The organism is Streptomyces sp. NPDC031379 (assembly GCF_055569615.1).
In genome coordinates, this window is the sequence record NZ_JBVIIT010000017.1 from 1 (window position 1) to 54,107 (window position 54,107).

A 54,107-nucleotide genomic window follows, 5' to 3' on the forward strand; every position below is an offset into this window, starting at 1 on the left:
CCCCCCCCCCCCCCCCCCCCCCCCCCCCCCCCCCCCCCCCCCCCCCCCCCCCCCCCCCCCCCCCCCCCCCCCCCCCCCCCCCCCCCCCCCCCACGACTGTTCACGGCGTCGTGGTGCGGCACAGCAACAGGCAGATGTCGTCGTCGTGTTCGGAGTCGTGCAGCATCGGCTTCAGCAGGGAGTCGGCCGCCGTGTCCAGGTCCTCCAGGTCCGCCGCGCCGAGCGCCCCCATGGCCTGCGCGAGCCGGTCGATGCCCGCGTCGATCCCGGCCGAACGGCGCTCCACCAGACCGTCGGTGTAGAGCGCGAGGGTGGAGCCCGCCGGCAGCTCGACGGTGTGCTCCTCGTACTCGTGCGGCACCGGCACACCGAGCATGATCCCCGGCTTGGCCTCCAGCACCCGCACCTCGCCCCCGGGGTCCCGGGTGAGCGCCGGCGGATGCCCGGCGGCGGCCCAGACCACCCCGGGCGCACCGGGCGTGAACCGGGCGATCGCGCAGGTCGCGTACAACTCCGGCTGCTGGTGGCGCAGCATGCGGTGCAGCAGGGTCAGGATCCGGGCGGGCCCGTTGCCCTCGACGGCGTACGCGCGCAGGGCGGTGCGCAACTGCCCCATGATCACCGCGGCCCGCAGCCCGTGCCCGGTGACGTCTCCTATCACCGCCAGCACACTGCCGTCCGGCTGCGGGAAGGCGTCGTACCAGTCGCCGCCGATGTTCAGACCGTGCGTGGCCGGCAGATAGCGGGCGGCCAGCGCGAGGCCGGAGGTGGCGGGCAGCTCCGTGAGCTGGGCGCGTTGCAGGGCCTCGGCGACGTCCCGGTGCTGCTCGTACCGGCGGGCGTTGTCGAGCGCGATGCCCGCCCGCCGGGCCACCTCCAGCAGCATCACGGTGGTGTCCGGGGCGAAGCGGTCACCGGGGGCGGCCAGCGTCAGCACTCCCTGCACGGTGCGGGCGCCGAGCGGCAGGCACAGCAACGGCCGGTCCGGGGACAGCGCCGAGGCGGGCAGGTCGTCCACCCCCGGGAGTTCACCGGGATGGGGGCCGGCGTGCTGCGGGCGTCCGGTGCGTGCCGCCGTCACCGTGGCCGCCGCCCGGTCGCCCGGCGGTGTCCGGTCGTCGTCCAGGAGCCAGATGTCCACGTGCCGGGCGTAGTCCGGGACCAGCAGCTCGGGCAGCCGGCGCAGGATGTCCTCGTGGTCGAGCGAGGCGTTCAGGACGGCGCTGGCGTTGGCCAGGAAGGTCAGCAGCCGGCGGGCGCTCTCGGCCTCCGCGCGCGCGGCCCGCTCGGCGTCGAGCAGTTCGCGCTGCGCCAGCGCGGCGGCCTCCAGCTCGGCGTGCAGCGCCAGCACACCCTGGTTCGTCTGGTGCAGCTCCTCCCGGTGGAAGCGGACCAGCTCCTCCGTCTCGTCCAGGCTCGCCAGGACGGCGGCCGCGTCCTCGTCGGCGGCCAGCAGCGCCTCGGCCAGCCGGGCGTCGTCCAGGTCGGCCGGGCCGGGCAGCGGGCCGGCCACGGGGGAGGGGCAGCTGAGCGTGTGCCGCCACGGCTCGGGCCCGGCCAGGAGGATGTGCAGTTCCCCGTCCGCGCGGGCGGTCAGGGTGAGTTCCGTGCCGCCCGCGGCCAGGCCGCGGCGCAACCGGGCGCCGAGCGCGGCCAGGAAGCGGGCACGGTCGAGCGCGGGCACGCCGGCGTCCGCCGCGAGCCGCGCCAGCAGGGCACGGGCGCGGACCGCGTCGGCGGCGGAGGCGATGGTCCAGGAGTCAGAGGCGGCTGTCATGGGCGCTGGTCCGGCGGTCGGGGGCCAGTACGGCCACACTGGTGTCGTCGCGGGCGGGGCGGGCGGGGCTGCCGGCGTCCCGCAGGATCGTCGCGGCCACCACCGACGGATCGTGGCCGAGCAGATGCGGGTCCTGCGGCGGGGTCCAGCGGCTGGGCAGTCCGTCACTGTGCACCACGAGCAGACTGTCCCGGCGCCACGGCATCCTGCGCAGGGGGACGTGCGCCGGGAAGTACGCCCCGACGATCCCCGGATGGGAGACGAGAGACGTCCAGCTGTCCCCGGTGCGCAACCGGGCGCCGACGTTGCCGACCCCGGCGAAGCTGAGTTCCGCCCGCTCCGTGTCCACCTGGGCCACCGTCACCGCCGCGCCCCGTGTGGGCCGTAGCGCCGTGTGCAGCCGGCGCAGGATCTCCACGGGCGGCAGATGCGCGGCGCGCCGCAGCTCCGCGACCGCGGCGCCGGCGGCGTGCGCGGCCTTGGGGCCGTGCCCGAGGCCGTCGGCGAGCAGCAGCGTCAGCAGCCCGCCGGAGCGCACCCAGCTCCAGGCGTCCCCGCACTGCTCGGCCTGCGCGAGGGCGAGGGTGATGCCGCCCGCGGGCACGTCGGCCGCCGGTGCCCCGCGCCCGTCGGCCTCGGGGTCGATCCGGGCCACCGCGACGGTCCCGCGGCCCGGCGCGCTGTACAGATGGAAGGCGTTCGCGCTGCGCAGACAACTGCCCAGGCCCGCGCCGAGGGAGACGCCCGCGGTGGTGTAGCCGTCCCGCAGCGCGGCGGTCACATCGGCGATGCCCGGCCCGTGGTCGAGCGAGCAGAGCTGCACCGAGGTGCCCGGACGGCCGGTCGGCGGCACCACGAGGTTCACCAGCATGCGGCCCCCGCCCGCGTGCTTGAGCAGGTTGGTGGCCAGCTCGGTGGCGACCAGCTCCGCGGCCGCCGTGCGCGGCGGCGCGAGCCCCACGTGGGCACACGCCTCCCGGGCGGCCGCCCGTGCGTCCCGGACCCGCGTGGAATCGTGCACCGGGACCTCCCAGACCCGGCTCATCCCGCCCCCGGACGCGACGCGGGAACCTGCGCCACCCAGGCGACGGCCGTGACGGTCGTCCCACGGCCCGGCTCGGTGTCCACGCTGAACTCGTGCACCAGCCGCTTCGCGCCGCTCAGCCCCAGCCCGAGGCCGCCCCCGCTGGTGTAGCCGTCGGTCATGGCCAGCTCCAGGTCGCGTATGCCCGGACCGCTGTCGATGAAGGACATCCGCAGGCCCCGGGCCCGGCCGCTGTCCAGCGGAGTGATCTCCGCCCGCCCGCCGCCGCCGTGCACCAGGGTGTTGCGGGCCAGTTCGCTCGCCGCCGTGACCAGCTTGGTCTGCTGGACCAGGCCGAAGCCGAGCTGTGCCGCGCACTGCCGCACCTCCTGCCGCACCCAGGCCAGATCCGCGTCCGAGCCGATGGGCAGGCTGGTCACGGAGGCCTGGCCGGACGTCCGCATCATGTCCCCCTCTGGGACAGCAGTTCCAGGGCACGGTCGACGTCCAGGGCGGTGACCAGCCCGGGCAGCGTCAGCCCCAGCTCGACCAGGGTGATCGCCACCGCGGGCCGCATCCCGGCCAGGACCGTACGCGCCGCCAGCAGCCGGGCCGTGGAGGCGATCTCCGCGAGCACCCGGCCGAGGAACGAGTCGACGATGTCCACTCCGGAGATGTCGATCACCACACCGGTCACCCCGCTGGTGGCGATCCGGCTGGTGATGTCGTGCTGAAGCTGCTCGGCCATGCCGTCGTGCAGCTCGCCCTGCAGCGAGACGAGCAGGACGTCGCCCAGGGCGAGCACCGGGATCTGGGCCGACTGACCGGGAGTGGGCTGGTTCACCGGGCGCTCGCACCCGTCTCCGCTCGGGAGACCTCGATGCCCTGCCGGCTCAGCGCGTACGCCAGCGCGTCGGCGAGCGAGGAACGCGTGAGCACCGAGCCCAGGTCGATGCCGAGCTGCACGATGGTCTGCGCGATGGCCGGGCGGATACCGGAGACGATGCACTCGGCGCCCATCAGCCGCGCGGCCGCCACCGTCTTCATCAGGTGCTGCGCGACCAGCGAGTCGACCGTGGGCACACCGGTGATGTCCAGGATGGCGTACCGGGCCCGCTGGTCGACGATGGCCTCCAGCAGCGACTCCATGACGACCTGGCTGCGCGCGCTGTCCAGCGTGCCGATCAGCGGTACGGCGACCGTCCCCTCCCACAACTTGATGACCGGGGTGGCCACTTCGAGCAGCTGCTGCCGCTGCCGTTCGATCAGCTCCGCGTTCGCGTCCAGCGCCGTCTCCATCACCACCAGGCGCAGCGTGCCCATCAGCAGGGTCAGGGCCAGCAGACTCTCCTGGGCCTGCGGGGTGGCGGGGTCGGCGAACTCCTTGCGCAGCAGCTCCACGACCGGGGCGCGCAGTCCGGCCACCTCGTCGGCGATCTGCGTCGCGGTGGATCCGGTCCGCGCCCGGGTCTGGGTCATCCGCCCCAACTGGTCGCGCACCGGCGAGAACCCGGGCGCCGCGATGTCCTCGAGCCGTCCGCTGACGGACACTTCGGAGAGCGCGTCCACCACGGCCTTGCACGCCTCGACCGCCTCGTCGCGGGAGACGGTGAAGATCGAGCGGAACAGCGGGGCGTCGGCCCAGCGTTGGGCGATCTGTTCGCGGCGCTCCTCCAGGAAGGTACTCACCACCTGGGGCGCCGATGCGGCCGCGTCCTGGTCCGGCACTCTCATCTCTCCTCTCGCACAGCCACGCGCCGCCCGCCGGTCGGCCGGCTCCGAAGCCGATCATTGCCGTCCGGCAACAGTAGCCGTCGGCTCGGGCCCGGCCAAACCCCGCGGCACGCTCCCCGCCCGTCGACTCCGGGCATTTGCGCGCACTCCGGCCGGCGGGCCCGCTCCGGGGCCGCCGGCCCGCACGCCGATGACCGTCTCAGCACCCGGGGGAGTGGGACCGCGACGGCCGAGGGCGCGCCACCGGAGGGTCCGGGACCCTTCCGTGCCGACACGACCCCCACGAACCACGGCTCGGAACCGGGTCCACGAGCCTCGCTCGCCCGAGGGCCCGGTGCGCCCGAGGGCTCCCGGCCCCGGGACACGTGGCCTGCCCGGGCATGCGGCTGCCGGTGCGGAGGGCCGGCGAACGGGTCGGCGTCCGCCCACCGGCACACCCCGGTCTCTGTCCCGCGCACGTCGACACGGCTCCTCCGTTGCGTCAAGCGGTCTCGGCCCGGCGGCTTCCGCCGCCGGGCCGGTGTCGGTGGGCCGTCTACCCCGAATCACGCCGGACTCTCCTGGCTGTTGCCGACGTCACCCGGGAGTGCGACCGGTCAGAACACGCCGCCGCCCTCCGGGCCGCCGACCTCCCCGCGCCACGCCCCGGTCTCCCGGCCGCCACGCTCCTCGATGAACTTCTTGAACCGGTGCAGATCACCCGCGACGCGCCGCTTGACCAGGCCCAGCTTGTCGCCGACCGTCTCGGTCACGCCCTCGGGCTCGAAGTCCAGCTGCAGCATCACCTTGGTGCTGGAGTCGTCGATGCGATGGAAGGTGACCACACCGGCCTGCCGCGCCGATCCGTCCACCGTGGTCCACGCGACCCGCTCGTCGGGCCGCTGCTCGGTGATCGCGGCGTCGAACTCCCGGCGCACCCCGCCGATCTCGGTCACCCAGTGGGTGAGGGTGTCGGTCCGCTGCTCGATGCGTTCGACGCCCTCCATGAACGCCGGGAAGGTCTCGAACTGGGTCCACTGGTTGTAGGCGGTGCGCACCGGCACGTCGACCCGCACGGACTCCTCGACCTGAGACATGAGTGATCCCTCTCGTTGCGTCGACTGCGTGAGAGGACCGGGTTCCAGGCTGAGCGCGGCCCATGCCCGAACCGGGCTACGGAACCGTACCGGTGAGTGCCGGTGAGGGCGTCGACTCAGTCCCGCGCCGCCGGAGCCCCACGGCGGGCCCGCGGCGGATCCGGCCGCGGGGAGGAACCCCGGCGCCGTCGCAGCAGCAGCCGTCTCGCGGGGCACTCCACCGCCTCGTACAACACCCAGGCCAGCGCGAGCGACACGGCGAACACGGCCGTGGTGACGGCCAGTCCCGCCAGGACCCCGAAGTGCGGCTTCGTGCCCAGCACGGGCGTGGCGGCCCGCAGCACCAGCAGGTGGATCATGTAGAAGGCGAACGACAGTTCTCCGAGCCGCACGAGCCGTCGGTGCCGCCACAGCGAGGGCAGGCCGTGCAGGTCCGCGACGGCCGCGGCCGGAATGAGCAGCGCGAACCCGACGATCGTGCACACGGTGGCGGAGTAGCCGGGCGTGATCTGCGGGACGTAGAAGTAGCCGATGAGCGCCAGGGCGAGCGAGGCCTCGAGACCGGGACCGCGCCAGCGGCCGAGCAGCACCAGTCGCGCGGTGACGGCGCCGAGCACGAACTCGGGCAGCCGGGCGGCGGGGAACGAGTACAGCGCGTAGGTCCACCAGTGGTGGGCGTCCGACCAGGCCAGCAACAGGACCGCCGCCATCGACAGCCCGCCCAGCGCGGCCGACCCGCGCGCACCGAGCCGGCGCAGCAGCAGGATCAGCAGCGGGAAGGCCGCGTAGAAGAACGCCTCGCAGACCAGGGACCAGCTGACCGGGTTCAGCGTCTGCCACCACGGGCGCCACCAGGAATGCAGCAGCAGCCCATTGGCCGCCGCCTGCTTCAGCGTCGGCCGCGGCTGGTGCGCCTGCGTGTACGCCATGAGCAGGGCCACGGACAGGGTGACCAGATGCACCGGGTAGACGCGCGCGACGCGCCGCCGCCAGAAGGCGAGCGCGCGGTCGCCGGGCCGCGCCGACCAGGTCAGCACGAATCCGGACAGCACGAAGAAGAACGACACCCCGGTGGCACCGGCGCCGAACCCCCAGGACACCAGGCGGCCGCCGGTGCCTCCGAAGTAGCCGAAGTTGTTCACGTGCAGTCCGAAGACCAGCAGCGCCGCCATCCACCGCAGCCCGGTCAGGGACGGCAGGGACGTCATGGCGGCGGGTGAGGAGGACCCGGCGGTCCTCTCGCCGGGTCCGCCGGGCGGCGTCCGGAGCGCCCGGGGCGTCGCCGTGGTCATCGAATCACCTGCCGCAAGGGGTTCGCGTGGGGCATGAGGGGGAACGTTGCCCGTTCACACCGGTCCCTCACCTCACCGGGCAAACATCACACTGCTGCCGAACGGCCGGGCCCCGTATGCCACGGACGGCCGGACCGGGTGCACCCGTACGAGCGACGACGGCCACGGCGTCCATCTCTCCCACGGATGCCGACCGGCCCGACGACCGTGCCCCGGGACGCCGCGCCGACGGCCGAACACGCGGTCCGGTTCGCCGTCCGGAGCAACCGGAACCGGCTGCAGGGAAGCGGAGCTGGATCCCGAGCCGACGAGCGGGAAGGCCAGAATTGCATCCTTCGTTTTATTGAACCCTTCGTGTTTATGAGGGTAGGTTCGGCTCCATGACCGCCTCCCCGACCCCGACCACCGCCCAGGAGCTGCGCGGTGCCGGCCTGCGCGTGACGGCAGCCCGCGTCGCGCTGCTGGAGACCGTCCGGGACGGCGACCACCTCGGCGTCGAGGCGATCGCCTCCGGGGTCCGCCACCGCGTAGGCCATATCTCCCTGCAAGCCGTCTACGAGGCCCTCCACGCCCTCACCGCGGCGGGGCTCGTGCGCCGTATCGAGCCGGCCGGCCACCCGGCCCGATTCGAGGGACGCGTGGGCGACAACCACCACCACATCGTGTGCCGGTCGTGCGGTGCCGTCGCCGACGTCGACTGCGCGGTCGGCGACGCGCCCTGCCTGACCGCCTCCGACGACCGCGGTTTCGCCATCGACGAGGCCGAGGTCGTCTACTGGGGCACCTGCCCCGACTGTTCCACCGGCCGCAGTTCCTGAGCACCGAGTTCCGCACAGTTCGGAAGGATTGCCATGACTGAGAACCACGACGCGATCGTCACAGACGCGAAGGCGGAGGAAGGCGGCGGCTGCCCCGTCGTCCACGACCGGGCCCTGCACCCCACCCAGGGCGGCGGCAACCGTCAGTGGTGGCCGGAGCGGCTCAACGTGAAGATCCTTGCCAAGAACCCGGCCGTGGCGAACCCGCTCGACGAGAGCTTCGACTACGCCGAGGCGTTCAAGGCGCTCGACCTGGCGGCCGTGAAGCAGGACATCGCCGAGGTGCTGACCACGTCGCAGGACTGGTGGCCCGCCGACTTCGGCAACTACGGCCCGCTGATGATCCGTATGGCATGGCACAGCGCGGGCACCTACCGCATCAGCGACGGCCGCGGCGGCGCCGGTGCCGGGCAGCAGCGCTTCGCCCCGCTCAACAGCTGGCCGGACAACGGCAACCTCGACAAGGCCCGCCGTCTGCTGTGGCCGGTCAAGAAGAAATACGGCCAGAGCATCTCCTGGGCCGACCTGATGATCCTCACGGGCAACGTCGCCCTGGAGCAGATGGGCTTTGCGACCTTCGGCTTCGGCGGCGGCCGCGAGGACGTGTGGGAGCCGGAGGAGGACGTCTACTGGGGTCCCGAGACCACCTGGCTCGACGACAAGCGCTACACCGGCGACCGCGAGCTGGAGAACCCGCTCGGCGCCGTCCAGATGGGCCTCATCTACGTCAACCCGGAGGGCCCCAACGGCAACCCGGACCCGATCGCCGCGGCCCGCGACATCCGTGAGACGTTCCGCCGCATGGCGATGAACGACGAGGAGACCGTCGCCCTGATCGCCGGCGGCCACACCTTCGGCAAGACCCACGGCGCCGGTCCCGCCGACCACGTCGGCGCCGACCCCGAGGCCGCCGGCTTCGAGGAGCAGGGCCTGGGCTGGAAGAGCACCTACGGCACCGGTGTGGGCAAGGACGCCATCACCAGCGGCCTGGAGGTCATCTGGACCACGACCCCGACCCAGTGGAGCAACGGGTTCTTCAAGAACCTCTTCGAGTACGAGTACGAGCTGGACCAGAGCCCGGCCGGCGCCCACCAGTGGGTGGCGAAGGACGCCGCGGAGATCATCCCGGACGCGTTCGACTCGTCGAAGAAGCACCGCCCGCGGATGCTCACCACCGACCTGTCGCTGCGCTTCGACCCGATCTACGAGCCGATCTCCCGCCGCTTCTACGAGAACCCGCAGGAGTTCGCGGACGCCTTCGCCCGCGCCTGGTACAAGCTGACCCACCGCGACCTGGGCCCGAAGTCGCTCTACCTCGGCCCGGAGGTACCGGAGGAGACCCTGCTGTGGCAGGACCCGCTGCCGCAGCGCGAGGGCGAGCTGATCGACGACGCCGACATCGCCGCGCTCAAGACCAAGCTGCTCGACTCGGGCCTCACCGTGTCCCAGCTGGTCACCACGGCCTGGGCGTCCGCCTCCACCTTCCGCGGCAGCGACAAGCGCGGCGGCGCCAACGGCGCTCGTATCCGCCTGCAGCCGCAGCGCGGCTGGCAGGTCAACGACCCCGACCAGCTCGCCCAGGTCCTGCGCACCCTCGAGGGCATCCAGCAGGAGTTCAACGCCTCCTCCGGCGCCAAGAAGGTCTCCCTGGCCGACCTCATCGTCCTCGGCGGTGTCGCGGCCGTGGAGAAGGCCGCCAAGGAGGGCGGTTACGCGGTGGAGGTGCCCTTCACCGCGGGCCGGGTCGACGCGACCGAGGAGCACACCGACGCCGAGTCCTTCGAGGCCCTGGAGCCGAGCGCGGACGGCTTCCGCAACTACCTCGGCAAGGGCAACCGGCTGCCGGCCGAGTTCCTGCTGCTCGACAGGGCCAACCTGCTCACCCTGAGCGCCCCCGAGACGACCGTCCTCGTCGGCGGTCTGCGCGTCCTCGGCGCCAACCACCAGGGTTCGCAGCTCGGTGCCCTCACCAAGACGCCCGGCGTCCTCACCAACGACTTCTTCGTCAACCTGCTCGACCTGGGCACGACGTGGAAGGCGACCTCCGAGGACCAGACGACGTTCGAGGGCCGCGACGCCGCCACGGGCGAGCTGCGGTGGTCCGGCAGCCGCGCCGACCTCGTCTTCGGCTCCAACTCCGAGCTGCGCGCGCTCGCCGAGGTCTACGCGAGCGACGACGCGAAGGAGAAGTTCGTCAAGGACTTCGTCGCCGCGTGGGACAAGGTCATGAACCTGGACCGGTTCGACCTCGCCTGATCCACTCGGACAGGACGTCCGGGTCCGCCCCGCGGGGCGGACCCGGACGTCCTGCTGTCCGGCGGTGCCGGACAGCGGCAGGCGGCCGTCAGTGGCCGAGCGCCGCCGCTCCCGCCTGCGCGTACTTCTCGTCCAGGTCGCCCGACGGGGCGCCCGCGACACCGATGCCCGCGACCGGGGCGCCCTTCGCGGTCACCGGGGTGCCGCCCCCGAGGAACAGCGTGCCCGGGATGTCCTTCAGGTTCGGCGCCTGCTCCAGCCGCTTGGCCAGCTCCGAGGTGGGCGCGTTCCACGACACCGCCGTGAACGCCTTGCGCTCGGCGGACTCGTACGACTGCGGGCCCGCGTCGTCCCCGCGCAGGGTGACCAGGGTGTTGCCGTTGCGGTCGACGACGGCCACGGAGACGTGCCGGCCGTCCTTCTCGGCGGCGTCCACGGCGGCCCGCGCCGCCTCGGTGGCGGCGTCGAGGGTGAGATGCGTGCTCTGGGTCAAGTCGCCGCCCCGAGCCGCGACGGGGGCGGCGGCGGGAGCGGCACCGGTGGAGTCGGCGGCGTTGGCGGCGACCGTTCCGACGACACCCGCACCGGCGACGGCCAGGGCGGCACCGCCGATGAGGACACGGGTACGGCGGGACGGCTTCCTGCGGCTGGACATGACGAGCGACCTTCCTGTGGCGGTGAGCCCGGCCGCCGGCCGGGCTGGGGCGGAATCGCCTCCCCATCGATCCTCGGGCCGCCACCGGCCGCTTCCCGTCACCGGACCGGGCGTCCCCGGGGTCATCCGATCGGATGACCCCCCGTGCGCCGGGCCAGGGAACAATGGAAGGTGTTTGCCCAGTTCAGCGAGGTGACGACGGAGGTGGGAGCCGTGCCGGAAGCCGCACGCGACGACACCCGCGCCCTCACCGTCGTCATGCACACGGCGTTCTTCGTGCTGCTGACCGCGTCCCTCGCCCGCTACCTGGCCCGGCACGCCGACGGCCCGCACACCCCCTGGATCATCGCCCTGTCCGCGCTGCTGGCCGCGCTCTACGTCCTCGGTCCCGCGCTCGGCACCCGGCCCACGCCGCGCCGCATGACCTGGCTCGGTCTGGTCGTCGCCGCCTGGGCGCTGCTCGTCGTCCTGGCCCCGAGCTTCGCCTGGTGCGCGGTCCCGCTCTTCTACACCGGTCTGCGCACCCTCCCGCCGCGGGCCGCGATTCCGCTGGTCGCGCTGCTGACGGTGCTGGCGGTGGCCGCCCAGCTCAGCCTGGCCGGCTGGCCGGACCCCAACGTGCTGCTGGCACCGCCCGCGGTGGCCGCCGTCGCCACCACCGTCTTCGTCGTCATGCAACGCCAGGCGGCCCGCCGGGACGCCCTCATCGACGACCTGGTCCGCACCCGGCGCGACCTCGCCGCCACCGAGCGCCGTGAGGGCACCCTCGCCGAACGCGAGCGGCTCGCCCGGGAGATCCACGACACCCTCGCCCAGGGCCTCTCCAGTCAGCGGATGCTGCTGCAGGCGGCCGACCGCCTGTGGGACACCGCGCCCGGCACCGCACGGGACCATGTCCGTACGGCGGCGGCGATCGCCGAGCGCAGCCTCGCCGAGGCCCGCCGCTTCGTCCACGACCTTGCCCCCGCCGACCTGGCGGAGGGCGGCGGCCTGCTCCGGGCCCTGCACGCCGTCGCCGAGCGCGAGACGACAGCCGCGCTCACCGTCCGCGTCCACGCCGAGGGCACCCCGCCCGCCGCCCTGCCCGCGCCCGTCGAGTCGGCCCTGCTGCGCATCGCCCAGGGAGCCCTCGCCAACGTCCGCGAGCACGCGTCCGCCACGACCGCCACCCTCACCCTGACCTGCCTGGACGACCAGATCGTGCTGGACGTCACGGACGACGGCCGCGGCTTCGACCCCGGTACCACGACCCCGCCCGAAGCCGCCGCGGAGGACCGGCGCGGCCATGGCCTGCCCGCCATCCGCGCCCGGCTGCGCCAGTTGGGCGGCACCCTCACCATCGAGTCGGCACCGGGCGAGGGCACCGCCCTGTCGGCGGCCATCCCACTGGAACCGCGATGACCCACACCCCCGCCCCGCACGGCGGCTCTGCCCCGCACGGCAGCTCCGGCCCGCACGGCGGCTCTGCCCCGCATGGCGGCTCCGGCCCGCACGGCACTCCCGCCCCGCACGGCACTCCCGCCCCGCAGGGCGGCTCCGCCCCGCACGGCGGCCCCGCCCGCGCGCCGGTCCGCATCCTCGTGTGCGACGATCATGCCGTCGTACGCGCCGGGCTGCTGGCTCTCCTGAGCAGCGCCCCGGACATCGAGGTCGTGGGCGAGGCGGGCAGCGGCGAGGAGGCTCTCGCACTGGCCCGCAGGACCGCGCCGGACGTCGTCCTCATGGATCTCCAGCTGGGCGAGGGCATCGACGGCGTGGAGACCACCCGCCGACTGCGCTCCACCAGCCCCGCGCCGCACGTGCTGGTCCTGACCACGTACGACACCGACGCCGACGTCACCCGGGCGATCGAGGCGGGCGCCACCGGCTACCTGCTGAAGGCCGAGCGCGCCGAGGACCTCTTCACCGCCATCCACGCGGCCGCCCAAGGCCGCCCCGCGCTCTCGCCCCCGGTCGCCGACCGCGTCATGTCCCGGCTCCGCAACCCGCGCCCCGCCCTCACCCCGCGCGAACGGGACATCCTCACGCAGCTCGCCCGCGGCCTGCCCAATCACGCCATCGCCTGCGCCCTCTACATCAGCGAGGCCACGGTCAAGACCCACCTGCGCCGCATCTACGACAAGCTCGGAGTGGACACGCGCGCGGGCGCCGTGGCGGTGGCCAAGGAACAGCGTCTGCTGCCCTGACCGACCGCCCCGGGGAGACGCGCCACGGCTCAGCGGCGCAGCGCCTCGAACGCCTCGCGTCCCGCGAGCCCGATCGCGAGGTCGATGTCCGGCGCCTGACCGGCCCGCCGGTCCGCGCGGGTGAGCGCGGCCATGGCCACCCGGTCGCCGGAGTCCGCCTCGACCACACCGATCTCGTGCCGCAGGTGCAGGAAGGTGCCCGTCTTGCCGCTCCACCGCAGCGAGTCCGCGCGCAGTTCACAGGCCAGCCGGTGCGTGAAGACCTGAAGCCCCATCAACCTGCGCAGCTCCGCCGTCGCCGGCGGGGTGGAGATCTCGTCGCACCACACACGCCGCAGCAGGGCGACGAGCGCCGAGGCCGACCCGGCGTTGGCATACGCCGGGTCCAGGGTCTCGATGGTGTGCCGGCCCGCGCGTTCGTCCCGGACGGCCAGCTCCAGGGCCAGGGAGAAGTCGTTGCCGGCGGCCCCGGCCGCGCACTCGTACATGTGGTTCATCCGGTGCCGCATCCGGATCCCGGTGCAGCCCCAGGCGCGCAGGCGCGCGTCGATCTCCGCCACCGGCACCAGGTCGAGCAGCGCGTCGGCGGCCGCGTTGTCGCTCACCGACAGCATCAGCTGGAGCAGGTCACCGACGGCCACGGCGGCCGGGTGCCGGAACGCCGCGAGCCCGGTGGGTCCGACGCTGCTGGTGGCCGGGTCGACGGTCACCGGGAGCGCCGGGTCGAGTTCCCCCGCCGCGATCAGGTCCAGCACGACCAGCGCGAGCGGGACCTTCACCACCGAGGCGAGGGGCAGCGACTGCCCGATGTCGAAGCCGAGTTGCTCGCCGGTGTCGATGTTCCGGGCCAGGAAGGAGCCGTGGACGCCGAGGGCCGACCAGTCCGCGGCGATCGCCTCGGCGACGTCCAGGAGGGCGCCGTCGTCGCCGACGTACGCCGGCTGGTGCGCGGGTGCCGTGTTCATCCGCGTGCCGCCAGCCGTGCCGCGACGTCGCCCTGGTCCGCGGACCGCGGCGCACCGGGACCGCAGGCCGCCGCTCCGGCGGCCGGGCCGAGCAGCGCGGCCAGCCAGTCCGGCACCTCCGCCGTGCCGTGCGGCCCCGCGGGCGCGCTCACGTCGTATCCCCGGTGGAGGGACCGGTCGCCCAGTGGTGCCCACCGCGCTCCGTGCTGCCGGGCGAACGGCTCCGCGCACAGCAGCAACGCGTGCCCTGCCAGGGTCTCGGCGAGGGCGGTGGCCGCCGGCCCGGCCTGCCGGACCCGCCCCCCGGGCAGTCCGGCGCGAGCCGCGGCCCTGCCCAACCTGTCCTCGAAGTACATGACCTGATCCTCGGCCAGGAGGAGGACGGGCGGTGCTGCGGGTGGTTCGGCCGAGCGGCTCCGTCGCGGCCGTAGCTCCTCCAGGTGGACCGCACGACCCGGTCCGGGCCGGGGGCCCGGCCCGTCCGGTGCCGACGCCAGCCCCAGGGGCACTCGGAACGCGGCCTGCTCCGGGGGGACCCGCAGCAGCGCGTACGCGAGCGATCCGTCGGCCAGCCCGGAAACCCGTTCCCCGGGCGGCAGTTCGCGCATCCCGAGCGTGATCCCGCGTTCGGTACCCGCACGGATGGTGCGGGCCAGGGCCGCCGGGGCGCAGTCCGCGGGCACTCCGACGGCGCGTACCCGCGACCGCCGGGCCGAGCGGGCGGCCTGCCGCAGCCGCTGTGCCCGGTCCAGCACGTCCCGTGCGTACGGGAGCAGCAGCACACCCAGCTCCGTGGTGGTGACCTGCCGCCGTGAACGGTCGAACAGCAAGCCGCCGAAGTGCCCTTCCAGCGTCTTGATGCGGCGGCTGAGCAGCGGCTGGGCGATCCCGAGCCGGTCGGCCGCCCGGGAGAAGCTCGCTTCGTCGGCGGTCGCGACATACGCCTCGAGGTGCGCGAGGAGATCCACCCAGCAGTCATATCAATAAGGCATGAGGTGTTCAAAGTTCACTCTTGGACATGAGCGGTGTCCAGCTGTTTCGCTGTCCCCGTCGAAGATCCAAGAGCCGCCGGGTCCGCAGGGCCGACGGCCGACTCCCTGGGAGGACTGCGCCCATGACCAGCACCGACCGTCCCGACCCGATGCCCCGACGTGGCCTGCTCAAGGCGGGTCTGGCCTTCACCACCACAGCTGCCGTGGCCGCCGGCGCCGTCTCGGCGCCCACCGCCTCCGCCGCTCCCGGCACCGGATCCCGCGCTGCCGAAGCCGAGTTGCGTGACCTGGAGCAGCGGTACGGCGCCCGGCTCGGCGTCTACGCACGGAACGTCCGCACCGGACGGACCGTGTCGCACCGGGCGGGTGAGCGTTTCCCGATGTGTTCGACGTTCAAGGCGTTCGCCGCGGCGGCGGTCCTGCGCGACCAGGGCGGCTGCGCCCCGCTGGACAAGGTGATCCACTATCCGCCGCACGACATCCTGCCCAACTCGCCGCGCACCGAGGAGAACCTGCGGACCGGTATGACCGTCGCGGACCTGTGCGCCGCGGCGATCCAGTACAGCGACAACGCGGCCGGCAATCTGCTGCTGCGGCAGATCGGCGGGCCCGACGGGCTGACCCGCTTCTTCCGCTCACTCGGCGACGACGTGAGCCGGCTCGACCGGTGGGAGCCGGAGCTGAACACCGCGATCCCGGGAGACCCGCGCGACACCACGACCCCGCTGGCCGTAGGCGGGAGCCTGGAGCGGATGACCCTGGGCCGGGCCCTGAAGGTCGCCGACCGGGAGCGGGTCGTCGCCTGGCTGAAGGGCAACACCACCAGCGGAGCCCGGTTCCGCGCCGGGTTGCCGGGTCCGTGGGTCCTGGCGGACAAGACCGGTACCGGCTCCTACGCCACGGCCAACGACATCGGCGTGGCCTGGACGACCCGCGGGACACCGGTCGTGCTGGCCGTGCTGTCGACCAGGAGCGCCGAGGACGCACCGGTGGACGAGGCGCTCGTGGCCGAAGCGGCGCGCATCGTGGCCCGCACGCTCGCGCCCGGCGAGTGAGCTTATTCATCTATCTGAATATGAATCATGTACGCGACCATTGACGTGCTCATGGCGTATCCCTACCGTCGAGGAGCCATCGGGGAAAGCGCTTTCCCCACTTCCTTCCCCCTGACACGTAGGAGACAAGCCGATGCATCTGAGACCAGCCATCGCGTGCGCCGGTCTGATCGCCGGCACGCTCGTCGCGCTGTCCGGCACCGCGGCCCAGGCCGCCGCCACCGATCTCCCCCACTCCGGGCTGCGCTCCGGCGCGGGCACCCTCATCGAGGCCGAGAGTTCCGCCGCCGTCTGCACCGGCACCATCGACTCCGACTGGGCCGGCTACTCCGGCAGCGGCTTCTGCAACGGCACCAACGCGGCCGGCGCGTACGCCCAGTTCACCGTCGACGCCGCCAGTGCGGGCACGGCGACCCTGGGCGTGCGGTTCGCCAACGGGACGGCCGCGGCCCGGCCCGCGACCGTCACGGTCAACGGCTCCACCGTCACCACGGCGTCGTTCGAGAGCACCGGTGCGTGGAGCACCTGGGCGACCAGGACGCTCACCGTGCCGGTGAAGGCGGGCGGCAACACCGTCCGCCTCACCCCGACCGCCGCGGACGGCCTGCCCAACCTGGATCGCCTCGACGCCGAGGTGTCCGCCGCGGCCACCGGCACCGTGCTCTATGTGTCCCCGGGCGGCAGCGACGGCGCGGCCGGCACGGAGTCGGCCCCGACGACGCTCACCTCGGCGATCAGCCGCATCACCCCCGGCGGGACGATCTACCTGCGCGGCGGCACCTACCGCTACACGTCCACGATCACCATTCCGGTCGGCGCCGACGGCACCTCCAGCGCCCGCACCACGCTCTCCGCCTACCCGGGCGAGACCCCCGTCCTCGACTTCTCGGCCCAGAGCGAGAGCGCGTCCAACCGCGGAGTGCAACTCAACGCCTCCTACTGGCGCCTGTACGGGCTCACCGTCCAGCACGCCGGGGACAACGGGATCTACGTCGGCGGCAGCAACAACGTCGTCGAGCGCGTGGTGACGGCGTACAACCGGGACACGGGACTGCAGCTCGGCCGGATCTCCTCCACCACTCCCAGCTCGCAGTGGCCGGCCGACAACCTGATCGTCAGCTCCGAATCGCACGACAACGCCGACTCCGACGGCGAGGACGCCGACGGATTCGCCGCGAAGCTGACCACCGGCACCGGCAACGTCTTCCGCTACGACGTCTCCCACCACAACATCGACGACGGCTGGGACCTGTACACCAAGACCGACACCGGCGCCATCGGACCGGTGACCATCGAGTACTCCCTGTCCTACGGCAACGGGACCCTGAGCGACGGCACCGTCAACTCCAACGGCGACCGCAACGGCTACAAGCTGGGCGGGGACGACATCCCGGTGAACCATGTGGTCCGGCACAGCATCGCCTACCGCAACGGCCACCACGGGTTCACGTACAACAGCAACCCCGGCACGATGGCCGTCTCGAACAACGTCGGCATCGACAACGCCGAGCGCAACTTCTCGTTCGACAAGGGTACTTCGGTGTTCCGCAGCGACACCTCGTGCCGGTTCGCGGTCAGCGGCTCGAACGACAAGACCGTCGGTGACGCCGACGGCTCCAACCAGTTCTGGACCGGTACGAACGGCTCCCGCTGCTCCTCGTACTCCGGCGCCCTGGGCTGGTCCTTCGCCTCGGACGGCCGCCTGGCGGTGACCTTCGGCGGCAAGGTCGTGACGCCGTAGCCGGCTTCAGGAGCGACAGCGGGACGCCACGTGCGGTGGCGTCCCGCTGCGGTGCCCGCGGCCTGCGGCCGGGCGGCGCCTACGCCGGCCAGCCGCCGTAGGGGACGGTGATGAGTTCCATGGCGTGGCCCGACGGGTCCATGAAGTACACGCCGCGGCCGCCGTCGTTGTGGTTGATCGTGCCCGGCTGCCGGCGGTGCGGGTCGGCGTAGTGCTCGATACCGCGTTGTGTGATCCGTGCGTACGCCGCGTCGAACTCCTCCTCGGAGACGAGGAAGGCGTAGTGCTGCGGGGTGATCTTGTCCTCGGGGATGGTGGCGAAGTCCAGCGTGACGCCGTTGCTCAGACCGACCGCGATGAACGGGCCCCACTCGGTGGTGATGTCGAGGCCCAGAAGTTCCGTGAAGAACTGGGCGGACTCCCGGTTGTCCCGGGCATGGATGATCGTGTGGTTCAACTCGACCGACAAGGAATGCCTCCAGGGCATGTCCTGGCACCTCCATGCCTCACCCGGTCGGTGACCGGCACGCGATGCCGTCGCCGATGGTAACCACGGTCGCGCCGGCACGTCCACGGAGATCCAGGGCGAGGGGGCGAGCGGCGGGCCGGCTCAGTCGACCGGGTCGCCCGCCGCCACGGGGTGCGCCTCCAGTCCCGGGGCGGCCAGCAGGTCGGCGATCAGTGCCGGGGAGCCGCCGACGTAGGTGCTGACCAGGTCCACGTCGCCGCCCAGGCACCAGGCGCGGTCCTCGGGCCACCACAGATCGGGCAGTTCGGCGAACTCGTCCATGTCCACGGGCGAGGCCGCGTCGGCCAGGGCACCGGCGAGCAGCACCTCGTCCCGGCCGGGCGTCTCGAAGACCGGGGTCTCGTCGAAGTCCCAGCGCCCGTAGCCGTGCCACAGACCGAACCAGCAGCGTTCCGCGGTACGGGTGTGCCGGGTCAGCACCGGAACGAGGGCCGCGGCGACGGCGGGCGGTGTCGGGCCTTCCCACGGGTGTTCGTCCCAGACTCCGGGCAGGCCGTACTCGGAGGCGTCGCGGTGATCGAGGTCCATGCCGACGACCTGGTGCCACCGTGTGCCCGGCCGGACCCGGGTCCCGTGCGCGGCGGCCACCGTCGACCAGCGTACGGGCCGCTCGTCCAGGGACGCCGGGTGCAGGATCCGCGCGTACGCGGCGAACCCCGGCGCGGCGACGCCCCCCACGGTGCCGAAGTCGCCGTGCCCGGGGTGGCGTTCGGTGAGCCAGTGGGCGGGGGAGAGGTCGGCGGTCCGGACGCGCAGACGTCCGTACCACTTCGGCGCGGGCTCCCGGTGGACCGGGCGGCAGTCGTTCACCCGCCCAGTCTCTCCCGCCCCGCCGCCCCCCTTCGTTCCGGGCCACGGTATCGCCGCGCCGGTCGCCGGCACTGCCCGGCGGCGGGTCAGGGGGCCCGGTGTGTCACGTGCCCTCCGGTCACCGTCAATGTCACCGGGGCGTCGGTGAGTTCGTCGACGGGAGCGTGCACCGGGTCCACGGACAGCGCGGTGAGGTCCGCGCGGAATCCCGGTGCGACGCGCCCCGCGACGGCCGACTCACCGGCGGCCGCGGCCGCGTGGCTGGTGCAGCCCTCCAGCGCCTGCAGCGGTGTCAGGCCCGGCCGGTGCGCCGCGGCGCCCTTGGGCCGGCGCGCCGTCGCCAGCACGGCCCGTACGTCGTAGTGCGCGATGGGCCAGTCCGAGCCCAGCGCGACCGTCGCCCCGGCCTCCCGCAGGTCCCGCAGCCGCCAGGCGCGGGCGGCCCGCTCGTCACCCAGCCGGCGGGACCACTCGTCGCTGCCGTCGTCGCGTGTGTATCCGGTGTGCGGCGGTTGCAGGGAGGCGGCCACACCCAACTCGGCGAAGCAGGGCAGCAGTTCGTCGGGCGCCGTCTCGATGTGCTCGATCCGGTGCGCCCCGCGCCCGCCGGGCCCCAGGGACGCGACGGTGTCCAGGACATGCTGTACGGCGGCGTCCCCGATGGCGTGCGTGGCGGTGCGCACGCCGGCCGTGTGCAGGGTGCGGACGGCCTCGGCGTACGCCCGCGGGTCCGGCCAGAACGCGGCCGTGCCCTGGCCGTGGCAGTCGGGGTGCTCCAGCCAGGCCGTGCCGCCCTCGACGGTGCCGTCCATGAAGAACTTGACCCCGCCGACCAGCCAGTGCCGCCCGCCCTCGCCCTGCAGCTCGATCAGCTCCCGCAGGGCGTCGTCGTCGGCGCCCGGCATGCACCAGGGCGCGAACCGCAGCCGCACCGGCAGGACGGTCTCCTCTGCCACCGCCGCCACCAGCTCCAGGTCGGCGCCGTCCATCACATGGGCCCCGGTGAGCCCCGCCGCGGCCATCGCGGACAGCAACTCCAGCAGCCGTGCCCGCCGTTCGGCGTGGGACAACCGGGGTACGACGTGTGCGACGAGGTCCATCGCGGCGTGCTCGACCAGATGCCCGGTGGGCCGTCCGGAGGCGTCGCACACCACCTCCGCGTGCTGGGCGAACGTGCGCGGCCCGGTCACCCCGGCCGCGGCGAGCGCGGCGGTGTCGGCGAGGGCGGAGTGCCCGTCGTACAGGCGCAGGAACGCGGGCGTGCCGTCGAGTACGTCCGCCACCAGCTCGTGGTGGACGGGGCGGCCCTCGAACGCGTTGTGATCCAGGCCGTGGCCGATCACCCAGCCCTCGACCCGCTCGGCGCGGGCGAGCGCCGCGCGCAGCCCGGCCAGGTCGGTCACGCCGGACAGGTCCGTGCCCGTCGCCATCTCCAGGCCCCACACCGGATGACTGTGGGAGTCGACCAGCCCGGGTACGAGGTGCGCGCCGTGCAGATCGACGACCTCGGTGCCGGGGCCGTGCCAGTCCCGCAGGTCGTCCGCCTCCCCGACCGCGGCGATCAGTCCCTCGCGCACGGCGACGGCGCAGGCGGTGGGGCGGGCGGGATCGAGGGTGCGGACCTGGGCGCCGGTGAGGATGAGGTCGGCAGCGGGCATGGAGGCGACTCCTGTGTCGGGAAGGGGCGTTCGGGTCAATCGGCGGGTGCGTGGGGTGCCGTCGCCGCGGCCGGTTCCCTGGCGAAACCGGCGTAGACCTCAGGGCGGGCCCGGCGCAGCCACCACGCCAGCGGAAGTCCGAGGGCGAACACGACGGGTGCCACGACGACGAGCAGGACGTTCACCGCCGGGGACGCGCCGGTGAACAGGTCGATGTGCCCCACCACCAGCACGATCGCGGCCGTCAGCAGGACGGCGGCGACGACCGGCGCCACCACCGTGCGCAGGCCGCCCTCCGTGTGGGACACCCGGCGGAAGTAGCAGGGAACGGCGATCGCGGCGAGCAGCTGCAACAGCATCAGGCCGATCATTCCCGGCGTGTTCACCCACAGCAGCAGCTGCTGGTAAGGGTCGGCGTGCGCGGCCCAGAACGCGAGGACGACCACCGCGCCGAGAGCGGTCTGGGCGATGCCGGCGACGTAGGGGGAGCGGTGCCGCGCGTGGATCCGGCCGAGTGCGCGGGGCAGCACGCCCTCCTCGGCCAGGGCGAGAGCGTAGCGGTTGATGGCGTTGTGGAAGGCGAGGAGGGAGGCGATGACGCTGGTGACGATGAAGACGTGCATCAGGTCGGCGGCCCAGCCGCCCACATAGGTGGTGATCGCGGTGAAGAACAGTCCGGCCGGGTCCTCGCCCGCGGCCCGCACCACCTGGTCGTCGCCGAAGGCCTGGACGGCGATCCAGACGACGAACGCGTAGAACAGGCCGAGGAAGCCGACGGCCGCATAGGTGGCGCGCGGGACCGTGTGCTGCGGATCGCGGGCCTCGCGGCGGTAGATGACGGTGGACTCGAAGCCGGTGAAGGCCGCGAAGGCGAAGGCGAGGACGGCGGCCGTGCCGGGCACGAACACGTGCGCCGGGGCCAGCGAGGCGAGGGACAGCCCGTGCGCGCCGCCCTTCAGCAGGACCCCGCCGGCGAGCAGGACGAGTATGCCGGTCTCGGCGACCAGCAGGACGCCGAGCACCTTGGCGCCGAAGTCGATCGAGCGGTAGCCGCCGTAGCCGATGAGCAGCAGGCCGGCCAGGGACACGGGCAGCCAGGGCACGTCGGTGCCGAGCAGGAAGTGCAGGGTGTCGCGGGTGGTGGTGGCGAGGAGGCCGTAGACGCCGATCTCCATGCCGTTGTAGCCGATCAGGGCGAGCAGGGCGGCTCCGATGCCGACCGGGCGGCCGAGGCCCCGGGTGATGAAGGCGTAGAAGGCGCCGCCGCTGGTGACGTGGCGGCTCATGGTGGTGAAGCCGACGGCGAAGACCGCGAGGGTCAGGCCGGCCAGGAGGTAGCCGACGGGCGCGCCGATGCCGCCCAGCAGGATGGCGAGCGGAGCCACACCCGCCATGACGGTCAGGGGCGCGGCGGCGGAGACGACGAAGAAGGCGATGTCGGCGGTGCCGAGGGAACCGGAGCGGAGGCCGGCCGCGTCGGACGATGCTCTCTCCTCCGGGAGTTCGGAGGTGGACACGGACATACGGGGAGCCCTTCTGGCGGCGGAGGGGGAGGGGGTCCCGGTGGCGGAGCAGCCGGGTTCGCGGGCGCCGGCGAGCGGGCCGGGGTGGGCCGCCCAGGCCGGCGCGTCCCGGCGCACGAGGGGATGGCGGACGCCTGGAGGCCGTAAACCTAAAGGCTTTCGGTTTGCGCAATGTAGCCTGCCGTCGGGCATCCGGGAAGACCTCAGGGAGAACGCTGACCATGGGACGGCCGCGCACACCGCTCCTCGATCGCGAGCGCATCACGACGACGGCGCTGCGACTGATCGACGAGACCGGCGACTTCAGCGTCCCGCAGATCGCCCGGCGGCTCGGCGTGCAGACCGGGTCCGTGTACCACCACGTGGACGGCCGGGACGGCATCGTGGAACTGGTGCGGGAGCACGTCTGCTCCGCGATCGACGCGGCCACCCTGGACCTGGCCCCGTGGGACGCGGCCGTCGAGGCCTGGGCGCGCTCCTACCGCGCCGCCTTCGCCGCCCACCCCCGGGTCGTTCCGCTGCTGATGACGTCACCCGTACGAGCGCCCCGGGTGCTGGAGCAGTACGAGCGGGCGGTCGGCCTCCTGCTCGCGGCCGGGTTCGACCGCGCCGAGATCATGCCGTTGGTGATCGCGCTGGAGAACCTGGTGCTCGGCTCCGCCCTCGACCTGGCCGCACCGGAGACGATGTGGGAGCTGACCGACAGCACCCCGACCCCCCGCCTGGCGGAGGCGCTCGCCGCGGTGCCCGACGGCCGGGCCGACCGTGCCTTCGAGGTGGGCCTGACCGCCTTCATGAACCACGCTCGCTCGCTGCTGCGGGACGGGCCGCGCTGACCCCGCCGACGGGCCGGCCCCACCGCACGGCGGCGGCGAGGCCGACGGCATCAGTACGAGTTTCCCAGTACCGCCAGTAACATGATGACCTTGTCTCCGGTTGTACCAGTCAGTCAACTCGGCGCCGTCCCAGGACGCGCCCTGCCCGGAGATATCCATGTCATCTGTCGACGACGCGCTCGAGAACGCGCGCCTCACGTACGAGCAGCACATGCGGACATGCCGCCAGTGCCATGCCGATGCCGCTCGATGTGCCGTGGCGAAGCACCTCCTGCGGATCTACAACAACGCCCGCAGGGACCGGATGCGCGGCATGGGCCACGACGCACCGGCGGTCTGACGCACACCGGCGCCGGCCCGCGCCCCGACGCGCCCGCCGCGGAAGGGGCGGGCGGCTCGACCGCCTTTCGGCGGGCGTGATCCGGGAACCCGGCCGTCTGTCCCGCCCGCCGAAAGACGCAGGAGGCCGCCGTGACAGACCAGTACGGTGACCGGCCGAACCCGGTCACCCGGCATCCCCGCCCCGACTTCCCCTCCCAGGACCAGCCGCATCCGGGCTGGACCGGCCCGATGGACCCGCCGCCCGACCACGGCGAGGAGTCCTACCGGGGCGCCGGCCGACTGGACGGCCGCAAGACCGTGATCACGGGAGGGGACTCCGGCATCGGACGGGCGGTGGCGCTGGCCTTCGCCCGTGAGGGTGCCGATGTGCTGTTCACCCATCTCGCCGAGGAGGAGGACGAGGCCCGCGAGACGGCCCGGCTGGTGGAGGAGGCCGGCCGCAAGGCGGTCGCCGTCTCCTGCGACATCCGCGACGAGGACCGGTGCCGTGCGCTGATCGAGCGGGCGGTGTCGGAGTTCGGCCGCATCGACGTCCTGGTGAACAACGCCGCCTACCAGATGTCCCAGCCGGACGGCATCGAAGCGATCAGCACCGAGCAGTTCGACCGGGTGATGCGGACGAACCTGTACGGCATGTTCTGGCTGACCAAGTTCGCCCTGCCGCACATCCCGTCCGGCGGCTGCGTCATCAACTCCACGTCGGTGCAGGCGTACAAGCCCAGCCCGCACCTGCTGGACTACGCGATGACGAAGGGCGCGATCGTCACCTTCACGCAGGGGCTGGCGCAGATGGTCGCCGAGCGCGGCATCCGGGTCAACGCGGTGGCACCCGGACCGGTGTGGACGCCGCTCATTCCCGCCACCATGCCGGACACCGAGGAGTTCGGGAAGCAGTCCCCGCTCGGCCGCCCGGCCCAGCCCGCCGAACTGGCCCCGGCCTACGTCTACCTGGCCTCACCCCAGGCGAGCTACATCACCGCGGAGATCCTCAACGCCACCGGCGGCACCCCCCTGCCCTGACACCGGGCCGACGTCCCCGGATCCGCCCCTCCCTAGAAGGGCGGCTCGTTGAACAGCTCGAGGAGCCACTGGGCACCCTGCTCGGCTCCCGGCGCCGTGCCGGAGGAGTCGGGGAACATGCGGCCCCAGGAGGCGGCGCGGCCCAGCGCGCTCAGGCGCCAGGCGAGAGCGGCCGCGCGGCGCAGCTCCGCCGTCGTGCGGCCGGTACCCGTCCAGGGCTCCAGATAGGCGTCGAGCAGCCGGGGCAGCACCTGCGGCCCGTACCGCTCGCACGCCCGCTCGGCGGGAACCCGCAGGCTGCAGAACGGGTGGGAGACGGTGGCGTCGCCCCAGTCGAAGAAGGTGAACCGGCCCGGTGCCCGATGGAACAGCTGGCCGTCGTGCAGGTCGGCGTGGTCGAGGGTGTCCGCGATCCCGGCGGAGGCGAGTTCGGCGGACCAGTCCGCGACGCGGGGCCGGAGGGCGTCGAGCCGGGCGCGTTCGTCCGGACGCAGTGCGGTGTTCGCGGCGAGCAGTTCGTCGAACACCTCCGGCAGGCCGGGGGTCCTGGCGGAGGGGACGCCCAGCCGCTCGATCTCGCGCGCGTGCGCGACCAGGGCGTACTGCATGCTCGCGTACTGGCGGAGCAGATCCTCCCAGGTCTCCGGCCCGACCGGCTCCCGGGTGAGCACATCGCGGAACAGCTCGCCCCCGTCGGGCAGCAGCGTCCAGCCGTGCCCGGCGTCGACGGCCAGCGGCTTCAGCACATGCCCCGGCACCCAGCGGGCCAGCGCGGCGGTCAGCGGGCCCTCGAACGCGCTGTCCGGCGGATTCGCCTTGAACCAGACCGCGCCCCGGGCCCGCACCGGCACCCGCACCAGGACGGACCACGGCCGCAGCCGTACCTCGAGGTCGCCGTCCGCGTGCACGCCGAGCGCGGCGAGCCGCCCCTCCACCCAGCCGAGGGCCGAGGCACGCCAGGACTCCTGCTCCCACGGAGTCACCGCGTCCTGATACCGGCCCCGGTCCACGATCACCGAACGTTCCCGCTGCATCCCGCCATCCCAGCATCGTCGCAGATCAGCGGCCATCGAATTTCCGGTGTACCCGTGTGACGTGTCAGGAGACGTTCAGCGGACCGGGAAGCCGAAGGAGTACCCCTGCTGCTTCAGCCAGGGCAGCAGGGTACGCAGCGCGGCCACGGTCTGGGAGCGGTCGCCGCCCGCGTCGTGGAAGAGGATCGTGGGCCCGTTGGCCAACTCGGTCTTGACGGTCGTGACGATGGCGTCGGTACCCGGCCGCTCGAAGTCCTTGGAGTCGACGTTCCAGCCCAGGGGCCGCATCCCGTGCGAGGCCGCAAGGTGCCTGCTGTACGGGGTGAAGGCGCCGCCCGGGGCCCGGTAGTACATCGGGCGCACGCCACCGGACGCCTTGGTGATCTGCCGCTCGGCGTCCAGGATCTGCTGCGACTGGTAGGCCTGCGACTTGGTGTCCATGGTGGTGTCGTGCGACACGGTGTGATCGCACAACCGGTGTCCGGCCGCCACCACCTGCTTGACCAGATCCGGGTGTGCCTGCGCCTGGGCGCCGACCATGCAGAACGTCGCCTTCACGCCGTTGTCCCGCAGCAGTTGCAGCACCTGCGGGGTCCACGCCGGGTCCGGGCCGTCGTCGATGGTGATGTTGACCGCGTGCGCGCCCCCGTCGGAGGCATGGGCGATGGTGGCGGACACCGACGCCGGCTTCGGCGCGGCGGGCTGCGCCGAGACACCCGGCCGGGCCGACCCGCCGCCCGGCTGACCGGCCTGCGCGCTCCACACCGAGGTGGCGGCCGCCACCGCGGTGACCCCGACCGCCGCAGCGACCACCCGGCCGTACCATCCCCGCCCGCCATGCCGCGCCATGTCCGCCCCGCCCTTGCCGTCTCGTTCGGTCCCCGTGCACCTGTCAGGACGGCAGGGTGCGATCACGGGATCCCTCTGTTACCGATCACGGACAATTCCGCGGCGGTTCCGCGACAGACCCCCCGAGTCCGGGTCCGGAAACCACCGGTCGTCCCGCCCGCCCTGTTGATGCACCGGCGCACCACCGCTTCCAATGGGCCTGCCCGGCGGCGGGCCCGTCGCCGTCAACGGACTTGAATTCGTGGGGGGTTGGGGAGACAGTGCGTCATCTCAGAACGCGCTCGGGACGGCCGGTGACGGCGTGGAGAACCCGGCGAAGAGGCATGACCGGTGCGGCGGTGCTCCTGGGCGTCGCCGCACTCGTCGTTCCGTCGGGCCCCGCCGACGCGGCACCGCCGGGACCCGGGGAGGTCGTGGCGGCGCCGCGGACGGCGACACCCGCCCTGGTGGACGGCATTCGGGAGCAGGCGCCGGCCGCCCGGACGGCGCCGGGCGCCGCACGGGCGTACCTCGCCACGCACAAGGACCGCTACCGGATCACCGATCCGGGCCGTGACCTGCGGCCCGCCGGCACGCTCGCGACCGGCGGCAGGGAGGTCGTACGGCTGCGGCAGACGTACCACGAAGTGCCCGTCCTCGGCGGCGAGTACGTGGTCCGCATGACGAGGCAGGGTGGCGGGCGGATCGTCACCGGCACCTCCGGCCGGTACTTCACCGGGCTGCGGACCGGCACCACCGCCGAGGTCGACGACGATCTGGCCGTCGAGCGCGCGGTGGACGCCGTCCGACAGGACCTCCTCGCCCGCGAGTTCGCCGCGCGGGCCGCGGCCGGGGACGACCTGCCCGAACTGACCGGCACCTCCCACGGCCTGGTCGTCCTGCCGACCGGGACCGGCGTGCTCACCCGTCACGTCACCGTACGGGGCGAGGACCCGGCGGGCGGCGAGCCGGTGCTGCGCGAGGTGTACATCGACGCGCGGGCCGGCTACCCGGTCCTGCGGTACAGCGGCATCCGGACCCTCGGCGCGGCCGGCACGACGGCCGGGCAGGGTGCTTCGGCCGGTGCCCGCGCCGACGAGCCCGTCCCCGGCACGACGGCCGGGCGGAGCGGCACGGCCGTCGCCCGCTCCGACGAGCCCGCCCCCGGCGCGACCGGCTCCGGCGTCAAACTGGACGGCCAGGACGTCGAGTTGGGCATCACGCACGACGACGCCCGCGACACCTACGTGCTGCGCGACCGCTCCCGCATCCAGAGCCGGCCCGACAACGTCCTGGCCACCTGGGACGCGCGCGGCCGATGGGCGAGCGACCTGTCCGGCGCCTGGCCCGAGGACCTGCGGGAGTTCGCCTCGCCCGGTCCGCGGTTCGGCGCCGAGGCGACCGACTCGGGCGCGGTCGACGCCCACTGGGCCGCCGGCCAGGTCTACGACTACTACCGGAACAAGTTCGGCCGGGACAGCCTGGACGGACACGGCATGACCGTCGACTCCCTCGTCGGCGCGACCGATTACGGACAGCCGTACGTCAACGCCTTCTGGGACGGCCGGAAGATGGTCTACGGCTCCGGCGACGCCGAGTACCGCCCGCTGTCCGCCGCACTGGACGTGGTCGGCCACGAGATGACCCACGGCGTCGTCGAACACTCCGCCGGCCTCGTCTACGCGGGCCAGTCCGGCGCCATGAACGAGGCCCTCGCCGACTACTTCGGCAACGCCATCGAGGCGGACGCCTACCACCTGCCCGTGGACGACCCGGATTCCGGGCTCCTCGGCCAGACGCTGTGCCGGACCAAGAGCCCGCGCGACTGCGCCTTCCGCGACCTCGACGACGGCCGGACCACCGCCGGATCCTTCCTCGGCGTCGGGTTCGGCACCGACAACGGCGGCGTGCACCTCAACTCCACCCTCTTCTCCGGTGCGCTCTGGGACATCCGCGAGGACCTCGGCCCCGACCTGGCCGACCGAATCGTCTACAAGGCACTCACCGAGTACCTCACCCCGCTCGACGGCTTCACCCAGGGCCGCAACGCCGTGATCGCCGCCGCCAAGGACGTCAAAGCCGGCGGGAAGAACGTCTCGGCCGTCCAGCGCGCCTTCACCGCGCACGGCATCGTCCCGAACTGGGAGAAGGCCCTCGGCGTCGACTCCGACCTGCTCCTGGAACGCGTCAACACCTTCGACACACACCTCGGCGCAGGCGGCGGCTGGTGGGTCGCCGCCAACTCCGACGAATCAGGCGCCGAGCCGTACTCGGTGTGGGCCGGGCGGACCGACGGCAAGGGACAGCTGAAGCTGATGAGCCCCAACGACGGCCGCTACCACGTCAACCCCGCCACCGACGGCAGGACCGTGGTGTGGCAGGCGCACGGCGCCTCCGGCGTGGACGTCCTGGCGCGGCCCCTGGCCGGCGGACCCGTGCGCACCCTCTGGCACGGCCGCAGCGTCGGCGCCGCGCTGGACGTCGAGGGCGATGTCGTGGCCTTCGCGTACAACAACCACGGCGGCCGAGCGGGCGTGGCGTACCTGAGCCTGAAGGACCCGGCGAACGTGGTGACGATCGGCGGCGGCACCTACCACCGGGCGACCTTCCCGTCGGTGAGCGACGGCAAGGTCGTCTACCAGGACCGGCAGCGGGTGAAGGCGGTGTACGAGTCCAGCACCCGGGTGATCGATGTGGCCACCGGCGCGGAGACGGTGGTCGAGCAGGCCGCCCCGCAGACCGGCCTCGGCCCCACGGCCGTCACCGGCGACCACGTCTACTGGCTGCTCGACCGGACCCCGCAGAACGGCACCACCACCCTGCGCCGCGCGGGCCTCGACGGCTCCGCCGCCACCGACCTCAGCCCCGAGAGCGGTCCCGACGCACTGAACGTCTCCGATGTGACGGCCTCCGCCGAAGCGGTGACCATGGTCGCCCGCACGCCCGCTGCCGAGACCGGCAACGCGTCGCTGTCCAAGCTCTGGCAGTTCACACCGCAGCACCAGGGCGACGGCATGCGCCGGAGCCGGGTCTCCTGCAACCGAGGCGAGCAGCTGTCCGCCGCCGCGGCCGACGGCACCCGGGTCATCTGGCTCGACGCGACCACCGGCATCAGTGACGTGGTGACCCGCGCCCGTCCCAGCGGCACATGTGCCTGACGGGACGAAGATGAGCCGGACGGGACCCGGCACCACGAGGAGCCCGGCCGGACAGGGATGAGCCGCGGCCCGCCGGACAGCCGGCCGGCGGGCCGCACCCGCCGACGCGCACCCCGGCCCGGATCGGGGTACCCCGTGCCGTACACGACCGATACCGGACTACGGCTCGGGCCCGAAGGACGACCCGGTGGTGGTACTCCGCCGGGGCCGGGACCCGGAGGCGGACCTGCGGGACCCGGGCGCCGGAACCGGGAACGGCGTCCGGCCGGTGGCCGGACGCCGATGCCCGTCAGGTCAGGCCGGCGTGACGGCCCGGCCGAGGTGCCGGGCGAAGAACCGGACCGCGCTGTCGACCTCGAACCTGGGCACCTCCTTGTGCCTGCCCGCGTTGGCGTGCAACGTCTTCTCCGTCGAGGCGAAGGCGTCGAACAACGCGAGACCGGACCGGCGCGGGATGTGCTCGTCGTCCCACTGGAGCACGAACTCGACCGGGACGGTGATCCGCTTCGCCGTCTCGGCCAGGGAATCGTGCCAGAAGACGCCGAAGACCGCGGCGGTGATCCTGGGGTCCACCGCCGTCAACGGAACCCCGATCGCGGTGCCCATGTTCAGGCCGAAGTAGCCGACCGGCCCCTCGGCACCGATCTCCGGCAGCTCCTGGAGGGCGTCCAGCGTCGCCTGCCACTCCGGCACGGCCCGCTCCGCCAGGTGGGCGTTGTAGCGGACGACGATCGGGCCGACCGGCTCGCCCGCGGCCATCGCCCGCTGCATCACGGCGATCTCCCGCTCGTCGTGCGCCGTGCGCGGCCGGCCACCGTGACCGGGCGCATCGATGACGGCGACGTGGAAACCGCAGGCGGTCACCAGACGGTGCGCACGGCCCGCCATCGCCGGTGCCTTCTTGTGCGTGCCGCCACCGTGGCCCATCAGCACCAGAGGCGCGCGATCGGGGCCGGATACGGGCGACCAGAGGACGCCGGGGACCTCACCCACGGTGAAGTCGCGTTCGACGACACCGTCCGTCGATGCCTGCGCGGTGACATGCAAGGAATGCATAGGTTGTTGCCTCTCGGGGAGTGCCTTGTTCTCGAGGCGCTCCCGGCGACACCTATGTCGACCGCCCGACCGTGAAGCAGCGGGGGAGCACCCACACGGATACAGCGTTCATGGGTCTCACCTCCTCGCACGGTGTCACGGTCGCCCGCAAGCTATCAGCGCGGGCGTCGTCCCGGCCAACTCTTTTCGCCCGGACGGAATCCGGCGGAGATTTCGTGAAACGCCGGGTGCCGTTCCCGGGGGAAGCGGAGCATGCCGGGTACGGCCCGGGCTGACGGCATCTCACCACAGGAGTCGCGGATGAAGCGTTTACGGAGAACACGGCTGCTGGGCCTCGGCGTCATGGCGCTGATGCTCGGTCTGGTCGCGGCACCCAGCGCGCAGGCGGCACCGGCGGGGCCGACCGCCGCCGCCCCCGCGGCCGTCGAGTGCAGCGGCAGCTGGGACGGCAAGACGTACTGGGCCAAGAGCCCTTCGGGGCGCAACGGGGGCGGCTACGCGCGCACCTACTGGAACGCCTCGACCAAGCGCAACTGCGTGAAGTTCTGGTCCAGCCCCTACGACGGCCTGGCGTCGAACATCACGCTGTACCTCTTCGACGCGAGCGGCGACTACTCCGCCGACCCGCCGCAGGAGCACCCGGCCAACTACCACTACTACGCCGGGCCGCTCTACACCTGGTTCGACGCGACCGGGGAGTGCATCCACGTGAGCGGCTCGCTGGTCCGGGGCGGGGTGACCTACCGCCTCAACACCGGGGAGATCCGGTGCGGCTGATCCTCCGTCACTGAACGCGCCGGGCAGGACACCGGGCCCCGGCGGGCGGCCCCTGACGAGGGCCCGCGGGGGTGCCACGGGGCCGCGCGGTCCTGAGGCGGCACAGGCGGCCGGACGGCGGGGAGCAGGGGACGACCAGCGGTCACGGGTGCGCCGCAGCACCCGAGGGCCTGCTCCGTCCCCGGCTCAGCGCACCCTTCCCCGCGGCTTCAGCGGTGCGTTCGGCAGTTCCGGCGCGGGCAGCGGATCCCCGTCGTAGCCCTTCACCTCGCCGTAGCGGGTCCCCGCCATCCAGTCCTCGCGGGCCTGCACGACCTCTTCGTGCGAACGGCAGATGAAGTTCCACCACATCACGATCTCCTCGCCGAAGGGCGGCCCGCCGAGCAGGACGAGGCGGGCGGTGCCGTCCGACTCGTTGACGAGGGTGAGGGTGTCACCGCCGTCGGGCACATGTCCCAGCTCGGCCGGCCGCAGCAGGGTGCCGGAGACACGGACGTCACCCTGGTCGACGAGGACGCCGTGCTCGAAGCCGGGATCCACCGTCAGGGCGAGCGTGGCGCGTGGCTCCAGGACGATCTCGGCGCCGAGCAGCGGGGTGAAGGTCCGCACGGGGGAGACCGCCCCGGCGAGGGTGCCCAGGAAGACCCGCAGCACGGCACCGTCGAGGCGCACCGGCTCGGGGACGTGATGCTGGAAGTCCCGCTCGGTGTGGCGGTGTTCCTCGGGGAGCGCGACCCAGAGCTGGACGCCGTGCAGCACGGTGGTGCGGGGGGTGGAGACCTCGGAGTGGGCGATGCCGTGGCCGCCGGTCATCAGGTTCAGCTCGCCGGGCCGTACGAGGGCGTGGCTGCCCAGGCTGTCCCGGTGCTCGATCTCCCCGCTGAACAGCCAACTCACCGTCTGCAGCCCGGTGTGCGGGTGCGGGGCGACGTCCATCCCGCCGCTGCGGGCGACGTCGTCGGGACCGTAGTGGTCGGCGAAGCACCAGGCGCCGATCAGGGAGCGGGTCCGCTGGGGCAGCGTGCGCCGTACCGTCATCGCGCGGGGGCCGCCGAGCGGCACGTCGCGGGGCGTGAGGATCTCGACCCGCGCGGCCGTGTCCGGCAGGCTTCCCTCGGCGGGGGAGCCGCTCCGCATGTCGGCGGGCCTCGCTTCGGTGTCGCTCACCGGAGCCCACCTCCCATCCATGATAGTTTTAATTTCAACAACTGTGCCCGATCATAGCCCCGAATCCGGCTCCCCGCACCCACTCGCGCGGAGCAGGCGGCGGCACCCGGAGGAGTCCAGGTTGACCAGTACCGTCCCGGCCGGCGCCACCCGGCGGATCTACGTCGACAAGCAGAGCCCCAAGGCGTACCACGCCCTGGTGCAGACCTCCGAGGCGGTACGGGCGGTCGCCGCCGAGGCCGGCCTGGACCGCGCTCTGATCGAACTGGTCGACCTGCGCGTGTCGCAGATCAACGGCTGCGCCTACTGTCTGCACGTGCACACCCGCGCCGCGCTGCGCGCGGGCGAGACGCCCCAGCGCCTCGGCGTGCTCGCCGCCTGGCGGGACACCGACCTGTTCACGCCCGCCGAGCGGGCCGCACTGGCGCTGGCCGAGGCGACCACCGCGGCCGCGGACGGAGCCGCGCAGGACACCGCCTACGCCGCCGCGCGCGAGGTGCTCACCGACGACCAGATCTCGGCGGTGATCTGGGTGGCCGTCACCATCAACGCGTTCAACCGGGTTTCGATCATGAGCAGGCATCCGGTCCGCCCGGAGCAGTGACGGCGGCCTTTCCCGTGGTGGACGTGGCTGATGCGGTCCACCTAGCGTTCCGCGCATGACAGAACGACGCGCGATCCTCAGCGGCTCCACCTTCGAGGAGCAGATCGGTTACGCCCGTGCCGTGGTCGACGGCGACTGGGTGCACGTCTCCGGGACCACCGGTTTCGACTACACCACCATGACGATCTCGGACGACGTGGTGGAACAGGCCGAACAGTGCCTGCGCAACATCGAGGCCGCGCTCACCGAGGCGAAGTGCACCTTCGGGGACGTCGTGCGGGTGCGCTACCTGCTGCCCGACCGCGCCGACTTCGAGCCCTGCTGGCCCGTGCTGCGCCGCTGCTTCGGCGAGGTCCGCCCGGCCGCCACCATGCTCGAGTGCGGCCTCGCCGACCCCCGCATGAAGATCGAGATAGAGGTGTACGCCCGCCGCCGCGCGGACTGACCCGGGCCCCGGGCGCCGTGCCGGCCGGCGAACTGCCGGAAGCGGGCCGGGGACCGAGAGGAGATCACCCGGGCGGCGGGGATGGGCGGCGGCGCGCAGGGATGTGCGGCGCGGGGCTCAGCGGAAGGCCGCGATGTTGCGCGCCGCCCAGGCGGCGAACGGCGTGGCGGGCCGGCCGAGCAGACGCTCCACGTCCGTGCCCACCGCCCGCTCCTCGGCGGTGGGTTCGCCGAGAATGGCCAGCGTGCCCTCGGCCACCGCGGGGGGCATGACCCGCATCATCTGCGCCCGGGCCTCCTCGCGGCTCTGCTCCACGAACGTCACCGGTTCGCCGAGCGCCTCGGCTATGGCGGCGGCCCGTTGGCGCGGTGTCGTGCCCGCCGGACCGGTGAGTGTGTACGTGGCACCGTCGTGGCCGTCCTCGCGCAGGACGGTTGCGGCGGCCGCGGCGACGTCGCCCGGATCGACGAACGGCAGGGCGACGTCGGCGAAGGGCGCGGCCGCGGTGCGGGAACGGCGCACCGGTTCCGCCCAGGCGAACGCGTTGGACGCCATCCCGCCCGAGCGCAGGACGGTGAAGGCCGCCCCGGATCCGGCCACGGCCGCCTCGAAGGCCGCGGCGTGCGTGTACGTCTCCGGTCGGGTGCCCACGCCCTGCGAGGACAGCAGCACCACCTTCGTGACCCCGGCCCGGGTGGCCTGCCGCAGAACGCCGACCGGGTCCTCGCCCGCCACGAGCAGGAACAGGGCCTTGGCCCCTTCCAGTGCGGGGGCGAGGCTCTCCGGCCGGCCGAGGTCGGCGGCGACGGCCCGCACGCCCCGCGGAACGTCCTCGTTCCCGATCCGCCGCGCGACGGCGGTCACCGCCTCCCCCGCCGTGACCAGCTCGGCGACCAGCGTCCGCCCGACGTTCCCCGTGGCGCCCGTGACAACGATCATGAGGTTCCTCCCCGAGTGAGTTAGTTGACTAACTAAGTCGAGACGATAGTGTGCGCCGCGTGCGGTTGTCCATCCGTTGACTATCCTCAGTCAGGTGACTGACTCAGAATCCGCCGCGACGGCCGATGCGCCGCGGCCGGGCCGATCCGGGCGGGGCGGCAAGCGCGAACGCCTGGTGAACGCGGCCGTTCAGGTCTTCCATGAGCAGGGCGTGGAGAAGACCACCCTCGGCGACATCGCCCGCGCGGCCGACGTTCCGCTCGGCAACGTCTACTACTACTTCAAGGCCAAGGACCAGCTGGTCGAAGCCGCCGTGGACGCCCACTGCGACCGACTCGGGGCGCTCACCGCCCGGTTGGACACGCTCCCGGACCCGGCGGCCCGGCTGAAGGCGCTCGTCGCCGGCTGGGTCGAGCAGCGGGAGACGGCTGCCCGCTTCGGCTGCCCCTTCGGCACCCTCGCCACCGAACTCGACAAGCGGGACGACGATCTGGGCCAGGCCTCCGCGAAGGTCATGCGGGTCCTGCTCGACTGGGTGGCGTCCCAGTTCGCCCAGCTCGGCCGCTCCGACGCGGCCGCCCTCGCCGTCGAACTCGTCGCGGCCTACCAGGGCATGTCGGTCCTCACCCACACGCTCCGGGACCCGGACCTGATGGCCGCCCAGGGCGCACGGCTTGAGGTCTGGATCGACGGGATCGCCGAAGGCCGGGGCTGACGTCAGGGCGGACGGGAGGCAGGCCGGGGCGGCAGCCGGGGTGGACCGGCCCGGGCGGGCATCGGACCGGTCCGTCGGCGGAAAGGCCGTGCCCAGGGGCCTCAGATGCCCATCGAGGCGATCTCGATCGGTGAGCGGTAGTTGGCGGCCGCCGTGACCACGCAGGCGCGGTAGGTGCGGTTGTCCTTCACGACGAGGAAATAGTCCCGGAGGTTCTTCCAGTAGCTGACCAGATAGCCGATCCCGGGGACGAAACCCGGCGGGCGGGGGACGAGCGCGAAGGCCTCGCTGCACTTGAGGATCTCCCCGGTGGCGGTCGACAGGACGTCGGCCACGTCGGAGTTCATGTTCCACCCGGCCGCCAGCTCCGGTGTCCAGATCGCGCCGGCCACTTCCCGGAGGTGCTCCTGCTCCTCGGGGGCCGGATCGGCCAGGGTGCCGGTCGCGACGGCCGCCGCCGTGCCGGGCCGGGTGCCGTCCACCGCGGCGGCGCACGGTCCGGCCGTGACCGCCACCGCCATCACCGCTGTCGTCACCGCGACGGCTGCGCGCAGCCGTAAGCGTCCGGTGGCTCTGTCGTCTGACATCATGGTCGTTCTCCCTCCCCTTCGTCCGCCCGGTCCGGCCGGGCGGGGTCGTCCGAACCTGTCATGGGGGACCAACCAGGTCAACGGCGGCATCTCGCCAGGCACGGTGACGTGCTGCGTGCGCATCCGGCCAATCTCCGGCCGGTGGAGAGGTGGACGGACGGCCGGTGCGCGTCCGCTCTCGCCCATGGGTCGTCCGGCATCCGGACGCGCGGTACCGCCCTCCAGCAGTGCGGGAAGCCCCGGCGGCGGGTTGGCCGGGGCTCGCCTCGGCGTCGAGTCAAAGCGGATCGCCGATGATCGGACAAAGTCCTGAATCGACCGCCTGGCAGGGATTTTGGGATCTGTAGTGATTACCCGGTGATCGGAGTAGGGAAGTTTCCCGGGGTCACCGGCACGTGATCTTCGCCGGTCCGCTCCGGCGCCGACGCGTGTCAGTCGATCACCCCGGAAAGGAGGTGCAGTGATGAAGCTTCTCTTCGCCATCCGCAACCGGGTCGCGGCCGCCAAGAGCCTCAAGGCGAACGCCTGGTACCTCTGGTACTGACCCCGCACCACCGCAGTGCAGTCGAGGTGACATCGTTGTCCGGCCGCGTCCGCCCCACGGCCGGTCGGGCAGCGGTGTCCGCCGCGTCACGCCGCCTTCGCCGGACCGGAGGGTCTCCGCTTCCACCTCGCACCTCGGGAAGCCTCCCTTTCCCGCCCGCACCGTAGAGCCTTTGCCCGCACCGGAAGGCCTCCGTTCCCTCCCGCATCGGAGAAACCATGCCGCCGTCATCCGCAGCGCTCGAGCGCACCACCGTGTTCGCCCCGCGGCTCGCCGCGCTCATCGGCGACCACCTGGGCCGGGACGTCTTCCGGCTGGAACCCGACACGGTCGGCGTCGCGGGACACGAGGTCGCTGACCGCATCCTGGCCGCGCGCCGGGCGACGGAGACCGAGCGCCCCACCTTCAAGCCGCTGCACGGGCGCTCCATCACGCGCAGCGAGGCCTCCACGATCACCCGCACCATCGGCGACGACGTACGCGAGGCGCTGGCCGGGCCCCTGCCCGACGGGGTGGATCTGACCGGCCCCTGGCCGCTGACCGGGCACCTCTTCCTGCGCGACCTCATCCTCGGCCAGGACCCCTACCGGCTGCGCATGCTGATGAGCCGCAACCTCGAACTCACCCCCAAACTCACCTGGTCGGTGATCGCGATCGGTGCCGCCCTGCCCGGCTGGCCCCGGCCGAGCGGCCGGCTCACCGGCCTCGCGGGGCGGGCCGCGCAGGCGAAGGGCTACCAGGAACGCCGGTACGCGATGGGCATGTACCGCAGAGCGGCCGCCCCCGTGTGCTTCACCGTCTCCACCCTCGTGGCCAACGCCCTCTGGCTCGGTGCGCCCTTCGGCGACGGCACGCCCAACCGGAACATCATCCTCGAGTCCCTGCGTCTGCTCCCGCCCTCCTGGAACATCCTGCGCAACGCCTCGCCCGAATACCCCGCCGTCGACGACCGGATCGGCGAGCGCGACGACGTCCTGCTGCTGCCCCTGCTCTCCCACCGCGATCCGGCCCTGTGGGAGGACCCGGACGCCTTCCGTCCGGAACGCTGGGACACCCTCGACCCCGACACCGCCCCCGGCTACCTGCCCTTCGGGCACACCTCGGAGCGCTGCTGGGGCAGGCACATGGTCATGCCGCTCGCCGAACTGCTGCTGGACCTGATCCGCCGTGCCGGGCTCGTGGTCGACCCCGCTCAGAGGATCGGCAAGGTCCCGCTCCTCGGTCTGCTGGGCGTGGAGGACGTACGGCTGAGGCGGCCGAGCTGACGGCGGCGCCTCGGAAGACCCCCGCGGGCCGTTGGCCACAGGCTCCGACCGGGGAGAGCCGCCGCTCGTCGCCGCCCCCTGAGCGGGCCTCACGTCGCCTGGCGCTGCTCCTCGGCCGGCGCCGGCAGCGCGATGATGCGCTGGACGGCCCGGCTGAGGACCAGCACGCCGACGACGATCAGCAGGGCGCCGCAGGCCTCCGGCACGAGCCGCCACCCGGTGCGGATCCGCTCGTCGAAGAGGGTGACACCGAGGGTCAGGCTCACCACCGCGTCGCCGATGGTCAGCGCGGGCTGCGCCGCGGCCAGGGGACCGGCCTGCAGCGCGTTCTCCAGCAGGAGCACGGAGGCGACGCCGGCCAGCGCGAAACCGTACGTCTGCCAGGACCGCAGGAACGCCGTGAAGCCGTGGTCGGCGAACGTGCTGCTGGCCGACTTCAGAAGGGCGGCGGTCAGCGCGTTGCCCGTCGCGGAGGCCGCGGCCAGGAACGCGGCGCGCCGGGCCGGCGGGTGTCCCCGGCCGGCCAGGAGAACGGCCGCGGCCATCACACCGACACACAGGCACAGGGCCGGGATCCACCGGCTGAGGGGCGCTTGAGCGGTCGCGCCGTGCGGGGCGGCCGCGACGAGCAGCACGGCGAGGCCCGCCACACAGCCGCCGACACCCCACCAGCCCGAAGGGGGCAGCCGCCGGTGCATCAGCGGGGCGGCGACGAGCAGCGCGAACGGCAGCTCCAGGATGAACAGCGGCTGGACCAGCGCGAGCGGGCCGTTGACCAGGGCCAGACTCTGGAACAACGCGGCGCAGATCACGCCGGCCATGCCGATCATCCAGAAGGGCCGGCGCACCAGCTCCGCGAGCAGCCGGATCCCGCCGCGGCTGCTGGCCGAGGCCGCCTTGCGCTGGAACGCGGTGCCCACGGCGTTGCTCGCCGCTCCCGCGACGGCGAACGCCGCGGCCAGTTCGATCACGACCGTCTCCCGCCTGCGGGCAGCCCTCCCGGAGGAGGCCGGGCCTCTTCAGCCTACGAAAGGCGGCGGCGCCGTGCCCGGCCCGGCGGCCGGTACCAGGTGCCGGAAGCGGTCGGTCCGGACGAGCGGTACGGGCGAATCCGGGGTACCTGCCCGACAAGGCCGGGCGGGTGAGGGACTTGGAGGAGTGGATGGCTCAGGCGGTCCGCGAGATCATGACGTGCAATCCGGTCGCGGTGGCGCCGCAGACCCCGGTCTGCGAGGTCGCCGCCCGCATGCGCGACGAGAACATCGGCGCGGTCCTGGTCTGCTCCGGCGACCGGCTGCGCGGACTGGTCACCGACCGGGACCTGACCGTGCGGATCCTGGCCGACGGCGGGGACGTCACCGGGCGGACGGTGGCCGAGGCGTGCAGCAATGAGCTGGTCACCGTGGCACCGGACGACGACGTGGACCGTGCCGTGCAGCTGATGCGGGGCAAGGCGCTGCGCCGGCTGCCGGTCGTCGAGGACGGGCGTGTGGTCGGGATCGTCGCCCTGGGCGATGTGGCGGTGGAGTACGACCCCGAGTCCACGCTGGGCCTCATCAGCGCGGCCGGTCCCACCAGGTGAACCCCGGGTGGGACCGGCCGGCCGGCGGGGCGGGTCGGGGGACGCTCAGGTCGTTCGAGGCGCAGGCCCTGGCCGTCAGCGTGGCGGTGCCGCACGCGGTGACCGAGGCGGGCTGAGCGTGGCCATGACGCCGCTCGGTGCGCCGCCCACCGTCAGGTCGACGGTCCCGGCGCTGCCCGAGGTCACCGACGTCCGCACGATGGCCGTGGCCGAACCGCCGCCGGGCTCGACCGAGGCCCGGATCCGCCTTCTGCGCGTTCATGGAGAAGTCGACGGGCTGTAGCCCACCCGGTGTTGACGTGGTATCAGATCCGCGGTGACGCCTGCCTCGGCCTCCCGGAGACGCGTCGTCATGCCGCGGCGACGGCCGTCGCCGCGATCCCGGTGTCCTGGGGCGCGGCCCAGGACCCTGCCGGCCTCGTCGTCCATCCGGTCACGCGGCGTCCCGGCCCGCCGCGTGCAGGGCCTGGTCGGCCTCGTGTACGCGCCACTCCTCCACCGTGTCCTGCTGGCGCCGGGCCCTGTCGAGGAGCGTGTCGAGCAGGTCGGCATCCAGGCGTTCGTCGGTCGAGGTGAGCAGGCGCAGGGTGGTCCATCCGGCCGCCTTGCCCTCCACCCCCAGCCGCAGCGCCTCCAGTTCCAGCACGGTGCTGAGCGGAGAGCGCCGCACCAGGCGGCCGTTGCCCTTGAGCCGCGCCGCCTTCTCGGCGGCCCACGCCGCCCAGACCTTGTAGTGGCGCACGGGGACGTCCAGGTCCCGCATGATGTCCAGGAGCGCCGCCCGGTCCTCGTCGATCTCCACGGCGACGGGGTCCAGGGCACGGCCGAGCGCGGAACCGCGGGTGGCGCGTGCCAGGTGGCCGGCCCGCTGGGTGCCCGCGGTGGCGCCGGCGAGGTGGTCGTTGAGATAGATGCCCAGCAGCTTCATGTCGGTGCCGCCGGTGGACTCGGGCCCGGGCGTACCGGACCGCGTCGGGCCGTTCATGACGGGCCTCCTTCGTGGCTTGCCTGGTCGGCTGCAGGGACGTCGACGGCGTTCGGCCGGGCGCGGCTCGCTCACCGTCGTCGTGACGCGTACCAGGCAGGGTGTGCGGGGCGTCGAGCCGAAACCGAACCGCACGGCGGGCTCGACCGGGGCGAGGGAGCCGAGGTCCCGCCCCGCGTGGACGGCGCTGGCCGCGGTGATCCGGTGCAGGTCGCGGGCGCCGTACCACTCGCGCCGGCCGCCACCGGCGCTCCCGCGGGTCCGCGTGCCGAGCAGCAGGCGGGCGGGCGGGTCGGTCAGCGCCGTCCAGCCGGTCCGGGCGGCCAGCGCGCCGGGGACGGCCCGCAGCAGGAAGCCCGGCGGACTCCGGCGGCCGACGGTGAGGCGCAGGTCGAGCAGCGAGCCGGCGGTGACCGTCCAGTGGTCTCCGGCGACGCGGACCCGTACCGGTACGACCCGCACCTCGTCGAAGATGTAGGTGCCGGCGATGAAGTCCGCCGTGCGCCGGGTCGGGGCCAGCAGCAGGCGGTGGCCGTCCTCCCGCTCGAGCATCACGTCGCTGAACGGGCCGAAGGGCGAGCGGGGCCAGTGGCCGAGCACCACGCGGGTGCCGGACGCCGTTCCGATCCCGGCGATCCAGCCGTCGAAGCGCACCCGGGCGGCTCGGGCCGGGCCCGCCGCGGACGGGGTCGCCCGAGCGGCGCGCGCGGGGCCCGGCGCGGACGCGTTCATCCGTCCGGGGCGCGGGCGGATGAACGCCGGCGCACGGTCGGCCGCACGTCCACGCGGGTGGGCCGGATCGGCTCGCCCGGACGGACGGGCAGGTGAGGGAGGGGCCCGCCGCCCCGCCGGGCACCGGTGGGGGCAACCGGGCCCGCGCGCCGCGCCGGCTCCAGGCGTCCGGCGGGGTACGGCCACCCCGCCCCGCGGGCGGCCGGCAGCACCGGGCGGATCACCTCGACGGACGGGAACCACAGCCCGTGGCGGCCGTCCGAGCCCCGCCGAGGTCCGTACGAGATCACGCGCACCGACTCCCCCGGACGCGGGCGCCGAAACCCGGCGGCCCCTCTGCCGGTGTGCTCAGCCGCCCCACACGGACCAGGACGCCGTTCCGTGCGCGGACGCCAGGACGGCGAGCACGACCAGGTCCGCGACGCCGAGCCCCAGTCCGAGGAGCGCGCGGAACCGGCGTGGGGTGTCCCGGCGAAGGGCGATGACGGCCAGCACGATGGCGATGGGGCCGAGCACGACGTTGAGAACGAGCAGCCCGACGAGTCCGAGGACGAAGGAGGCCACGGCCATGCCTTCGGTGTCCTGCCGGCCCGTCCGGCTCGAGGGCGGAGCGGTCAGCCGCATCGTCAGGCCCTCCTCGTCCGGTCACGGCGCCGCCGCTCGCGTCCCGCGAAGACGACGAGCCAGACGGCGATGAGCGCGCCGAGCACCAGGGTGAGGGGCCAGGGGAGATAGGCGGCCGCTCCGACGACGATGCCCAGCAGGAGCAGGGCGACGACCAGGAAGAGCACGCCTACCTCCCCGCTGCGGTGGTGGTGGCCGCGGACGGCGGGTTCCCCGCCGGACGCGTCGGCTGTTTCCCCGGCTGCCTGTGCGGCGGCTGCTGCGGCCGCTTCCTCAACGCGTTCATGACATCGCGGGTTACCCGCGACGGCCGTCTCACGCAGCCGAACCCGACGGAGCGGCAGCAGCGCCGGTCCCGGCTCAGGTGGCGCGTGTTCCGCCACCCCGGCGGATGCGGCCCAACAGGTCGCGGTGGTAGGCCGCGAGCCGGCCGGCCGGCACCGGGGCGGGGCTGCCGGCGAGGGTGTACCAGGTGTCGCCGCCGGAATGCTGGATGGCGACGCGCACCCTGTGGCCGTCGGACAGGAGGATGGTCGCGACGGTGAGATCGCCGGTGATGACGCCGACCTCGTCGGTCATGGCCCCGCCGGGGCCGGCGGTGACCCGGTCGACGTAACTGTTGACGCTGGGAGGGTTGTTCATGGGGCGCAGGTTTCCACCAACCCGACCGGCATGCCCGCACCGCGCAGGTGTCGCCCGCCCGTGTCCCCGTGTCGGGTGTGCGGCCGGGGCGCCGGAGGAACCTCAGCCGAACAGCGGGAACCGGTCCGCCGCCGTGCCCAGGGCAGCGCGTTGGACGTCGGTGAGCGCGGTCCGCCCGGTGCCCACGCGCGCGTAGTGCGCGTCGCTCAGGTCCGGCAGGGCGGCCCGGCCGAGCAGACCGTCCAGCGTGGCCCGCACCGCGGCCAGGCCCGCGGGGGAGGGTTCCGGGGCGAGCGGGAGCCGGACGGTCAGGTCGAGATGGTGGACGGTCGCCTCCACGGCGAGGGTCGTGATCAGGTCGCCGGCGGTCAGCACGTGCCCCTGGGTGGCCACGTTCCGGGCGGGATCGGCCACCTGCGCGGCGTGCACGGCCGCCGCGAGCGTCTCCAGGTACAGCTCCCGCAACTGACGGAAGTCCAGGAACATGCTCGCGTTCACCCGCACCCAGCGCCGGCCGTTCGCCGCCCCCGCGGTGCCCGGCCGCCAGTCCCGCCAGTACGTCACCGCGTCCCGGTCGACGGGCTCGTCCGACGGCGTGTGCAGGGCCACCAGCGCGCGCTGGGCGTCCTGCAGACAGTGGAAGACGAGGTCGCGGACCGCCCAGCCCGTGCAGCCGGTCGGCAGCCACGATTCCTCGTCGCCCAGGTCCGCGACGACGGCCGAGGCGGCCGCGTAGGCCGCGCGCAGCGTGTCCGCCGGACTCGTGGCGTCACCTGTCGTCATGCCTCTCCCTCTTTGCCCCATGGCGTGTCGTCGGCCACGGCCTCACGCATGGTACGCAGCAGTGGTTCCTCACACCCGGCTCGATGTAGCCGTGTCCGCGGACAGGCGCTGGGCGACGTAGATCGGGACGACCGACAGCAGGACGAGGACGGCGGCGACGACGTTCACCACCGGCGCCTGCTGCGGGCGGGTCATGTTGCCGAAGATCCAGACGGGCAGGGTCTCGACGCCTGGCCCCGCGGTGAACGTCGTGACCACGATCTCGTCGAAGGACAGGGCGAAGGCGAGCAGGCCGCCGGCCAGCAGTGCGGAGCGGACCAAGGGGAAGGTGACGTCGGCGAACGCGCGGAACGTGGTCGCCCCGAGGTCCATGGCCGCCTCCTCGTACGAGCCAGCCGTACGCCGAAGCCGTGCCACCACGTTGTTGAACACCACCACGATGCAGAAGGTGGCGTGGCCGCCGATCACCGTGAACAGTCCGAGACCCACGCCGAGCGGCTCCAGGACCGTGCTGAAGGCCGAGTTGAGGGCGATGCCCGTGACGATGCCCGGGAGAGCGATGGGCAGGACGACGACGAAGGAGACGGTGTCGCGGCCGAAGAAGCGGTGGCGGGCCACGGCGAAGGCGATCAGGGTACCGAGGACCAGCGCGATCGCGGTGGCGCCGAGCCCCGCCTTCACCGAGACCCACAGCGCCTCGCGGGCACCGGAATTGTGCGCGGCCGCCGACCACCAGCGCAGGGTGAGCCCCGGCGGCGGCCAGCTCGCGCTGCGGTCGGGGTTGAGGGAGTTGACGAGGACGAGCAGGAGCGGGACGTAGATCACCGCGAATCCGAGCCCGGCGCCGATGCGCAGGGCGATGTGCGCGGTGCGGCTGAGATGCATGAGGCCCTTCTTCTCCAGGCGTGCGGGGCGAACCGGGGCGGGCGGGCTACAGGCTGTTCAGGGCGCCCGTGCGGCGGATCGCCAGCAGGTACAGGACGATCACGACCACGGGCACCGTGCCCAGCGCGGCGGCCATGGGCAGGTTCAGCTCGATGTGGGAGTACACGAGGTTGCCGATCAGCTGCGTCTTGCCGCCGACGATCTGCACGGTGATGTAGTCGCCGAGGCTGAGGGAGAAGGTGAACACCGAACCGGCGGCCACCGACGGCAGCACCATCGGCAGCACGACCGAGCGGAAGGTCCGCCCCGCCCGCGCCCCGAGGTCGGCCGACGCGTCGAGCAGATCGGCCGGGAGCTGTTCCAGGGCCGTATGGATCGGCAGGATCATGTACGGCAGCCAGAGGTAGGTCAGGGTGAGGACCGTGGCCGGCAGGCCGAAGCCGGGACCGCTCAGCCCGAACGGCGCGAGCATCCAGTCGGCGAGCCCGCCCTGGGAGAGGATGAGCCGCCAGGCGTACACCTTGACCAGGTAACTCGCCCACAGGGGGGTGAGGATCGCCACGACGAGCAGGGGACGCCGGCTCGGCCTGGCCACGCGCGCGGTGTAGAAGGCGACGGGGAAGGCGATCAGTGCGCACAGCGCGGTCACGGCGAACGCCACGCCGACGCTGCGCAGGACCACCTGCCGGAAGACCGGGGTGGTGAACAGCTCGTGGAAGTTGTCCGTCGACCAGACCTTCACCACCTGTGAGGTGAAGGAGTCGGTCGTCCAGAACGCGGAGACGAACAGGACCGCCAGCGAGCCGAGATAGAGGACGGCCAGCCACAGCAGGGGGGCGGTGAGCAGGAGGGCCAGCCGCAGCCGGGGCCTGCGGTGCAGCGTTCCGGCGAGCCGCCGGACGGAACCCCGGCCGGCGGCGGTCACGTCGGTCGTCACGGCTCAGCCCTTGATCTCGGTCCAGGCCTGCACCCACTTGGCGTAGGGCACGCACGTGACGTCCTTGCGGCCGTCGAGGCACTGCTCGATGGGCGTGTTCCAGAAGGCGATCTTCTTCCAGTAGCTCTCGTCGGCCGCGTGGTAGACCGTGCAGAAGTTCTTGTCGCTGGTCTCGGCGCACGCCTTGGAGTTGGCCGGGGCCTCGCCGAAGTACTCGGCCACCTGGGCGTTGACCTTGGGGGAGACGATCCAGTCCAGCCACTTGTAGGCGCAGTCGGGGTGCTTGGCCCTGGCGGAGACCATCCAGGTGTCCGACCAGCCGGTCGAACCCTCCTTCGGGACCAGCGCCTTGACCTTCGCGCCTTCGGAGGAGGCGAGGTTGGCGATCACCTGCCAGGTCGTGCCGACCACCGAGTCGCCGCTCTTGAAGGCGGAGACCTCCTTCAGGTAGTCGCTCCAGTACTCGCCGACGTTCGCGTTCTGCCGCTTCAGCAGCGCCACGGCCGCGTCGAACTGCTTCTGGTCCAGGGCGTACGGGTCCTTGATCTTCAACTCCGGCCTGGTGGACTTGAGATACAGGGCCGCGTCGGCGATGTAGATCGGCGAGTCGTAGGCGGTGACGTGCCCCCTGTGCCGTGCGGCGTCGTCGAACACGGCGGACCAGGAGGTGGGCGCGGGCCTGACCTTCTCGGTGTCGTACATCAGCAGGTTGGCGCCCCGGCCGTGCGGGATGCCGTACATCCTGCCCTTCACCGAGTTCCAGGCGCCGTTCTTCAAACCGCTGAAGACGTCCTTGTAGTTGGGGATCAGGTCGGTGTTGACGGGGGCGGCGTCACCGGAGGCGATCAGGCGCAGGGAGGCGTCCCCGGAGGCGGAGACGGCGTCGTACTCGCCGGTCTTCATCAGCTTGACCATCTCGTCCGAGCTGGCGGCGACCTTGGAGTGGACCTGACACCCTGTCTGCTTCTCGAAGGCGCTGACCCAGTCCACCTCGGGGTCGTCGGAGCCGTCCTCGACATAGCCGGCCCAGGCGATCAGGTTGACCTGGCCTTCCGTCGTGCCGAGCTTGGCCGGGGCCTTGAGGTCGGGCGGGTTGAGCCCGGTGGCGGAGGAACCGCCGGAGTCGCCGGAGGAACCACAGGCGGCGGCGAGCAGCAGTGCGGCGGCCGCGGCGGCGGCCCGGGGGATTCGGTTGAGACGCACGGCGTTCTCCCTGGGGGACGTGAGGAGCGGGACGCGGGACGGGGGCGACCAGGGCGGGAGGAGGGCGGTCAGGAGGGCAGCCGTACGGCGTGCCGGCGGTGCCACCGCAGGCGCACCCGGGTGCCGCGGTAGGCGGCCACGTCCTCGGAGGAGGTCTCCAGGTTCTGCTGCAGTGCGGTGAGCCGGCCGCCGCCGTCGAGGTCGACCAGGAAGCGGGTGGCGTCGCCGAAGTAGACGACCTCGGCGACGGTGCCGGTGGCGGTCGCGTGCTCCGGTTCGTCCGGCTCGGCGGACTCCTTCAGGACGCGGATCTTCTCCGGCCGGATGTTGTACGTGCCCGGGGTGCCGACGATCCGGTGGGCCGCCTCTCCGTCGAGCAGGTTCGAGGTGCCGACGAACGAGGCGACGAAGGGGGTCGCCGGGCGTTCGTAGATCTCCGCGGGCGTGCCGACCTGGGCGATGCGGCCCTGGTCGAAGACGGCGATGCGGTCGCTCATCGTCAGGGCCTCCTCCTGGTCGTGGGTGACGAAGACGAAGGTGATGCCCACCTCCCGCTGGAGCGCCTTGAGTTCGACCTGCATCTGCTCGCGCAGTTTCAGGTCGAGGGCGCCGAGCGGCTCGTCCAGCAGCAGCACCCGGGGCCGGCCGACCAGTGCGCGGGCGAGTGCGACGCGCTGGCGCTGTCCGCCGGAGAGCTGGGCCGGGCGCCGCTGGCCGTAGCCTTCGAGGCGTACCTCGGTGAGTGCCTTGCGGGCTCGGACGAGGCGTTCGGCCTTCGGCACCTTGCGGATCCGCAGTCCGTACGCGACGTTCTGCTCGACCGTCATGTGCGGGAACAGGGCGTAGTCCTGGAAGACGGTGTGCACGTCCCGCTCGAACGGGGCGAGGCCGGTGACCTCCTGTCCGGCGAGTTCGATCCGGCCCTGGTCGGGTGTCTCGAACCCGGCGACGAGCCGCAGGACCGTCGTCTTCCCGGACCCGGACGGGCCGAGCATCGAGAAGAACTCCCCGTCCCGGATCTCCAGGTCGACCCCGGCCACGGCGGCCGTCTCCCCGAACGACTTCCGCAGGTCCTGCAGCCGGATCGCAATTCCCTCCATACGGGAACCTTTCTGGCGCGCTGTACGTTCCCGTAAACATATGAAGTCATAGTTCAAAGCTCAAGGGGCCCTTAGGGTAAAGCTTGAGTCAACGCACGAGGTGGTGGCCGTGAGGCAGCACGAGATCGACGGTGGCACCCGCAAGGCCGTCTTCAGCCCGGTGGACAACCGGGCCCGCGTGGACGCGGTCGTCCGTCGCATCGGCGACGCCATCGAACTCGGCCTCCTCGCCGACGGCGAGCAACTCCCCGGCGAGACCGAGCTGGCCGGCCGGCTCGGCGTCTCCACCGTCACCCTTCGCGAGGCGCTCATGGCCCTGCGGCAGCAGGGCCTGCTCACCACCCGGCGAGGCCGCGGCGGCGGCAGCTTCGTCTCCCTGCCCGAGGTCCCCGCCGACGACCGCCTCAAGACACGGCTGCGCGGCTGGAGCACCGAGGAGCTGCGCGACCTGGGTGACCACTGGGCCGCCCTGTCCGGGGCCGCCGCCCGCCTCGCCGCCCAGCGCACCGGACCCGACGACCTCCACCCGCTGCGCCGAACCGCCGACGAGCTGACCGACGCCGGCGACGCGGCAGCGCGCGCCCGCCTGTACGGCCGCTTCCATGTGGAACTCGCCGCCGCCGCCCAGTCCGCCCGGCTCACCCGCGAACAGGTCGCGCTGCAGAGCGAGGTCGGCGCCCTGCTGTGCCTGGTCCTGGCCGACGACGCATATCGTGAAGAAGTTGCGGAGCGTCACCGCTTGGTCATCTCCGCCGTGCAGGATGGGGCCCACGAAACGGCCGGCACGCTGGCCGAGCGGTGCGTCAGGGAGTCGACGGCGCGGCTCGTCGCCGTACGCCTCACCCTCTGACCGCGCCGCGTCCGGTTCCCGTGCGCTGGAGGACACCATGGGCTGGAGCCCCGGGCTCGCCACCCTCGACACGGAGACGGAGACGTGGGTGGCCGGACAGGTGGGCGGCGCGCTGGAGGCCGTCTTCGAGACGGTCGCCGCCACCCGCGCGGACACGACCGCTCTGCTCGACCGGGTGGCCGCGCAGGACCGGCGGCCCGTCAGCGCCGACCTCGCGGCCCTGCGCCCCGGACTGCACCTGCGCCTGAACCACGAGGCACTCGTCTCCGGGGTCGGCTTCGTCGCCGCTCCCGGCCTGCTGGCCGACGTACCCGCCTGGCTCGAGTGGTGGCAGTCGGGCGCCGGGGGCGACGTACGCCCCCTCCTCCTCGACCTCGATCCCGGCCGGTCGGCGTACTCCGACTACACCCACTGGGACTGGTTCACGCTGCCCCGCGACACCGGGCGCCGGGCCGTGGCCGGACCGTACGTCGACTACCTCTGCTCCGACGAGTACAGCCTCACCCTGTCCGAACCGGTGCTCATCCAGGGGCGGTTCGCCGGAGTGACCGCCGCCGACGTGTATCTGCGGCACTTCGAAGCGGCCGTGCTGCCGCTGCTGCGGCGCCTGACCCGCCCCGCCCGGCTGGTGAACGCCCGCGGCCGGGTCGCCGCCTCCGCCGACCCCGCCCACCTGGCCGGCTCCCTCACCAAGGGCCCGGACTTCGGAGAACTCCTCGCCGAGGGCCGGCCCGCCACCCACGACGGCATGCGGCTCGTGCCGTGCCGGGGGGTTCCGCTGGTGCTCGTGCAGGCTTGACGCACGTGCCGCCTGCTCAGGGGCCGGCCTTGATGGTCTTCATCGTCAGATGCGAGTCGATGCGCAGGACGCAGCGCAGGCCGCTGAGCTTCTCCACCAGGAAGGCCTCGTACGCCGCGTGGTCGGCGACGGCCACGCGGACGAAGTAGTCGGGGCGGCCGTACATGCGCCGGAACTCGACGACCTCGTCGTAGCCGGCCACGGTCTCCTCGAACTCCAGGAAGGTCGTGCGGTCGTTGGCGCTGACCTCGACGTCGATGAGGACCTCCAGCCCGCGGCCGACGGCCGCGGGGTCCACGACGGCCCGGTAGCCGGTGATGACGCCGGCCTCCTCCAGCCGTTTGACCCGGCGCAGACACGGCGGCGGGGTCAGGCCCACCCGCTGGGCCAGTTCGACGTTGGTCAGCCGTCCGTCATGGCGTAGGTGAAACAGAATGTCCCGATCAATGGCATCGAGTGTCAGTTCATTGCTCATGGCGTCACTCTACGGACATAATCCGAAACCATATACCAGGCGATTCTTTCTAAAATGTCGCTATGCACATACCCTCTGCCGTCGCCGACAGCCCGCCCCGGCCCGGGCCGCGGACGCCGTCCGCCGCGCGGGCCGCCTTCGGTGACTCCGCGTCCGTGGGGCTGGGCTTCGTCCCGCTCGGGATCGCCTTCGGCGTGCTCGTCACCCACGCGGGAGTCGGCTGGTGGTGGGCGAGCCTGTCCAGCGCGCTGGTCTACGGCGGGTCGTTCGAGTTCCTGCTGATCGGCCTGGTCACCGCCGCCGTGCCGCCGGCCTCGATCGCCGTCTCGGCGTTCCTGGTCAACGTCCGGCACGTCTTCTACGCGCTGTCCTTCCCGCTGCACCGGATCCAGGGGCCGCTCGGCAAGGCGTACGGCACGTTCGCGCTGTGCGACGAGGCCTATGCCCTGACCGCCGGCGGGCAGGCCCGCACCTGGTCCGGGCGTCGCATCCTCTGGCTCCAGCTCTACATGCACCTGTACTGGGCCGGCGGCGCGACCGCAGGAGCGCTGCTCGGCTCGCTCGTCCCCGACGGCGTCAGGGGCCTGGACTTCGCGCTGACCGCCCTGTTCACCGTGCTGGCACTCGACGCGGTACGCGACCGGCGGGGCGACCTCCCCACTCCCGTGCTCGCCCTGCTGAGCGCGCTCGCCGCCCGGCTGCTGTTCCCGGGCAGCCTGCTCCTCGCCGCCTTCGCCCTGTTCACGGCCGGGCTGCTGGCCCACCGCCTGACGACCCGGGGGAGGCTCGGCCATGCCTGATGCGCCGTACCTCGTCGTGGCGGTGCTCGTCTCCGCCGCCGTCACCTGGGCCCTGCGCGCCCTTCCCTTCGCCGTGCTCGGCCCGCTGCGCGCGAGCCGCACGGTGCGGTACCTCAGTACCCGGATGCCCGCCGGGATCATGGTGATCCTGGTCGTGTACTGCCTGCGCGACCTGCCGCTCGCCCACCCGGCCGTGGCGGCCCCGGCGGCGGCCCTGAGCGTCACCGTCGCGGTGCATCTGTGGCGCCGCAACGCCCCGCTGAGCATCCTCGCCGGCACCGCCGTCCACGTCACGCTGGCCAGTACGGTCTTCGCGCACTGAGGACGCCGCGGCCCGGGCCCCGCCGCCGTCGCGGGGCCCGGGCCGGCAGCCGCCTCAGGCCGCGAGCCGCTTCGCCTTCACGGCCGCCTCCTGGAGGGCGCGGTCCCGGGAGGCCTCGAACAGCGGGACCAGGTCGGTCATCTCCGGGTTGTGCGGGGCCATGGTCAGCTCCGGGACGATGAAGTCGACGTCCAGGCCGAGGGCGTCGGCGAGGACGGCCGTGAGGTAGTTCTGCACGTACTCGTACGACTCGCGCGGGGTGCCCGGCGCGTAGGAGCCGCCGCGGCTGGCGACGACGGTCACCGGGGTGCCCTTGGCGGACTGCGCGGGGCCCGCGGTGCGGCCGAAGAGGATCACGTTGTCCAGCCACGCCTTGAGCGTCGAGGGGATCGTGTAGTTGTACATCGGGGCCCCGATCAGCACCGCGTCGGCCTGCTCCAGCTCCTCGATCAGCCGTACCCGCTCGGCGAAGGCGGCGGCCTGTCCGGGCGTGTGCGTGGCCGGGTCGCCGAAACCGGCGGTGTGCGCGTCGGCGGTGATGTGCGGGACGGGCCGGGCCGCCAGGTCGCGGTGGACGACCGTGCCGTCGGGGTGCTGCTCCTGCCAGTGCGAGCGGAAGGCCGCCGTCACGGCGCGCGAGGCCGACGCCTCGGCCGGGAACACGGAGGAGTCGATGTGCAGGAGGGTGGCCATGGGTTTCTCCAGAAAGCGGAAGGGGCAGCCCGACGCCGGAGCAAGCGGGCTGATTTTTCGTACTGGACTATCTCTAACACAGGGACTTACTTTTTTTCATCCCCCTACCTCGGGGTAGTACCCTGATCACATGGCGGTGGAGCAGAACCACGACAGCGCGGCGTGCAAGCGGGTGGACGATGGCATCACCCGCGTCTTCCAGTTGCTCGGAAAGCGCTGGAGCGGCCCGATCGTGGCCGTCCTGGTGGCGCAGCCCGCGCACTTCGCCGACCTGCGCCGGGCAGTTCCCGGCATCAGCGAACGCATGCTGTCCGACCGGCTCGCGGAACTCGGCGCCGCGGGCCTCGTCCTGCGCGAGGTCGACGAAGGCCCGCCGCTGCGCGTCTCGTACCGGCTCACCGAGTCCGGTGCCGCGCTCGAACCCGCGCTCCAGGAACTGGCGGAGTGGGCGAAGACCCACCTGCCCGAGGCCGAGCCGTGCCCCGGGGCAGGGTGACGGGACACGGGGGCTGTCCCCCGTCCTGACACACCGGTTCGCCGGATCGCCGAGGAGCGCACGCGAGGGTCACGCTGGTGGTCCGCGGTCCCGCACCGGAAGGACTGAATCGTGCGCATCGTCACGGCCACCGTCGCCGCCCTCGCCCTCGCCGCCGCAGCCGTACCGGATGCGGCCGCCGCGCGACCCGCCGCTCCCGGTACCGACGGAGTGTGGCGCATGGACGGCTACGGCACCGTCCTCGTCCTCGGTGGGGGAGTGCTGCAGGAGTACCAGACGACCTCCGCGGGCTGCCTCGAGGGCGACACCGCACGGCAGACCGGACCCGGCACCTACACCACAGCGGACGGCACCGTCCTCACCGTACGGACGGCGCACGGCCGCGATCAGGCACGGCTCGCCGCGGACAGCTCGGTGGGGCACCGGCAGCTGCGCCGGCTCCGCGCCCTGCCCGCCGCCTGCACCCGTCCCCCGGCCACCGATCCGCGTACCGCCTTCGACACCCTCTGGCAGACCTTCGAGGAGAACTACCCGTTCTTCGCCCAGAAGGGCGTCGACTGGCATGCGGCGAGGGACCGGTACCGGCCGCAGGTGCACCGGGACACCACCGGGGACCAGCTGTTCGAGATCTTCAGCCGGATGCTGCGGCCCCTGCACGACGCCCATGTCGCGGTGAAGGACGGCGACCGCGTCTTCCACGAGGTGCGCCCGGGCACCGAGATGCCGAGCGAGGAACTGGACGCCAGGGTCAAGGAGTTCGTCGTCGCCCGTGATCTCGAGGACGCCCCCCACCGACAGGACTTCGGCGCGGGCCGCATCACCTACGCCGACCTGCGAAGCGGCCTCGGCTATCTGCGGATCTCCGGGTTCGGCGGGTACGCCGGCGAGGACGCGCCGTACACGGCCGAACAGGCGGAACTGGACCGTGCCCTGAACACGGTCCTCACCCGTGGCCGAACGCAGCGCCTCAAAGGCCTGATCATCGACCTGCGCGTCAACGGCGGCGGCTCCGACGCCCTCGGCATCCGCATCGCCCGGCGACTGACCGGCACCCCCTACACGGCGTACGCGAAACGAGCCCGGAACGACCCGGCCGACCCCGCCCGGCACACCCGCCCCGAACCCGTGCGCGTGACCCCCGCCCACGCCCCCCGCTACACCGGCCCGGTCGCCGTACTCACCGGCGGATCGACGGTCAGCGCGGGCGAGACCTTCACCCAGGCGCTCCTGGACCGGCCCGGCCGCACCGTGCGCGTCGGGCAGCCCACCCAGGGCGTCTTCTCGGACGTGCTGGTACGCGACCTCCCCGGCGGCATGCTCCTCGCCCTGCCCAACGAGGAGTACCTGACCCGCACCGGCCGCACCTACGACGGCACCGGCGTCCCGCCGCAGCTGACCGAACCGGTCTTCACCGAGGAGGAGTTCTCGAAGAACCGCGACTCGGCCTTCGACCGGGCGGTGCACCTCCTGGCAGCCGGGCGGTGACCCCCCGGCACCGAGCGCCCGAGACGGCTCAGTCGACCGGCCAGGTGTGCACCGGCGCGTTGAGGTGCATGTAGTCGATGTACAACTGCGTCATCCGCCGCAGCGCCTCATGACGGCCGACCTGCGTGAAGGCGTCGAGATGGTGGAACATCTCCTTCTGCCACACCGCGCCGTTGCGTGCCGTCACGCACCGCTGCTCGATGATCCCGAGCAGTGGCTCCCGCCATGCCTCGTCCATGCCCGAATGCTCCAGACCGCGGTGCGCGAGCGGCAGCAACCGCCGCAGGACCAGCTCCGGCACCGGTACCTCGCCCATCCCGGGCCAGTACAGCAGCGCGTCGATGCCGTGCCGGGCGGCGGTGTGCAGATTGTCCTCGGCGGCCGCGAAGGACATCCGCGACCACACCGGCCGGTCCTCCTCCACCAGCGCCCGGGTGAGCCCGTAGTAGAAGGCGCCGTTGGCGAGGGTGTCGGCGACGGTCGGCCCGGCGGGCAGCACCCGGTTCTCCACCCGGATGTGCGGTACGTCGTGGGCGACGGCGTAGACCGGGCGGTTCCAGCGGTAGATGGTGCCGTTGTGCAGGGTGAGTTCGCCCAACTCCGGGACGTCACCGCGGTCCAGCGTCTCCGCCGGGTCCTGCTCGTCGCACAGGGGGAGGAGGGCCGGGAAGTAGCGCAGGTTCTCCTCGAACAGGTCGAAGACACTGTTGATCCACCGCTCCCCGAACCACACCCGGGGCCGCACCCCCTGCACCTTGATCTCCTCCGGGCGCGTGTCGGTGGCCTGCTCGAACAGCGGAACACGGGTCTCGTGCCACAGCTCCTTGCCGAACAGGAAGGGCGCGTTCGCCGCCAGCGCCACCTGCACCCCGGCGATCGCCTGTGCCGCGTTCCAGTACGGGGCGAACTCCTCCGGCGACACCTGCAGATGGAACTGGGTGCTGGTGCAGGCGGCCTCCGGGGTGATGGTGTCCGCGTAGGTCCGCAGCCGGTCTACGCCGTCCACCTCGATGCGCAGGTCCTCGCCCCGGGCCGCGAAGACCTGGTCGTTGAGCAGCCGGTAACGGGGGTTCTCCGACAGCGTCCCCTCGCCGATCTCCTCCTGCCGCAGCGTGGGCAGGATCCCGATCATGATCAGCCGGGTGCCGACCGACCGGGCCCGCTCGTCGGCGTGATTGAGCGCGGCCCGGATCTCCGACTCCCACGCGTCGGGGCCGCCCGCCGTCAGCCGTCGGGGCGGGACGTTGATCTCCAGGTTGAACCGGCCCAGCTCGGTGGACCAGGCGGGGTCGGAGATCGCCTC

The 54,107-nt window shown here is 72.9% G+C and carries 57 protein-coding genes and 1 pseudogene (1 of these 58 running past the window's edge); 24 read left to right on the forward strand and 34 right to left on the reverse strand.

Going from position 1 to position 54,107, the window contains the following annotated elements; genetic code table 11:
- Positions 1-100: 100 nt before the first annotated feature.
- From ACZ5CW_RS23710 to ACZ5CW_RS23740, 7 genes are all read right to left on the reverse strand, one after another.
- Complete coding sequence (locus tag ACZ5CW_RS23710; protein ID WP_468604459.1) at positions 101-1,777, reverse strand: PP2C family protein-serine/threonine phosphatase; 1,677 nt, start codon at positions 1,775-1,777, stop codon at positions 101-103.
- Positions 1,761-2,822 carry a SpoIIE family protein phosphatase gene (locus ACZ5CW_RS23715; RefSeq protein WP_468604461.1) on the reverse strand — a complete coding sequence of 354 codons (1,062 nt, stop codon included), beginning with the start codon at positions 2,820-2,822 and terminating at the stop codon, positions 1,761-1,763. Before ACZ5CW_RS23715 ends, ACZ5CW_RS23710 begins: the two co-directional genes overlap by 17 nt.
- The gene (locus ACZ5CW_RS23720) at positions 2,819-3,265 is read right to left on the reverse strand and encodes an anti-sigma regulatory factor (RefSeq protein ID WP_468604817.1); all 447 of its coding nucleotides are present in this window, start codon (positions 3,263-3,265) and stop codon (positions 2,819-2,821) included. The genes ACZ5CW_RS23715 and ACZ5CW_RS23720 overlap by 4 nt, the downstream gene beginning before the upstream one ends.
- The gene (locus tag ACZ5CW_RS23725; protein ID WP_468604463.1) at positions 3,265-3,645 is read right to left on the reverse strand and encodes an STAS domain-containing protein; all 381 of its coding nucleotides are present in this window, start codon (positions 3,643-3,645) and stop codon (positions 3,265-3,267) included. Before ACZ5CW_RS23725 ends, ACZ5CW_RS23720 begins: the two co-directional genes overlap by 1 nt.
- Complete coding sequence (locus ACZ5CW_RS23730; RefSeq protein ID WP_468604465.1) at positions 3,642-4,535, reverse strand: STAS domain-containing protein; 894 nt, start codon at positions 4,533-4,535, stop codon at positions 3,642-3,644. The genes ACZ5CW_RS23725 and ACZ5CW_RS23730 overlap by 4 nt, the downstream gene beginning before the upstream one ends.
- 596 nt (positions 4,536-5,131) lie before the next feature.
- Positions 5,132-5,611: an SRPBCC family protein gene (locus ACZ5CW_RS23735; RefSeq protein ID WP_468604467.1), complete on the reverse strand. Its 480-nt coding sequence runs from the start codon at positions 5,609-5,611 to the stop codon at positions 5,132-5,134.
- Positions 5,612-5,727: 116 nt separating this feature from the next.
- Positions 5,728-6,903: an acyltransferase family protein gene (locus ACZ5CW_RS23740; RefSeq protein ID WP_468604469.1), complete on the reverse strand. Its 1,176-nt coding sequence runs from the start codon at positions 6,901-6,903 to the stop codon at positions 5,728-5,730.
- 380 nt (positions 6,904-7,283) lie between these two features.
- Here ACZ5CW_RS23740 and ACZ5CW_RS23745 point away from each other — a divergent pair, with 380 nt between their 5' ends.
- Positions 7,284-7,721, forward strand: a complete 438-nt coding sequence (locus ACZ5CW_RS23745) for a Fur family transcriptional regulator (protein ID WP_468604471.1) — start codon at positions 7,284-7,286, stop codon at positions 7,719-7,721.
- A gap of 33 nt (positions 7,722-7,754) precedes the next feature.
- Positions 7,755-9,977 carry a catalase/peroxidase HPI gene (katG, locus tag ACZ5CW_RS23750; RefSeq protein ID WP_468604473.1) on the forward strand — a complete coding sequence of 741 codons (2,223 nt, stop codon included), beginning with the start codon at positions 7,755-7,757 and terminating at the stop codon, positions 9,975-9,977.
- An 88-nt stretch (positions 9,978-10,065) separates the two neighbouring features.
- Here katG and ACZ5CW_RS23755 read toward each other — a convergent pair whose 3' ends face one another.
- The gene (locus ACZ5CW_RS23755) at positions 10,066-10,632 is read right to left on the reverse strand and encodes a GlcG/HbpS family heme-binding protein (RefSeq protein WP_468604474.1); all 567 of its coding nucleotides are present in this window, start codon (positions 10,630-10,632) and stop codon (positions 10,066-10,068) included.
- 258 nt (positions 10,633-10,890) lie between these two features.
- Here ACZ5CW_RS23755 and ACZ5CW_RS23760 point away from each other — a divergent pair, with 258 nt between their 5' ends.
- Together ACZ5CW_RS23760 and ACZ5CW_RS23765 are read left to right on the forward strand one after the other, a co-directional pair.
- The gene (locus ACZ5CW_RS23760) at positions 10,891-12,033 is read left to right on the forward strand and encodes a sensor histidine kinase (RefSeq protein ID WP_468604819.1); all 1,143 of its coding nucleotides are present in this window, start codon (positions 10,891-10,893) and stop codon (positions 12,031-12,033) included.
- A complete protein-coding gene (locus ACZ5CW_RS23765; RefSeq protein WP_468604476.1) occupies positions 12,030-12,818 on the forward strand; it encodes a response regulator in 789 nt (262 codons plus the stop codon). Before ACZ5CW_RS23760 ends, ACZ5CW_RS23765 begins: the two co-directional genes overlap by 4 nt.
- A gap of 29 nt (positions 12,819-12,847) precedes the next feature.
- On the opposite strand, the gene ACZ5CW_RS23770 is transcribed toward ACZ5CW_RS23765, so the two are convergent.
- On the reverse strand, positions 12,848-13,783 hold the full coding sequence (locus ACZ5CW_RS23770) for a serine hydrolase (protein ID WP_468604478.1): 936 nt from the start codon (positions 13,781-13,783) through the stop codon (positions 12,848-12,850).
- Positions 13,780-14,751 (reverse strand): LysR family transcriptional regulator, encoded by a 972-nt coding sequence (locus ACZ5CW_RS23775; protein WP_468604480.1) that lies wholly within the window; start codon positions 14,749-14,751, stop codon positions 13,780-13,782. Before ACZ5CW_RS23775 ends, ACZ5CW_RS23770 begins: the two co-directional genes overlap by 4 nt.
- 173 nt (positions 14,752-14,924) lie before the next feature.
- Between ACZ5CW_RS23775 and bla the strand changes: the two genes are divergently transcribed.
- Together bla and ACZ5CW_RS23785 are read left to right on the forward strand one after the other, a co-directional pair.
- The gene (gene bla, locus ACZ5CW_RS23780; RefSeq protein ID WP_468604821.1) at positions 14,925-15,830 is read left to right on the forward strand and encodes a class A beta-lactamase; all 906 of its coding nucleotides are present in this window, start codon (positions 14,925-14,927) and stop codon (positions 15,828-15,830) included.
- Positions 15,831-15,963: 133 nt separating this feature from the next.
- Entirely contained in the window at positions 15,964-17,571 is a 1,608-nt protein-coding gene (locus tag ACZ5CW_RS23785) for a carbohydrate-binding protein (RefSeq protein ID WP_468604482.1), read from the forward strand.
- A 79-nt stretch (positions 17,572-17,650) separates the two neighbouring features.
- Here the strand turns inward: ACZ5CW_RS23785 and ACZ5CW_RS23790 are convergent, their stop codons facing one another.
- The 4 genes from ACZ5CW_RS23790 to ACZ5CW_RS23805 form a co-directional block, all read right to left on the reverse strand.
- Positions 17,651-18,040: a VOC family protein gene (locus ACZ5CW_RS23790; RefSeq protein WP_468604823.1), complete on the reverse strand. Its 390-nt coding sequence runs from the start codon at positions 18,038-18,040 to the stop codon at positions 17,651-17,653.
- 141 nt (positions 18,041-18,181) lie between these two features.
- Positions 18,182-18,910, reverse strand: a complete 729-nt coding sequence (locus tag ACZ5CW_RS23795; protein ID WP_468604484.1) for a hypothetical protein — start codon at positions 18,908-18,910, stop codon at positions 18,182-18,184.
- Positions 18,911-18,996: 86 nt separating this feature from the next.
- Positions 18,997-20,568 (reverse strand): amidohydrolase, encoded by a 1,572-nt coding sequence (locus ACZ5CW_RS23800; RefSeq protein ID WP_468604486.1) that lies wholly within the window; start codon positions 20,566-20,568, stop codon positions 18,997-18,999.
- Between the two features lie 35 nt (positions 20,569-20,603).
- Positions 20,604-22,091, reverse strand: a complete 1,488-nt coding sequence (locus tag ACZ5CW_RS23805) for an APC family permease (RefSeq protein ID WP_468604488.1) — start codon at positions 22,089-22,091, stop codon at positions 20,604-20,606.
- 221 nt (positions 22,092-22,312) lie between these two features.
- On the opposite strand from ACZ5CW_RS23805, the gene ACZ5CW_RS23810 reads away from it, so the two are divergent.
- The 3 genes from ACZ5CW_RS23810 to ACZ5CW_RS23820 all read left to right on the forward strand — a co-directional run bounded on the left by ACZ5CW_RS23810 (position 22,313) and on the right by ACZ5CW_RS23820 (position 24,289).
- Positions 22,313-22,927, forward strand: coding sequence for a TetR/AcrR family transcriptional regulator (locus tag ACZ5CW_RS23810; RefSeq protein WP_468604490.1), 615 nt, complete (start codon positions 22,313-22,315; stop codon positions 22,925-22,927).
- Between the two features lie 157 nt (positions 22,928-23,084).
- Positions 23,085-23,267 (forward strand): hypothetical protein, encoded by a 183-nt coding sequence (locus tag ACZ5CW_RS23815; RefSeq protein WP_468604492.1) that lies wholly within the window; start codon positions 23,085-23,087, stop codon positions 23,265-23,267.
- A gap of 131 nt (positions 23,268-23,398) precedes the next feature.
- Positions 23,399-24,289 carry an SDR family oxidoreductase gene (locus ACZ5CW_RS23820; RefSeq protein ID WP_468604494.1) on the forward strand — a complete coding sequence of 297 codons (891 nt, stop codon included), beginning with the start codon at positions 23,399-23,401 and terminating at the stop codon, positions 24,287-24,289.
- Positions 24,290-24,321: 32 nt separating this feature from the next.
- Here the strand turns inward: ACZ5CW_RS23820 and ACZ5CW_RS23825 are convergent, their stop codons facing one another.
- A complete protein-coding gene (locus ACZ5CW_RS23825) occupies positions 24,322-25,323 on the reverse strand; it encodes an aminoglycoside phosphotransferase family protein (protein ID WP_468604496.1) in 1,002 nt (333 codons plus the stop codon).
- Between the two features lie 75 nt (positions 25,324-25,398).
- Positions 25,399-26,172, reverse strand: coding sequence for a polysaccharide deacetylase family protein (locus ACZ5CW_RS23830; RefSeq protein ID WP_468604497.1), 774 nt, complete (start codon positions 26,170-26,172; stop codon positions 25,399-25,401).
- 323 nt (positions 26,173-26,495) lie between these two features.
- Between ACZ5CW_RS23830 and ACZ5CW_RS23835 the strand changes: the two genes are divergently transcribed.
- Entirely contained in the window at positions 26,496-29,309 is a 2,814-nt protein-coding gene (locus tag ACZ5CW_RS23835; protein WP_468604498.1) for a M4 family metallopeptidase, read from the forward strand.
- Between the two features lie 294 nt (positions 29,310-29,603).
- Here ACZ5CW_RS23835 and ACZ5CW_RS23840 read toward each other — a convergent pair whose 3' ends face one another.
- Positions 29,604-30,365, reverse strand: coding sequence for a dienelactone hydrolase family protein (locus ACZ5CW_RS23840; RefSeq protein ID WP_468604499.1), 762 nt, complete (start codon positions 30,363-30,365; stop codon positions 29,604-29,606).
- A gap of 300 nt (positions 30,366-30,665) precedes the next feature.
- On the opposite strand from ACZ5CW_RS23840, the gene ACZ5CW_RS23845 reads away from it, so the two are divergent.
- On the forward strand, positions 30,666-31,142 hold the full coding sequence (locus ACZ5CW_RS23845) for a hypothetical protein (RefSeq protein WP_468604500.1): 477 nt from the start codon (positions 30,666-30,668) through the stop codon (positions 31,140-31,142).
- 186 nt (positions 31,143-31,328) lie between these two features.
- On the opposite strand, the gene ACZ5CW_RS23850 is transcribed toward ACZ5CW_RS23845, so the two are convergent.
- A complete protein-coding gene (locus ACZ5CW_RS23850) occupies positions 31,329-32,309 on the reverse strand; it encodes a pirin family protein (RefSeq protein WP_468604502.1) in 981 nt (326 codons plus the stop codon).
- Positions 32,310-32,430: 121 nt separating this feature from the next.
- On the opposite strand from ACZ5CW_RS23850, the gene ACZ5CW_RS23855 reads away from it, so the two are divergent.
- Complete coding sequence (locus ACZ5CW_RS23855; protein ID WP_468604504.1) at positions 32,431-32,913, forward strand: carboxymuconolactone decarboxylase family protein; 483 nt, start codon at positions 32,431-32,433, stop codon at positions 32,911-32,913.
- 55 nt (positions 32,914-32,968) lie between these two features.
- Entirely contained in the window at positions 32,969-33,358 is a 390-nt protein-coding gene (locus ACZ5CW_RS23860; RefSeq protein WP_468604505.1) for a RidA family protein, read from the forward strand.
- Positions 33,359-33,475: 117 nt separating this feature from the next.
- Here the strand turns inward: ACZ5CW_RS23860 and ACZ5CW_RS23865 are convergent, their stop codons facing one another.
- Entirely contained in the window at positions 33,476-34,297 is an 822-nt protein-coding gene (locus ACZ5CW_RS23865) for an NAD(P)H-binding protein (protein WP_468604507.1), read from the reverse strand.
- Between the two features lie 94 nt (positions 34,298-34,391).
- Here ACZ5CW_RS23865 and ACZ5CW_RS23870 point away from each other — a divergent pair, with 94 nt between their 5' ends.
- Positions 34,392-35,012, forward strand: a complete 621-nt coding sequence (locus ACZ5CW_RS23870) for a TetR/AcrR family transcriptional regulator (protein WP_468604509.1) — start codon at positions 34,392-34,394, stop codon at positions 35,010-35,012.
- A gap of 101 nt (positions 35,013-35,113) precedes the next feature.
- Here the strand turns inward: ACZ5CW_RS23870 and ACZ5CW_RS23875 are convergent, their stop codons facing one another.
- Entirely contained in the window at positions 35,114-35,602 is a 489-nt protein-coding gene (locus tag ACZ5CW_RS23875; RefSeq protein ID WP_468604511.1) for a hypothetical protein, read from the reverse strand.
- A gap of 463 nt (positions 35,603-36,065) precedes the next feature.
- Between ACZ5CW_RS23875 and ACZ5CW_RS23880 the strand changes: the two genes are divergently transcribed.
- Positions 36,066-36,146 (forward strand): tryptorubin family RiPP precursor, encoded by an 81-nt coding sequence (locus tag ACZ5CW_RS23880; RefSeq protein WP_359481243.1) that lies wholly within the window; start codon positions 36,066-36,068, stop codon positions 36,144-36,146.
- Between the two features lie 218 nt (positions 36,147-36,364).
- Positions 36,365-37,411 carry a cytochrome P450 gene (locus ACZ5CW_RS23885; protein ID WP_468604512.1) on the forward strand — a complete coding sequence of 349 codons (1,047 nt, stop codon included), beginning with the start codon at positions 36,365-36,367 and terminating at the stop codon, positions 37,409-37,411.
- 89 nt (positions 37,412-37,500) lie between these two features.
- Here ACZ5CW_RS23885 and ACZ5CW_RS23890 read toward each other — a convergent pair whose 3' ends face one another.
- Positions 37,501-38,382, reverse strand: a complete 882-nt coding sequence (locus ACZ5CW_RS23890) for a DMT family transporter (RefSeq protein WP_468604514.1) — start codon at positions 38,380-38,382, stop codon at positions 37,501-37,503.
- A gap of 191 nt (positions 38,383-38,573) precedes the next feature.
- Here ACZ5CW_RS23890 and ACZ5CW_RS23895 point away from each other — a divergent pair, with 191 nt between their 5' ends.
- Positions 38,574-38,993, forward strand: coding sequence for a CBS domain-containing protein (locus tag ACZ5CW_RS23895; protein ID WP_468604516.1), 420 nt, complete (start codon positions 38,574-38,576; stop codon positions 38,991-38,993).
- 118 nt (positions 38,994-39,111) lie between these two features.
- Positions 39,112-39,276: a hypothetical protein gene (locus ACZ5CW_RS23900; RefSeq protein ID WP_468604518.1), complete on the forward strand. Its 165-nt coding sequence runs from the start codon at positions 39,112-39,114 to the stop codon at positions 39,274-39,276.
- 150 nt (positions 39,277-39,426) lie between these two features.
- Here ACZ5CW_RS23900 and ACZ5CW_RS23905 read toward each other — a convergent pair whose 3' ends face one another.
- The 10 genes and pseudogenes from ACZ5CW_RS23905 to ACZ5CW_RS23950 form a co-directional block, all read right to left on the reverse strand.
- Positions 39,427-39,978 (reverse strand): hypothetical protein, encoded by a 552-nt coding sequence (locus ACZ5CW_RS23905; RefSeq protein WP_468604826.1) that lies wholly within the window; start codon positions 39,976-39,978, stop codon positions 39,427-39,429.
- A gap of 63 nt (positions 39,979-40,041) precedes the next feature.
- Positions 40,042-40,710: pseudogene (locus ACZ5CW_RS23910) on the reverse strand (hypothetical protein); the annotation flags it as partial.
- 348 nt (positions 40,711-41,058) lie between these two features.
- Positions 41,059-41,334 carry a DUF4190 domain-containing protein gene (locus tag ACZ5CW_RS23915; protein WP_468604520.1) on the reverse strand — a complete coding sequence of 92 codons (276 nt, stop codon included), beginning with the start codon at positions 41,332-41,334 and terminating at the stop codon, positions 41,059-41,061.
- Between the two features lie 2 nt (positions 41,335-41,336).
- Complete coding sequence (locus ACZ5CW_RS23920; protein WP_468604522.1) at positions 41,337-41,501, reverse strand: hypothetical protein; 165 nt, start codon at positions 41,499-41,501, stop codon at positions 41,337-41,339.
- Positions 41,502-41,694: 193 nt separating this feature from the next.
- Positions 41,695-41,976 carry a hypothetical protein gene (locus tag ACZ5CW_RS23925; RefSeq protein ID WP_468604524.1) on the reverse strand — a complete coding sequence of 94 codons (282 nt, stop codon included), beginning with the start codon at positions 41,974-41,976 and terminating at the stop codon, positions 41,695-41,697.
- 102 nt (positions 41,977-42,078) lie between these two features.
- On the reverse strand, positions 42,079-42,759 hold the full coding sequence (locus ACZ5CW_RS23930; RefSeq protein WP_468604526.1) for a maleylpyruvate isomerase N-terminal domain-containing protein: 681 nt from the start codon (positions 42,757-42,759) through the stop codon (positions 42,079-42,081).
- Positions 42,760-42,828: 69 nt separating this feature from the next.
- Entirely contained in the window at positions 42,829-43,644 is an 816-nt protein-coding gene (locus tag ACZ5CW_RS23935; RefSeq protein WP_468604528.1) for an ABC transporter permease, read from the reverse strand.
- Positions 43,645-43,690: 46 nt separating this feature from the next.
- A complete protein-coding gene (locus ACZ5CW_RS23940; RefSeq protein ID WP_468604530.1) occupies positions 43,691-44,581 on the reverse strand; it encodes an ABC transporter permease in 891 nt (296 codons plus the stop codon).
- A 3-nt stretch (positions 44,582-44,584) separates the two neighbouring features.
- Positions 44,585-45,784, reverse strand: a complete 1,200-nt coding sequence (locus ACZ5CW_RS23945) for an ABC transporter substrate-binding protein (RefSeq protein ID WP_468604532.1) — start codon at positions 45,782-45,784, stop codon at positions 44,585-44,587.
- A gap of 68 nt (positions 45,785-45,852) precedes the next feature.
- Complete coding sequence (locus ACZ5CW_RS23950; protein ID WP_468604534.1) at positions 45,853-46,884, reverse strand: ABC transporter ATP-binding protein; 1,032 nt, start codon at positions 46,882-46,884, stop codon at positions 45,853-45,855.
- A gap of 109 nt (positions 46,885-46,993) precedes the next feature.
- Between ACZ5CW_RS23950 and ACZ5CW_RS23955 the strand changes: the two genes are divergently transcribed.
- Complete coding sequence (locus ACZ5CW_RS23955; protein ID WP_468604536.1) at positions 46,994-47,734, forward strand: FadR/GntR family transcriptional regulator; 741 nt, start codon at positions 46,994-46,996, stop codon at positions 47,732-47,734.
- A 37-nt stretch (positions 47,735-47,771) separates the two neighbouring features.
- A complete protein-coding gene (locus ACZ5CW_RS23960) occupies positions 47,772-48,533 on the forward strand; it encodes a PDC sensor domain-containing protein (protein WP_468604539.1) in 762 nt (253 codons plus the stop codon).
- Positions 48,534-48,549: 16 nt separating this feature from the next.
- Here ACZ5CW_RS23960 and ACZ5CW_RS23965 read toward each other — a convergent pair whose 3' ends face one another.
- Positions 48,550-49,008, reverse strand: a complete 459-nt coding sequence (locus ACZ5CW_RS23965) for an Lrp/AsnC family transcriptional regulator (RefSeq protein WP_468604541.1) — start codon at positions 49,006-49,008, stop codon at positions 48,550-48,552.
- Positions 49,009-49,070: 62 nt separating this feature from the next.
- Here ACZ5CW_RS23965 and ACZ5CW_RS23970 point away from each other — a divergent pair, with 62 nt between their 5' ends.
- Both ACZ5CW_RS23970 and ACZ5CW_RS23975 read left to right on the forward strand, forming a co-directional pair.
- Positions 49,071-49,808, forward strand: coding sequence for an AzlC family ABC transporter permease (locus ACZ5CW_RS23970; protein WP_468604543.1), 738 nt, complete (start codon positions 49,071-49,073; stop codon positions 49,806-49,808).
- Complete coding sequence (locus ACZ5CW_RS23975; protein ID WP_468604545.1) at positions 49,801-50,130, forward strand: branched-chain amino acid transporter permease; 330 nt, start codon at positions 49,801-49,803, stop codon at positions 50,128-50,130. The genes ACZ5CW_RS23970 and ACZ5CW_RS23975 overlap by 8 nt, the downstream gene beginning before the upstream one ends.
- Before the next feature lie 54 nt (positions 50,131-50,184).
- Here the strand turns inward: ACZ5CW_RS23975 and ACZ5CW_RS23980 are convergent, their stop codons facing one another.
- Positions 50,185-50,823 (reverse strand): FMN-dependent NADH-azoreductase, encoded by a 639-nt coding sequence (locus ACZ5CW_RS23980; protein ID WP_468604547.1) that lies wholly within the window; start codon positions 50,821-50,823, stop codon positions 50,185-50,187.
- A 130-nt stretch (positions 50,824-50,953) separates the two neighbouring features.
- Between ACZ5CW_RS23980 and ACZ5CW_RS23985 the strand changes: the two genes are divergently transcribed.
- Positions 50,954-51,319 carry a winged helix-turn-helix transcriptional regulator gene (locus ACZ5CW_RS23985; protein WP_468604549.1) on the forward strand — a complete coding sequence of 122 codons (366 nt, stop codon included), beginning with the start codon at positions 50,954-50,956 and terminating at the stop codon, positions 51,317-51,319.
- Positions 51,320-51,430: 111 nt separating this feature from the next.
- On the forward strand, positions 51,431-52,804 hold the full coding sequence (locus ACZ5CW_RS23990; protein WP_468604551.1) for a S41 family peptidase: 1,374 nt from the start codon (positions 51,431-51,433) through the stop codon (positions 52,802-52,804).
- A 28-nt stretch (positions 52,805-52,832) separates the two neighbouring features.
- Here ACZ5CW_RS23990 and ACZ5CW_RS23995 read toward each other — a convergent pair whose 3' ends face one another.
- Positions 52,833-54,107 carry the 3' portion of a glutamate-cysteine ligase family protein gene (locus ACZ5CW_RS23995; RefSeq protein WP_468604553.1) on the reverse strand. Its footprint extends 204 nt past the window's final position, so only the last 1,275 of its 1,479 coding nucleotides appear in the window; the start codon falls outside the window, past its right edge; its stop codon occupies positions 52,833-52,835.

Coding starts and splice junctions, on each gene's coding strand:
- bla (WP_468604821.1), top strand. CDS start 14,925: ATGCCCCGACGTGGCCTGCTCAAGGCGGGTCTGGCCTTCACCACCACA.
- ACZ5CW_RS23840 (WP_468604499.1), bottom strand. CDS start 30,365: ATGCATTCCTTGCATGTCACCGCGCAGGCATCGACGGACGGTGTCGTC.
- ACZ5CW_RS23745 (WP_468604471.1), top strand. CDS start 7,284: ATGACCGCCTCCCCGACCCCGACCACCGCCCAGGAGCTGCGCGGTGCC.
- ACZ5CW_RS23860 (WP_468604505.1), top strand. CDS start 32,969: ATGACAGAACGACGCGCGATCCTCAGCGGCTCCACCTTCGAGGAGCAG.
- ACZ5CW_RS23865 (WP_468604507.1), bottom strand. CDS start 34,297: ATGATCGTTGTCACGGGCGCCACGGGGAACGTCGGGCGGACGCTGGTC.
- ACZ5CW_RS23830 (WP_468604497.1), bottom strand. CDS start 26,172: ATGGCGCGGCATGGCGGGCGGGGATGGTACGGCCGGGTGGTCGCTGCG.
- ACZ5CW_RS23805 (WP_468604488.1), bottom strand. CDS start 22,091: ATGTCCGTGTCCACCTCCGAACTCCCGGAGGAGAGAGCATCGTCCGAC.
- ACZ5CW_RS23770 (WP_468604478.1), bottom strand. CDS start 13,783: ATGAACACGGCACCCGCGCACCAGCCGGCGTACGTCGGCGACGACGGC.
- ACZ5CW_RS23925 (WP_468604524.1), bottom strand. CDS start 41,976: ATGAACAACCCTCCCAGCGTCAACAGTTACGTCGACCGGGTCACCGCC.
- ACZ5CW_RS23755 (WP_468604474.1), bottom strand. CDS start 10,632: ATGTCCAGCCGCAGGAAGCCGTCCCGCCGTACCCGTGTCCTCATCGGC.
- ACZ5CW_RS23915 (WP_468604520.1), bottom strand. CDS start 41,334: ATGCGGCTGACCGCTCCGCCCTCGAGCCGGACGGGCCGGCAGGACACC.
- ACZ5CW_RS23875 (WP_468604511.1), bottom strand. CDS start 35,602: ATGATGTCAGACGACAGAGCCACCGGACGCTTACGGCTGCGCGCAGCC.
- ACZ5CW_RS23980 (WP_468604547.1), bottom strand. CDS start 50,823: ATGGCCACCCTCCTGCACATCGACTCCTCCGTGTTCCCGGCCGAGGCG.
- ACZ5CW_RS23950 (WP_468604534.1), bottom strand. CDS start 46,884: ATGGAGGGAATTGCGATCCGGCTGCAGGACCTGCGGAAGTCGTTCGGG.
- ACZ5CW_RS23930 (WP_468604526.1), bottom strand. CDS start 42,759: ATGACGACAGGTGACGCCACGAGTCCGGCGGACACGCTGCGCGCGGCC.
- ACZ5CW_RS23765 (WP_468604476.1), top strand. CDS start 12,030: ATGACCCACACCCCCGCCCCGCACGGCGGCTCTGCCCCGCACGGCAGC.
- ACZ5CW_RS23975 (WP_468604545.1), top strand. CDS start 49,801: ATGCCTGATGCGCCGTACCTCGTCGTGGCGGTGCTCGTCTCCGCCGCC.
- ACZ5CW_RS23800 (WP_468604486.1), bottom strand. CDS start 20,568: ATGCCCGCTGCCGACCTCATCCTCACCGGCGCCCAGGTCCGCACCCTC.
- ACZ5CW_RS23760 (WP_468604819.1), top strand. CDS start 10,891: ATGCACACGGCGTTCTTCGTGCTGCTGACCGCGTCCCTCGCCCGCTAC.
- ACZ5CW_RS23785 (WP_468604482.1), top strand. CDS start 15,964: ATGCATCTGAGACCAGCCATCGCGTGCGCCGGTCTGATCGCCGGCACG.
- ACZ5CW_RS23960 (WP_468604539.1), top strand. CDS start 47,772: ATGGGCTGGAGCCCCGGGCTCGCCACCCTCGACACGGAGACGGAGACG.
- ACZ5CW_RS23715 (WP_468604461.1), bottom strand. CDS start 2,822: ATGAGCCGGGTCTGGGAGGTCCCGGTGCACGATTCCACGCGGGTCCGG.
- ACZ5CW_RS23735 (WP_468604467.1), bottom strand. CDS start 5,611: ATGTCTCAGGTCGAGGAGTCCGTGCGGGTCGACGTGCCGGTGCGCACC.
- ACZ5CW_RS23965 (WP_468604541.1), bottom strand. CDS start 49,008: ATGAGCAATGAACTGACACTCGATGCCATTGATCGGGACATTCTGTTT.
- ACZ5CW_RS23710 (WP_468604459.1), bottom strand. CDS start 1,777: ATGACAGCCGCCTCTGACTCCTGGACCATCGCCTCCGCCGCCGACGCG.
- ACZ5CW_RS23835 (WP_468604498.1), top strand. CDS start 26,496: ATGACCGGTGCGGCGGTGCTCCTGGGCGTCGCCGCACTCGTCGTTCCG.
- ACZ5CW_RS23895 (WP_468604516.1), top strand. CDS start 38,574: ATGGCTCAGGCGGTCCGCGAGATCATGACGTGCAATCCGGTCGCGGTG.
- ACZ5CW_RS23845 (WP_468604500.1), top strand. CDS start 30,666: ATGAAGCGTTTACGGAGAACACGGCTGCTGGGCCTCGGCGTCATGGCG.
- ACZ5CW_RS23810 (WP_468604490.1), top strand. CDS start 22,313: ATGGGACGGCCGCGCACACCGCTCCTCGATCGCGAGCGCATCACGACG.
- ACZ5CW_RS23815 (WP_468604492.1), top strand. CDS start 23,085: ATGTCATCTGTCGACGACGCGCTCGAGAACGCGCGCCTCACGTACGAG.
- ACZ5CW_RS23905 (WP_468604826.1), bottom strand. CDS start 39,978: ATGAACGGCCCGACGCGGTCCGGTACGCCCGGGCCCGAGTCCACCGGC.
- ACZ5CW_RS23970 (WP_468604543.1), top strand. CDS start 49,071: ATGCACATACCCTCTGCCGTCGCCGACAGCCCGCCCCGGCCCGGGCCG.
- ACZ5CW_RS23885 (WP_468604512.1), top strand. CDS start 36,365: ATGCCGCCGTCATCCGCAGCGCTCGAGCGCACCACCGTGTTCGCCCCG.
- ACZ5CW_RS23730 (WP_468604465.1), bottom strand. CDS start 4,535: ATGAGAGTGCCGGACCAGGACGCGGCCGCATCGGCGCCCCAGGTGGTG.
- katG (WP_468604473.1), top strand. CDS start 7,755: ATGACTGAGAACCACGACGCGATCGTCACAGACGCGAAGGCGGAGGAA.
- ACZ5CW_RS23720 (WP_468604817.1), bottom strand. CDS start 3,265: ATGCGGACGTCCGGCCAGGCCTCCGTGACCAGCCTGCCCATCGGCTCG.
- ACZ5CW_RS23935 (WP_468604528.1), bottom strand. CDS start 43,644: ATGCATCTCAGCCGCACCGCGCACATCGCCCTGCGCATCGGCGCCGGG.
- ACZ5CW_RS23825 (WP_468604496.1), bottom strand. CDS start 25,323: ATGCAGCGGGAACGTTCGGTGATCGTGGACCGGGGCCGGTATCAGGAC.
- ACZ5CW_RS23740 (WP_468604469.1), bottom strand. CDS start 6,903: ATGACCACGGCGACGCCCCGGGCGCTCCGGACGCCGCCCGGCGGACCC.
- ACZ5CW_RS23985 (WP_468604549.1), top strand. CDS start 50,954: ATGGCGGTGGAGCAGAACCACGACAGCGCGGCGTGCAAGCGGGTGGAC.
- ACZ5CW_RS23880 (WP_359481243.1), top strand. CDS start 36,066: ATGAAGCTTCTCTTCGCCATCCGCAACCGGGTCGCGGCCGCCAAGAGC.